This window comes from Bacteroides sp. 90-K9/2, assembly GCF_047310725.1.
GTDB classification, from domain to species: Bacteria; Bacteroidota; Bacteroidia; order Bacteroidales; family Bacteroidaceae; genus Bacteroides; species Bacteroides vicugnae.
In genome coordinates this window covers 461,372-505,541 of record NZ_JBCGVL010000002.1, presented here as the reverse complement: position 1 = coordinate 505,541, position 44,170 = coordinate 461,372, and the positions used below count along the sequence as shown (strand labels likewise).

Below are 44,170 nucleotides of genomic sequence, written 5' to 3'. Positions count from 1 at the left end.
CCCAGCCATGATACTTTTAATAGATTCTTTAGCATCATAAAGCCCGAATATTTTGAGTTGATCTTCCGTAATTGGGTCAAACAAGTCTGTCAGGAGGTGAAAGGGGTTATAGCTATAGATGGCAAACTTATGCGTGGTCCAAGTAAATGTGACGGAGAACATACGACGGGAAAGGAAGGATTCAAATTATGGATGGTTTCCGCATGGTCCGCTGCCAATGGAATTTCTTTAGGACAAGTGAAGGTGGATGATAAAAGTAATGAAATTACCGCTATTCCATTGTTACTAAACTCTTTGGATCTCAATGATTGCATTGTCACAATTGACGCGATGGGCTGCCAGACAGATATAACACGGACCATCATTGAGCGTGACGCAAATTATATTATAGCTATAAAGGATAACAAGAAGAAAAACTATCAACTGGCCAAACAGATCATTGAAGATTATCAGGATAAAGACGAAATAATCAATAGAGTCACCAGGCATGTGTCCCAAAATACCGGACATGGAAGGATAGAGACAAGAACTTGTACTGTAGTTAGTTATGGACCTATAATGGAAAAAATGTTTAAAAAGAAACTTGTGGGACTGAAGTCTGTTGTTGGGATAAAATCGGAAAGAACAATAGTGGCAACAGGAGAATATACACAAGAGGTAAGATACTATGTAACTTCAATGGATAATACCAAACCGGACGAAATTTCCTCTGCCATCAGACAGCATTGGTCTATTGAAAATAATCTGCATTGGCAACTGGATGTTACCTTTCGAGAAGACTATAGTAAAAAGGTCAAAAATGCAGCCAGAAACTTTTCCGCAGCAACAAAAATGGCACTTACTATCCTGAAGAAGGATAAAAAAACTAAAGGAAGTATGAATCTAAAAAGGCTAAAAGCTGGGTGGGATGAAAAATATTTATCAAAACTTTTACAGGATAATGATTTTTAATGCGTCTGCCCTGTATAAAGTGATAAATGTCACCCTATAACGTGACATCCCCTTAGTGAAAGGAAGAAAATCTGTAAAGGTACAAAATTAAGAGACGAAAAGCAAGAGGGAGAACCTTATTTCTATTATGATACGGTTCTTGCTATTAGTCCTGAAACTTAATCTTCAGTATCTTACTGATAGCGGGTTTATACTTCTTCAACATTCGGTCGAATCCCAAGTCGTTCGGATGGGTTCCGTCTACAGTCCCCTCATGGTCTGTTCCCAAGAATTGATCTTCTTTTATGAAATGCAGGTTCTTGACATTCTTCTTTCGCAATACTTCTACCTGTTCAGCGATGGCTTCGTTCTGCCGTTTCACATTCTCGCGGGCTTTCTGGTTGAAATTACCTGTTTCACGTATCAATGTCTGTATCACAATAATAGGAGTATCCGGATGCTTCTGGCGCAACGTCATTACAAAATCAACAGTTCGGTCGGTTATCTCTTTGGGAGAAGGATTAGGAATACAATCGAGAATGAAAGCATCTGCATCAATATCCGCCAACATCTCGGCAACTTCTTTCTCCATCTTGCCGTTTCCGCTCAATCCTAAATTGATGAAATTATACCCGCTGCTACGGGATAAACGAGCCGGATAAGCCATACCGGGACGACTGGCAGATGCTCCCTGCAAAATACTGGACCCGTATACCACTATCTTTTCTTTGAACGGATTTTCTCCTTTACGTATGTGTGCATCAGAAGAAACGCCTATTTCCAGACTTTTCAGTTCATCATATAAAGGCAGATACAGCAAGCATTCTTTCTCTTCCGTACCCATATTATCAACAAGCACTTTTTCCGTAGTCACACCACCCGGTATTCCTACTCCGGCAAATTGCCATTTTCCATCCCGTTTGATATATAAATCCAAACCTTTCTGTGCAACTCTGGTCAGATTGGGTAACTGGTAATTATCAGGAACCGTCCATTTGGCTTTTATAACAGGGCTATTCGTTGTAAAAGAGATAGCCAGACCGGCAGAATTTGTGAACAACTTCTTCACAGTGGAAGGCATTGTACGATACTTGGCTGTATCTACCCGATGGAAATATTCGCCTTCGGTAGTTGCTTTGCCTACCAGTAAAAGCTCTTGAGCCGGCACATAGGTAAAATTGTTCTTTTGTTGTCCGAATATTGTAAGGGGAAACATCATCAGACCCAAACAAATACAGACATTACGTGTTAAGTTCTTCATGGTCAATTTAATATTAACAGTTTATTAATCGTCAGTATACTATAGTAGCGTCAAAAGACTATTTATAAATCAATGTGGATAAATACTCCTCTGCAAACATCTCATTGGCAACTTCCAACAACATCTCTGCTGTTAGCTCTTCTATACGCTTAAAAACAAGCTCGGATGATTCATACTTATGATAATGCAGGAATGTTTTCGCCATCCCTAACGCATTATTCTCAAAGTTATCAGACGCTACTCCGATTTGTCCGATCAACTGCTTCTTCGCTGCCGCCAACTGGGAGGAAGTCATCTTTGTATCGCGCATCCGTTTCAGTTCCTGATAAGTCAATTTCAGGCAAGTATCCATGTCATCCACATCCGTCCCGAAATAAATACAGAAAGCTCCCGTATCCGTATAGGAAGTCAGATTGGATTCGACATTATAGACTAGTCCTCTGCGTTCGCGAAGGGACACATTCAGTTTACTATTCATTCCGGGACCTCCAAGGACATTATTCAGCAGATAGAGTGCAGTACGCTTGTCATCATACGCATTATAGCCACGGCTACCGATCATGACATGTGCTTGGTGCGTATCTCTGGCCACCGTCAAATGTTCCGGCACATACAGAGGCGGAGGTGTACGGAGATTCTCTACCTTCACATCAGGAATATCCGACAGGTATTTTTCTACCAAACGGATGATTCTCTTGAACTCGTATTGCCCCTGAACAAAAAACACCATATTTCCCGGTTGGTAAAAACGGCGGGTAAACGATAGGACATCTTCCGTGCGGAAACTCCGCAGAAGTTCCGGTTTACCAAGAATGTTTCTTCCCAATGGATGATTGCGGAAGATCATGTCTTCAAAATCGTCAAAGATCAGTTCCGACGGAGTATCTTCATACGACTGGATTTCATCGATAATGACCTCCGTTTCTTTTTCTATCTCATGCTGCGGAAAAGTGGAATGAAATACAATATCCCCCAACAACTCAAGCGCACGTTCCAGATGTTCTTTCAGGAAAGCGGCATAGACGACAGTTTCTTCCTTATTTGTGTATGCATTCAGGTCACCACCTACATTCTCCATTCGGTTGAGAATATGCCAGGCTTTCCGCTTCTCCGTTCCCTTAAAAATCAGATGTTCTACAAAATGGGCCATTCCTTGCTCATTCTCCGCCTCATCACGGGTTCCGGCATCAATCGCAAAACCACAATAAGCTACTTTTGAGAGGGTTGGTTCATGGATAATACGCAGGCCATTTGGCAATGTATATTCGTTACCTTGCATCGTTTTATACTTCCTTATTGAATTAATGCCACAAAAATACAATAAAACTTATTGCTGTTTATAGAAAATTGCAGATATTTGTGGACTATAACAGCAACAACGTATATGGAAAAGATAGGAATATTCTGTTCCGCCTCCGATAACATTGACAAAATGTACTTCGAAAGCGCCGGCCAAATAGGCAAATGGATGGGGCAGACAGGCAAAACCTTGATATATGGAGGAGCCAGCCTCGGATTAATGGAATGCATAGCCCGTGCCGTGAAAGAAAATGGCGGTAAGGTCATTGGAGTAGTTCCTGCCAAACTGGAAGAGAACGGCAAGGTAAGCACTCTGTTAGATGAAGAAATTCATACCCGTAACTTGAGTGACCGCAAAGATATCATAACGGAGAAGTCGGAAGTATTGGTTGCTCTTCCCGGAGGCGTCGGTACACTTGATGAGATTTTCCACGTAATAGCCGCTGCCTCCATCGGATATCACCGGAAGAAGGTCATTTTCTACAATGAATATGGTTTTTACGATGAGCTATTAAAAGCACTCCACACCCTGGAGGACAAAGGTTTTGCACGACAGCCTTTCTCAACCTATTACGAAGTAGCAAACACATTAAATGAATTAAAAGAAAAAATAAACTGATCCTATATGATAGACTCCATCAAACAACTTTTGCAACAGGAAGCACAAGCTGTGCTCAACATCCCTGTAACAGATGCTTATGAAAAAGCGGTGAAACTGATTGTAGAACAAATACATCAGAAGAAGGGAAAACTGGTAACTTCCGGTATGGGAAAAGCCGGACAGATTGCTATGAACATTGCTACGACTTTCTGTTCCACCGGTATTCCATCCGTCTTTCTACACCCCAGCGAGGCGCAACACGGGGATTTGGGTATCTTACAAGAAAACGATCTGCTCCTGCTGATCTCTAACTCTGGCAAGACACGTGAGATTGTGGAATTAACCCGTTTGGCTCATAATCTGGACCCGGATCTGAAGTTTATCGTTATCACCGGAAATCCGGATAGTCCGCTGGCAAAAGAATCGGATGTCTGCCTAAGTACCGGCAAGCCTGCAGAAGTCTGTGTGTTAGGGATGACTCCTACTACATCTACTACTGCCATGACAGTGATCGGAGATATATTGGTAGTACAAACCATGAAGGAAACAGGATTTACTATCGCTGAATATTCAAAACGTCACCACGGCGGTTATCTGGGAGAAAAATCAAGATCACTATGCGAAAAGTAATCGGTATCGGAGAGACCATCCTCGATATCATCTTTCGAGGTGACCAGCCTTCCGCCGCCGTACCGGGAGGTTCTGTATTCAACGGTATTGTCTCATTGGGACGAATGGGAATAAACGTCGGCTTCATCAGTGAAACCGGAAATGATCGTGTAGGCAATATTATCCTGCAGTTCATGCGTGAGAATCATATCCCGACCGATCATGTGAATGTATTCCCGGATGGAAAATCACCCGTATCTTTAGCTTTCCTGAACGAGCAGAGTGATGCCGAATATATCTTCTACAAAGACTACCCGAAGCAACGTCTGGATGTTCTGTTTCCGAAACTGGAGGAAGACGACATTGTCATGGTGGGTTCTTATTATGCACTGAATCCGGTTCTAAGGGAGAAGATTCTTGAACTACTAGATCAGGCACGTGAAAAGAAAGCCATTATCTATTATGACCCGAATTTCCGTTCTTCACACAAGAATGAAGCCATGAAGCTGGCTCCGACCATTATTGAGAATCTGGAATATGCGGATATCGTACGTGGTTCTTTAGAAGATTTTCTATATATGTATGGTATGCAGGATATAGACAAGATTTACAAAGATAAAATCAAATTCTACTGTCCCCGGTTCATCTGTACTGCAGGTGCGGAAAAGGTAGCGTTACGCACTAATCTGGTCAATAAAGATTATCCGATAGAGCCATTACAGGCAGTCAGCACCATCGGAGCCGGTGATAACTTCAATGCAGGGCTGATCTACGGATTAATTAAATACGATGTCCGATACCGCGATCTAAATAACTTGAATGAAGAGATCTGGGATAAAATAATCCAATGCGGAAAAGACTTTGCAGCTGAAGTTTGCCGAAGTTTCAGCAATTCGGTTTCGGTGGGGTTTGCACAAAAATACAAGTGATATTACAAATAAGGATTTGGATACAAGTCGTTCATCCAGCGAAATCCCTATTTCCATAAAATCCATATTAAGTTAATCTGTCAACCTTAACTTAATATGGATTTCCTTATCTTTGCAAACAACCATGTTCAATAAGCAATCTTACTTAATATATGAAAAGATTTATTTTACCTCTATTGATAGTCCTAATCTTCATCAGTTTGCCCGTAAAAGCGAATGATGAAGTGAAAACATTATTAAAAGTATTAGATAAATCTCTACAAAATAAAGCTAGCTATACCAAACAGAAGCAAAGACAGATAGACAGCCTGAAAATAGTATTAAGGCAATCCGGAAACATCCGGAAAAAAGTCGGGATAGCGCAATCCCTTTGTTTTGAGTATTCATCTTTCCAAAAAGATTCCGCTTTAGCCTATGCCATCCATATGAACAGGTTTGCTCAAGAAAGTAATGACAAAGAACTTTTAATTGAAGCAAAACTGGATTATTCAAGAATATTATCTTCGATGGGCTTTTTCAAAGAAGCTCTGGCGATTACCAATTTGATGCAACAAGAGCAGCTATCCCCTAGACTCAAAGCCGAATTCTTTCTCGGACAAGTCACAATCTACAATCACCAGAAAGCTTTTGCCTCCAACGAGCACGATTCACAAGAAAATGATCTGATAGCACAAATTTATCGCGATTCACTGCTTCAATGTAAAGAAGTACCATCGAACGTACGAGCTTTTATAGCCGCACCGACTCTTCTTTTCCATAAAAAGTATGATGACGCTATTCACATACTGGACAGTGTTTACGAGAGTTATGCACCATATTCACGAAATGCCGGAATAATAGCATATTCTCTGGCATCTGCCTATCAAGGTAAAAATGACCGTGAAAATGCGATTAAATATTTCGCAATATCAGCCATCTCCGATGTATTAAATGGAGCCAGAGAAAATCTTTCCTTAAAAATATTAGCCAAGCTGATTTTTGAAAGTGGAGATATAGACCGGGCATATAAATACATGAAAAATGCAATGGAGGATGCTATCCTATGCAATGCGAGAATTAACACAATCGAAGCCTCCGACATGTATCTTTTCATAGATAAGGCATTTCAAGAGAAGGAAAAACATAAATTTATCATCATAACAATATTGCTTACGGCATTGTGCCTGGTTTGTATTCTGCTATTTATTTTGTTCATACAATTAAAAAAGCAAAAAGGAAAAGTAGAGCAAACTAATGAGAGTTTGTCGCACCATCTTTACGAAATACAACAAATGAACTCAATATTGGCAGATAACAATAAAATCAAAGAAGAATATGTAGGGTTGTATATGGAACAATATACCAGTTATATCACTAAAATAGCCAATTTTAAGAAAAGAGCACTCAAAATAGCCAAAAGTGAAGATATAAATAAAGTAACCTCTTTCCTCCACTCTTCACTCAATACAGAAGAAGATCTGGTAGAGTTTTACAATAATTTCGACAAAGCAATCTTGAATCTCTTCCCTAATTTCGTTGAAGATTTTAACGCATTGCTCTTACCGGAAAATGCAATTATTCCGGGACCCGGCAAACTCTTAACACCTGAATTGCGAATCTTCGCACTTATCCGGCTCGGAATTACAGACAGCGTGAAAATTGCGCATTTCCTACAATACTCCTTATCTACCATCTATAATTATCGCTCAAAAATGCGGATCAAAGCAAATGGAGACCGGAATGAATTTGAAGAAAAAGTAGCTCGAATCGGACAATAAATCCGGGAATAATAGTGTATTAATCATACAGCATCGTTTACATTTATTGGATGTAGTTCAATCGTCATACGACTAATTATCAACAACATAACACTAACAGCTATTTACAATCTACTTACTTCCCATTTAAAAAGTTGCAGGAAAAAGGTATTTTTGTAGAGTCGCAGTGCTACATTTGGAAATTTAATCTCCAATGGCTACTGCCACAATAAAACCTGCGGATTAATTCAAACTACTATTTATATAAACACTACTTAAAGAAAAAATTATGAATAGCCTATTACTTAATGTTATTTGCGCTTTCACCATTGCAAATGCAAATCCCAACACAGAAAAAGCACAGCAAACTTTGGATGCCCTGTACCAAAACTATGCAGCACCCAACACTTGCCTTTTACGTGAAAATTATCCTTTTGACCAAAATAATGAAGCAACTTATCTGGCATCACAAGAGCAAGCAAAAAGACGAAACGAATACTCTTACCTCTGGCCATATTCAGGTACATTCTCTGCCGTGAACGCATTACTGGAAACAACTGAAAATAAGAAGTACAAAAAACTTCTGGAAAAAAGAGTACTGCCCGGACTGGAAGAATATTTCGACAAAAAAAGAGAGCCATTCGCCTACTCTTCTTATATAAGCAACCAACCAGTTTCCGACCGTTTCTATGATGATAACGTCTGGTTAGGCATCGATTTTACCGATTCTTATCGCATGACAAAGAAACAAGCATATCTGGAAAAAGCCAAACTCATATGGGAGTTCATCCTTAGTGGAAAAGACGATGTACTTGGCGGAGGAATCTACTGGTGTGAACAAAAGAAAGAATCCAAAAATACCTGTTCCAATGCACCGGGAGCTGTATTTGCTCTCAAGCTATTTCAGGCAACTCAAGACAATACCTATTTAAAGCAAGGGAAAGAATTATATGAATGGACTAAAAAGAACTTAGAAGATCCAGAAGATCATCTATATTTCGACAACATCGCACTCAATAAGAAAATCGGCCGTGCCAAATTTGCCTATAACAGTGGACAAATGATGCAGGCAGCCGCCCTGCTCTACCAAATTACCAAACAGAAAAATTATCTGGAAGATGCTCAAAACATAGCAGAAGCGTGTCATAGATACTTTTTCACTCATTTTACCTCTCCGGATGGACAAACATTTCAATTACTGAAAAAAGGGAATATTTGGTTCACGGCAGTTATGCTTAGAGGTTTCATTGAACTTTATCAGATAGACCATAACAAGGCTTATCTAACCGATTTCCAAAAAAGCCTCGACTATGCATGGGATCATGCCAGGGATGAACGGGGACTATTTCAGACAGACTGGAGCGGAACAGATAAAAGCGAAAAGAAATGGCTTCTTACACAAGCTGCTTTCGTAGAAATGTATGGAAGACTAGGCGGAATCGATTTACAATAACCAATTTTAATAATCCTCTTAAAAACATGGAGATATGAAGAAAAAGAATATCGGAATATGTATTATTACAACCACCCTGTTAATGGGAAGTCATGCCAAAGCTACAGAACTCGTTTTAGCTAAAGATCATACAAATGTAGTGAATCAGGCAGCTGAAATTGCCGCTTATGAAAGCAACCGTCCACCTGTAAATAAGCGTCTTTTTACATCAAAGGCTGTGGAAGCAGAAATCATCCGAGTGAAAAAGCTGCTTACGAATCAAAAACTGGCATGGATGTTCGAGAATTGTTTTCCCAATACCCTCGAAACAACTGTCCACTACCGTACAACAGACGGTAAGCCAGATACTTTCGTTTACACAGGTGACATTCATGCCATGTGGCTACGGGATTCCGGAGCACAGGTCTGGCCTTATATACAACTGGCCGATAAAGATCCGGAATTGAAGAAAATGCTTGAAGGAGTGATCCGGAGACAATTCAAATGTATCAATATTGATCCGTATGCCAATGCTTTCAATGATGGTGCTGTCGGAGGAGAATGGATGTCTGACCTGACCGACATGAAACCGGAACTGCACGAACGTAAATGGGAAATAGATTCCCTATGTTATCCGCTGCGTCTGGCCTATCAATATTGGAAAGAAACTGGTGATGCCAGTATTTTTGATAATGAATGGATACAAGCTATAACCAACATACTGACAACTTTCAAGGAACAACAGCGCAAAGAGGGAGTAGGTCCTTATAAATTCCAGCGTAAAACAGAACGTGCACTCGACACATTAAACAACGATGGATTAGGTGCTCCCGTGAATCCTGTCGGACTCATTGTTTCAGCTTTCCGTCCGTCTGACGATGCTACAACTTTACAGTTCCTCGTACCGTCTAATTTCTTCGCAGTTTCTTCCCTGAAGAAGGCCGCGGAAATTTTGAATACCGTAAACAAGAATAGTGATTTGGCAAAGCAATGTACAGATCTGGCACAGGAAGTAGAAACTGCACTAAAAAAATATGCAACTTACAATCATCCTAAGTACGGCACTATCTATGCTTTTGAAGTAGACGGATTCGGAAATCATTTCCTAATGGATGACGCCAATGTTCCGAGTTTGCTGGCAATGCCCTATCTGGGCGATGTAGACATTAATGATCCTATTTATCAAAACACACGCCGTTTCGTATGGAGCAAGGACAACCCCTATTTCTTCAAGGGAAAGGCAGGAGAAGGTATCGGAGGGCCCCACATCGGCTATGACATGATATGGCCCATGAGTATCATGATGAAAGCATTTACCAGTCAGGATGACCAGGAAATCAAGGCTTGTATAAAAATGCTGATGGACACAGATGCAGGAACAGGATTCATGCACGAGTCTTTTCACAAGGATGATCCTAAAAACTTCACACGTGCCTGGTTCGCTTGGCAAAACACCTTATTCGGTGAGCTCATATTAAAGTTAGTCAATGAAGGAAAAATAGACTTATTGAACAATATTCAATAAAGCAGACTTGGGTTATTTCCCCATTCAGGGCGCTCTTCTACAAGAAGTAGCGCCCTTTCTTAACACGTAAATTACTATTAACTTTGGCTAATTATCGCAAAGGAATTATCAGTTCTTGGGGTAATTCTTATCTTTGCAGTATACGATTCAAGACAAAGAAACTATGTACAAAAACCTGTTAAGCTGGCTTACTGTTTTATTAGTGCTCCCATCATGTTCCGGCACGTCACCTGCCATATCCGTGGTATGTGAAGAAAATAATATAGGCAACTGCATCATCAAATGGGAGACAGCACCGGTATTGAAAGGACAGGTAAAAGTATACACCTCCACTTCTCCCGGACTTATTCCGGAAGATTCACCCATCGCGATGGCTAACATTTCGAGCGGAAAAATGACAATCGTAACCAACGATCCGTCGCAACGTTATTACTACCTGATGGTATTTAATAATAAATACCGGATTAAGGTGGCCACCCGCAACATTAATATCCCCGGCATACAGAATTTCCGTGATTTAGGGGGATATGAATCTTATGATACAGGAAAATCACTTCGCTGGGGAATGATATACCGTTCTGCACAGATAGACAGTATTCCTCCCTGCTCCCGCAGGGAACTTAAAAACATGGGAATACGAACGATCATAGATTTACGCTCTGAAAATGAACGTCACAATTACCCGCAACTGCATGATGATGAATTTAACATCATACATATCCCTATCCTCACAGGAAATATGGAAGAAATTCTGCAAGGAATTCAAGAAGAGAAGATAAAAAGTGACACTATTTACCGTCTAGTCGAACAAATGAATCGGGAATTAGTTCTAAACTACCGAAAGGAATTCAAAGAACTGTTCACCGTCCTTCTCGACCGTACTCATTATCCGGTTGTAATTCATTGCACATCCGGGAAAGGGCGTACAGGAGTCGTTTCCGCTTTATTGCTTGCCGCTCTTGGTGTCAACGAGGACGTTATTATGGAAGACTATCGTTTGAGTAATGACTATTTTAATATTCCAAAAGCTTCTAAATATGCATATAAGCTGTCGATCAATTCGCAAGAAGCCATTACAACCATCTACTCTGCAAAAGAAGATTTCCTGAACGCTGCTAAAGAACAGATTGAGGCAGAATATGGAAGCGTACAAGCCTATCTGAAAAAGGGAATCGGACTTTCTGCAGAAGAAATTGAACAGTTACGCAGTATCCTGCTGGAATAAATCGCAAATCGTAATTCGTAATTCGTAATTATTCTCTATCTTTGCAGCCGAAATAAAAGATATACAGAGATTTAATGAAGACATTTGAAGAGCTTGGCGTTTCTCCGGAGATACGTAGAGCAATTGAAGAAATGGGATACGAGAATCCCATGCCGGTACAAGAAGAAGTGATTCCGTACCTTTTAGGAGAAAATAATGATGTAGTAGCTCTTGCACAGACAGGAACAGGTAAAACAGCCGCATTTGGTCTGCCCCTGATCCAACAGATTGACGTAAAGAACCGAATCCCCCAATCACTTATCCTCTGCCCCACCCGCGAGCTTTGCCTCCAGATAGCAGGAGATTTGAACGACTATTCCAAGTATGTTGACGGATTGAAAGTACTGCCTGTTTACGGCGGTTCTTCCATTGACAGCCAGATACGCAGCCTGAAACGCGGTGTACATATCATTGTGGCTACTCCCGGACGTTTACTGGACTTGATGGAACGGAAAACCGTATTCCTGTCTACTATCCGCAACGTAGTGATGGACGAAGCGGACGAAATGCTGAACATGGGATTTACAGATAGCATCAATGCCATTTTAGCGGATGTTCCGCAAGAACGCAACACCTTGCTGTTCTCGGCAACCATGAGTCCGGAAATTACACGCATTTCTAAAAAATACCTGCGTGATGCGAAGGAAATTACGATCGGTCGCAAGAACGAAAGTACCAGCAATGTGAAGCACGTCGCTTACACTGTACAAGCCAAAGATAAATTCGAAGCACTGAAACGCATCGTCGACTATTATCCGCAAATTTATGGTATCATCTTCTGCCGCACCCGTAAAGAGACACAGGAAATTGCAGATAAGCTGATGCAGGAAGGCTACAATGCCGATTCCCTGCATGGAGAACTTTCACAAGCACAGCGCGACGCAGTTATGCAAAAGTTCCGCATCCGTAACCTGCAACTTCTCGTTGCCACTGACGTAGCTGCCCGCGGACTGGACGTAGATGATCTTACCCACGTTATCAACTACGGACTGCCGGACGATACGGAAAGTTATACGCACCGTAGCGGACGTACAGGACGTGCCGGAAAAACAGGAACCTCTATCGCTATCATCAATCTTCGTGAAAAAGGAAAGCTCCGCGAAATAGAGCGTATCATCGGCAAGAAATTCATTCCCGGAGAGATGCCAACAGCAGCAGGCATCTGCCAGAAACAGCTGATCAAAGTGATTGATGACCTCGAGAAGGTAAAAGTAAACGAAGAAGAAATCTCCGAGTTTATGCCGGAAATCTATCGCAAACTGGAATGGTTAAGCAAAGAGGATTTGATTAAGCGCATGGTTTCACACGAATTCAACCGCTTTGCCGAATATTATCGTAACCGTGCAGAAATAGAAGTACCGACTGACATTCGCGGAGAACGTGGTGCAAGAGGTGACCGCAAAGAGGGTGGCTTTGAAAAGAGAAGCCGGAAGGCTGCTCCGGGCTTTACCCGTCTGTTTATCAATATGGGTAAAACGGACAACTTCTTCCCCAGCGACCTTATTGGTTTGCTGAACAGCAACACACGAGGGCGCATAGAACTAGGACGCATCGACCTGATGCAAAACTTCTCTTTCTTCGAAGTCGTTGAAAAAGAAGCGCAGAATGTAGTGAAAGCATTGAACCGCGCCAACTGGAACGGGCGTAAAGTCTCTGTTGAAGTGGCCGGCGAAGAAAGCGGAGAAGGCCGTAAAACAGGTGGTTTTGCAGATCGTAAAGGCGGAAAAAGGTTCGGAGGTAAAAACGACGAACGTACACCACGCTACGAAAACAAAGACAGAAAGGATAGAAAATCAGAAACTTCGACAAGAGGAGGTGCTAAATCTGCAAAGAAAGAAAAGCCAAGCCGTGCCGAACGAGGATATGCCGACGCCCGTGGCCCGAAAAAGAAAGAAGACTGGCAGCAGCTCTTCAAAGATAAAGAGCCTGATTTCAGCGAAGAGGGATGGGCACGCAGGAAGCCGAAAAAATAAGTATCTTTCCCCCCAGAATATGACTTAATACAAATTTCACGTTTGAAATCTATCTTATATAAATTCCCCTTATTTTACTTTTCTCTTAAAAGAGAATAGAGTAAAATAAGGGGAACTCTTATATTCTTTCCTGCCTAATGAAAACCGAAAAAGAGAGATAATTTACCAAATATAAGACTGATCTTCATCTGGTATATTGATATTACGTTTACGTTCCATAATCATAGAACCTGTTACCTTATAATTCATCGGATATGCCTCGTTTGCAACGTCACTATAATGATATTCAACATACAAGGTCACATATTTATGTTCCAAATAAGGAAGCTTGGTATCCATATTAGTTTCAATTTTATAGCTTCCCGAAATCGAAAAGATAGGTTTGCCATTTCCGGTTTGTATTCTTCTCGCAAAACAAACATACTTATTACCATACGTAAGCCGTTACCATAGTAAAGGAAAACCAGAGTCATGTATATGGATGACTATAGTCAGCTGAATAGCTGACTATAGTTGTCTTACAGGTCAATTGCAGTCGGCTTATAAGACAACTATAGTCGACTATCTATTGATAAACGCTAAACAAATGAGAAAGAGACGACTTATCTGCATTAAGAAAGGACATTTTTATCGAAGAAGCATGACGTCAATGATATCGCTTGACAACATACAATACCGGAAAATTTGTATCCGGTGAAGAGTGTGAAGGGCTGTGAAAAAGCAAGCAGTGCTGTTCATTCACAGGAGATATCTGAAAATAAACGGTTTAGCATGATGTGAAAAAGGTGAATAGAAGAATAAGACTGAACATTGTACTTATCCGCATAATCTACATTACAGAAGATAAATCCCGGACCGATGTAAAGACATCGGTCCGGGATTTACTGTTTTCCATTAACGTTTTAGTTTCAATTCCAGTACATGTTCTCCCGCTTCTAGTTTTACTACACGTTCTCCCTCCACATTGTCGGGTGCATAAAAGGTAGCAGTGCTATTTGCAGGGACAGTTACCTGATAGACAATACGGTTCTTTTTACGTTCCCATTTAGAACAGATTTCACCATAAGGCGATTGATGTCTGGCTTCGAACTGATTTAGTCCACTGGGGAAATTAGGGCGAAGGAGGATATGTTTGAATCCGGGATTTTCGGGGTCAGGGAAGATTCCGCCCAATCCTTTATAAAACCACCCGCCAATTTCACCAAACATCATATGATTGTCTGAAATGTCGCGCGTTGCATTCAAATCCCAGTTCTCCAGCAAGGTGGTAGCCCCATTGGCAATCCAACAGCCCCATGATGGATAAGTATCTTGTACGGCTAATTTATAAGCCGTTTCGGCTTCACCGTTCTCACTCAACGCATTCAAGATAGCTTTTGCTCCCAACACACCTACATCCAAATGAAAACCGGCTGCCTCTACCTGTTTTGCAAGATTCCTGGCCACTTTCCTCTTCAGTTCTTCGGAAACAATCCCCCATTGCAAGGGAACGCTCTGTTCTGTCTGGACTCCGCTACCATAAATACCCGTTTCTCTATTCAAGAATTTATCATTAATCGCATTCTTTATCTTGTCGGCAAGGGCAGAATAATACTCGTAATCTTCCGTTTTATTAAACATCTTTGCGGCATTGGCAAGTATCTTGGTATCCACGTAGAAATAGACAGAAGAAGTCAGTTCCTTGGAAGAATGGGATTTAACAGGCACCCAGTCTCCTCTTCCCCACGAGGTTAATCCAGTTGGACTAGTACGATCCACATAGTCTACATACCGTTTGATGTTCTCATAACAGTCCGCCAATAGTTTACTATCACCGTAAAACATATAAATATTCCATGGAATGATGGCGATGGTACTCGTCCAGTCCAGCCCATTATCCGTGCCATATCCCCAGCCTCCTGTAGGGATAATGTCAGGTAATACGCCATTGGGCTGTTGCTCGTCTCTGTGGTCGGCAAGCCATTTCTCGTAGACAGTGATACCGTCATAATTGTACAATGCCGTTTCAATAGCAAAGTGACCGTCGCCCGTCCATCCGTTTTTCTCACGCTGGGGACAGTCGGTAGGATAACCCATTAAGTTGGATAAATAGGCATTATTCGTAGCCCACCAAAGACGGTTGATAAGTGCATTCGAAGTATGAATCGTCCCTTTCTGCGGAACATCACTATGCACAAAGTAGGCAGTCAGACTATTTTCATTCAGTACAATGGGGTTATTGCTTGTTACTTCCACGTATCTGAAACCTTTATAATTGAATCGTGCCATAAACTCATCCTCTCCTTTCCCGCTCAAAACCAGCATATCCGTTTGGAAAGGATCGGAGTTGTCTACCGGGCGGTGATACACATCAATATTTGACGTATTCACTCGTCCGTTGTCATACAACCGCTCGCCATGTTTCAACCTCACGACAGTTCCTTCTTCTCCGGATACTTTGATGCGGGTGACACCTGCCATATTACGGGCAAAATCAAATACATACGTTGTATCATTGAGCTTTTTCCATGTCTTTACAGGAATTGTTTCTACCGCACGGATCGGCTGCACTTGTTGAGACACTACATTTAGTGAAGGAACAGCCCTATATCCTACCCCACTCCATTGGGAATCATCAAAGTCCGCTGTGTTCCAACCTTTTTGCTCCAGGCGGGCGTCGTAATGTTCGGCTGTATAAATACTATTGAAGACTAATGCCCCCGATGAAGTTTTCCAGTCGCGCTCTGTAGAAACCACTTCAACGGAACCGTCTTCATACGTAATCCGCACATCCATACAGAAAGCAGGGCGGTTGCGCCACGGTGCACGGTGGAAATCCCACACAGCCATCGACTGATGATTATACCATCCATTACCCAGCAATACACCAATCGCATTCCGTCCCTTCTGTATTTGAGGGGTAACATCATAAGTTACGTAGAAATTACGTCTGTCGAACCGGGTATATAGCGGGTCCAGTCTATGATTTCCTATTTTCTCGCCATTGATGTACAGTTCATACAAACCTGCCACGGCAATGTATGCCCTTGCTGACCGGACACTCTTCTTTGCATCAAACACTTTCCGGAAATAAGGTGCAGGTTGATAATTAATATCCCTGTTATCCCCAATCCAGGCGCCCTGCCAGTTCTCCATCCCCATCATTCCGGTTTCAAAACAATTGATATCCGAAGAAGATTGGATTCCATCCTGATCCCATACATTCACTTTCCAATAATACTTGGTGAATGGGGTGAGGCCCTCGCCCGAATAAGTAATTAGAATCTCTTCAGTATTCTTTTTGCCTGAATCCCAAGTATCTCCTTTTCCGGCAACAAGTTGAAGAGAGTCTTTACCCACCATGACTTGATAAGCTGTTTGTCGTGCCCCTCTCCGGGTATCATTCAACATCCATGATAACCGGGGAGCAGGATTATCCACTCCCAGAGGATTCACTAAATAATCGCAAGCCAAATTCACGGGTTTGCAATTGCCCGGTACCTGCACCTGCGAAAATGTTGTTTGCAACATTAAAAAGAGTAGCCCCGATACTAATGTCAATCGTTTCATTTTATTCAAAAATTAGTCTGTATTTTCTTTCCATCTCATAAAGAGCATATTGCGCGCTAATTTACGAAAAATATCGCATAGGGAAGTTATTTTGCTGCAATACTCTTACTTTATCAGTTTATAGGAAATGAATCGGAACGGTACACTTACCTCAAAAAAAGCTATATCTTTGCGACCCGAAATATACTTGACTATGAATAAAGTGAATGGTTTGCTATATGGGCTGCTTTCATCGGCCTCTTTTGGACTTATCCCTCTATTTACCATTCCTGCCATGCAAGCGGGAATGCAATTTGAATCGATACTTTTCTATCGGTTCCTGTTTGCCTGTCTGGCAATGGGAGGGATTTTATTGATGAACGGACAGTCATTTCGTATCAAACGACAGGACATTCCTTCGCTGTTTTTTCTTTCACTTCTTTATTTAATGTCCGCAGTATTCTTATTTTGGGGATATAAATTTATGGCCAGCGGAGTTGCCACCACTATTCATTTCATGTATCCGGTGCTTACCACGCTAATCATGATGCTCTTTTTTAAAGAAAAGAAGTCCGGCTGGCGGATCGCTGCCATTGCGTCCGCAGTAGCAGGAGTCTATTTCTTATCCGGCGGAAACACAGAAACGGGGGGCTTTTCTTTCATGGGTCTTTTCATTGTCCTGCTGTCGGCACTCGGATATGCACTTTATCTCGTTACAATGAGCCAACTAAAGATCGGACAGATGAAAGGCTTACTGCTTACTTTCTACGTATTCCTTTTCGGGAGTATTCTTCTTTTTATCGGAACGGAATCTATCAGCCAACTTCAACCCATCAGCGAATGGCATACTGCCGGCAACTTGATCCTACTGGCCTTAATCCCCACCGTAGTTTCTAACCTCGCTTTAGTAAGAGCCGTAAAAAGCATCGGATCCACACTCACTTCCGTATTGGGAGCCATGGAGCCGGTAACTGCTGTATGCGTTGGAATCTTTCTTTTCGGAGAAGCCTTCACCACAAGCATCGGTGTAGGCATTGCACTGATTATTGCCGCCGTGATCGTTATTATATTAAAACGATAAAAGAGAGGGGGAAAAATGCACTGCCCCCCCCATTACTTGATTTACCGGGCAATGTTCAACTCCTGAACAAGATTCCCCGCCTTACCGTATTTCTCCATAATAAAAAGCATATACCGCACGTCCACTCCGATACACCGCTGCAAATCAGGCTCGAATACGATATCGCTACTCATTGCTTCCCAGTTGCCATCGAAAGCCAACCCCAGCAATTCTCCTTTAGCATTGAATATGGCACTGCCGGAATTACCTCCTGTTATATCATTGTTGGAGATAAAGCAAACATTCATATCCCCCTGTTCATTGGCATATCTTCCGAAATCACCGGAGGAAAGCAGATTTAACAACTCCGGCTGGACAGCAAAGTCAATATCACCGGCATGTTCCTTCACTTTCTCAAAGATGCCTTTCACGGTTGTATAATAATCATAAGTAGCTCCATCAAAGGGAGTATATCCTCCAACCGTTCCGAAACTAAGTCGCATGGTGGAATTGGCATCCGGATAGAAATTACGTTCGGCATACATACGGCGCATGGCAGCATTGAATAAACGCTCCCCCTGCTCTATCTGCTCGGAAGCCTCGGAAATGCTCTGATTCATCTCATAATACTTCACGATCAGATCCAGACTCAAGGAAACAGCAGGATCCTCTATGAGATTGTACGTAGTATCTCGCTCCAGAAAGCGTTTCAAGCCCTTAGGAGACGTTATATTGGAAGTCGCATACAAAGAATCTACATAGGTCTGAATATTCCCGTTGTAGAACGTATCTATCTTCTCATACATAGCAGGCAGAAACTTTTTATCCACTTTCGACTGATACTCTTTAAGCATGGCAGCAAAAACCTCCTTATCAATGGAAAGATCGAGATTATCATATTTCTCCAGTAACTTTTTCATGCGAGTTATCACTAGCTTCTCTTCCGCCTCAAAGTCGAAATTGAGAATTTCAAGAGCAAGCTGCACCAACTCGGGACCATTGATAAACGATTCACCGAAATAAGCTAACGCACGATTGGTTTCCCGACGATTGCTATAACTCAATTCTAAAGAGGAGAATAAACGAATCAGTTTCTCTCTCTCTTCCGGACGAGACTGAATCCAGTCACGAAGCGCTGCTTCAGCCTCCCGTTTCTTTTCCAATACTTTCAAATGCTTGATGGCTTTATTCGTTCCAATGCTATTTTTCCAATAATTGGAGCTTTCATCGTATTTTGAAGCATACTTAATGCGAATATCCGGACGCCGGTCCATCTCCCGTTTCCAGATGGTTTGTTTCACTCCCCGTACATCAATCATTGCCTGATTGATTCCATTCATCATCTCTTCGATACCATACGAGGAAAGGTAACGTTCCGTACTGCCCGGATAGCCAAGCGTCATGCAGAAAGAACCTTCTTTGTATCCATCCAAAGAAATAGGTGCTACATATTCGGGATGATAGGGGACGTTTTCAGGAGAATAATCCGCCGGACCATTCTTGGCATCAGCATAGATACGGAATACACTGAAATCACCCGTATGACGCGGCCACATCCAATTATCCGTATCCCATCCGAACTTCCCGACAGAAGAAGGAGGTGCAAAAACCAGACGGACATCGTTATAATCACGATAAACAGAAAGCCAGAATTCATTCCCTGCATAATAAGCATCTACAATGCCAGTCAATGTAGAATCCTTTTCGGAGACTTCCATACTGATTACATTCATAATCGAATCAACAGCCACACGGCGCTCTGTTTCCGTTTTAGCATGCCGGGCGGCAGACAATACCCGTTTGGTAACGTCTTCCGTACGAAGCAGGAAACGAACATACAATTCCGGATTCGGCAATTCTTCCTCAAGACTACGTGCAAAGAATCCATCTTTCAGATAATCATGTTCCACTGAAGAATGTTGCTGAATACTGCTGAAACCACAATGATGATTGGTAAACACCAGACCGTCTTCGGAAACTACCACTCCCGAACAGAAACCTCCGAAGCTGACAACAGCATCTGCCAGACATGGCTTCTTCGGATTATATATTTTATTTACAGGCATCTGCAAACCAAGTTCTTTCATTACCCGGTCAGTCTGTTTATTCTTTCGGAGATTTCCCAACAGCCACATTCCCTCATCGGCAAACACATTCGACAGACAGAGAGAAAAGACTATCAAGACGGTTAGTCTGAACTTCATATTATTATTTTTAGATTCATTATTCTGTAATCAGCCTCAACTTCTTCGTTCCTACGCGGGCTTTCAGCCATTCGCTGATTTTCTCTTTCTCGGCAACAGACGGATGTCTGGCGAATTTAAGGACAGCCAATGTTACCGTATCCGTCTTCATCGAATCGACTCGTACTTCGAGCGAGTGAGCGATGGAGAGTGTAGTGATGGAAGGATAAAGCACCTTCAGTTCGGGCACTAATGTACGACTCATAGCATCGTACGTTCTGTATTGCTCCAGCGTTGTCTCCAGCTGGGAAATTTTCACCGCCTGTTGTTGAAGCCGTTGCTCACTGTTTTTATAGAAGTCTTCCATGACCATGGCACGGATAGAAGATACATCTACCGCCTCATTGTTCATCCCCTGTAATACAATCAGTTTCGTATCTTCCAGCTTATACTCTTTCAACTTGCTACGGGCAATAGATATCGAAGCGTCAGGCACTTCAGGACCAATCAAGACAACCCGTACTTCTTTATGTTCATAGCTGATTTTCTTATCAAGTACCTGCGTATTCTCAAAGCTTAACTGATCGTTTATAAAACGATTGGCTGCTGCTTCATAGAAAGTGCTCTTTATAATTCCAAATGTCAGATAAACTGCAGGGCACATGGTAAGCACCACAATCAGAACGATGTATTTACGTACGGTCTTCTCACGGGTTTTATCCACAAATTCCTTTCGTTGGAAATGCATCACACGAACCCCGAGGAAAGTAGCCAGACTGATAAAAACAGAGTTGATGAAATAAAGATAAAAAGCTCCCAGGAAATAAATAAGATTGCCGGAAGCCAACCCGTAACCTGCTGTACAAAGCGGCGGCATCAATGCGGTAGCAATGGCAACGCCCGGAATCACATTTCCTTTTTCCTTGGTAGAGAGAGCTACGACACCTGCCAATCCACCAAAAAGTGCGATGAATACATCATAAATAGTGGGCGATGTGCGTGCCAGCAACTCTGACTGTGAACCGGCAATAGGAGCAAGAAGGAAAAAGATGGTTGCCGTAGTCACACTGAAAGCGGTCGTTATGAGAAAGCTCTTCAAAGAGCGTTTCATTAATTCAAAATCATTTAGTCCGACAGACAATCCTACTCCCATAATAGGTCCCATCAATGGAGAAATCAACATGGCACCGATAATAACGGCAGTGGAGTTCACATTCAATCCGAGTGATGCCATGAATATGGCAAAGATCAGAATCCATAAATTGGCACCTTTGAACTCTACCCCCTTACGGATAGAATCCACTGTAGCCAGTTCGTTATCCTTATCTTTCCTCAAGTCCAGATATTCTCCCAGAAAGGACTTGATAGCAAACTTATTACGTTCATCTGTCTTCATAGTTATTTCTTCTTTATAAATCGATTAATAACAGGAATCTGACTCAATGGTAAATCCTTTTTGATAATATAGGCTATAAATAGCAATAAGAGTACGGTACGGAAAGCGAGACGGAGCACTATATTAGGGATAGGAACCTGCTCTCCAATAACGTAAAGTACCGCTGCCAGCAGAACATAAAGTCCGAGGCTCTTCAAATCATAATGAATCGGGTATTCTTTCTGTCCTATCCAATAGGATAGCAACAAGATGACTGCATAGCCTGCAACAGAAGCCCATGCCGAAGCAAGATAACCGTAAACCGGCACAAACAGAATGTTCAATACGACAATAATAACACAACCAATCACCGAGAAGTAGGCTCCCCAATAGGTCTTATCCGTCAGTTTATACCAAAAGGAAAGGTTGAAATAGATCCCTTTACAGATCTCTGCAAGCATTACAATGGCTACTACCCCCAGGCCTTCCCAGTAACCTCTTGCCACCAGATAACGCAATAAGTCGAGATAAAACATGACAGCAAGGAAAGCCAGCAAGGAAAATATAAGAAAATACTTCATCGCAGCGGCATACATCTTCCGGTTGTCTCCTTCGCGGTCTTTGCCAAAGACAAACGGTTCGTAAGCATAACGGAAAGCTTGCGTAAACATTGCCATTACCATCGCAATCTTACTGGTTGCCGCATAGATACCCAATTGTACCAACCCCTCCTGCCGGTCTTCAAAAAGAAACGGATATATCATCTTATCCACAGTCTGGTTTAGAATACCTACCAAGCCTAAGATTAATACCGGGAAAGAATATACGACCATTCGTTTCAACAATACCCGGTCTAATTTATAAGCAAAACCTGTCAGTTCCGGGATGAAGAAGAACATCTGAACAACTGAGATAATCAGGTTGCTAATAAAGATATATCCCACTAAATAATCCGGATCATAAAACCAGGAGATAGTTGACGGACAATGTACATTCAGCCACGGGCACACCAGTAGGAAAAATAAATTCAAACCGATGCCACCAACGATAGAGAGCAGTTTGATAGCAGCAAACTTGATGGGCCGTTTTTTATACCGTAAATAAGCAAAAGGGATGCATTGGAAAGAGTCTAAAGCTACCACAACAGCCATCATCGCTATGAACTCCGGATGATCGCCATAATCCAGTAAATTGGAAATAGGTTGCAGGAATAACAGGCAAAGGAAAACAAAAATCAAAGATACCCCTCCTACCGATAACAAGGAGTTGGCATATACTTTCATCGGGTCTTCTCCCGATTTATTGGCAAAACGGAAGAATCCCGTTTCCATACCAAACGTAAGCAATACAAGCATCAGGGCTGTAAACGCATATACGTTTGATACCACTCCATAACCTCCGGTGGAAGCCGGCAATACCGCTGTGTACAAAGGCACCAGCATGTAGTTAAGGAACCGTCCGACAATACTACTCAACCCATAAATTGCAGTATCTTTAGCTAATGATTTTAGTCCAGCCATGTTTTATTATTGATTATCATTCAGATTGGCTCAACGTTGCCTCTTTTGTTTGAACAACCAATCCATAAATCCGGGATAATTGAAAGCCGGATTCCAGCTTCCATGATTACAACCGGGGAATTCAATATATTCCACATCTGCACCGGCAGCTTTCAGTGCTTTATACGCTTCGCGAGAACCTTTCACCGGAACTACATCATCCGCATCTCCATGGAAGATACGAAACTTCACATCCTTGGCAACTGACAGCCGGCTCGGATTGACTGTACCGCAAATAGGAACTGCAGCTGCAAAAATCTCCGGATAACGCACTACTAAATCATACGTTCCCATCGCTCCCATTGAAAGACCGATAATATAAACCCGCTGTGTATCCACTTCGGGCATTACCAGATAAGAATCGAGCAACTGTTTAAGCGTTTGCAATATAGGACTGATCTCCTGTCCCACTGGCATTTCTGTAGGGATAAGCGACTTCGGACGTCCTGTATAAGCCCAGTAACCGTCTGTCGGACACTGTGGAATTAGAACGAAAGCGGGATACTTCTCTTGATTGACCGGATTAAGAAACATCTGTCCACCATGAGTCAACTGTTTCTCATTATCATTTCCCCGTTCGCCGGCTCCATGCAGAAACAGTACGAGCGGATACTTTTCACCGGGCTTCACCGATTCGGGATGAATCATCCGATAAGGTAAAGAGTCTCCTTCAGAAGAGACAAAAATATCCCTCCCATATTCCTGTTGAGCCGATAAAGAGAGGCTCAAAAAGAGAAAAACAAGTAAAGTAGTCCATTGCTTCATCATCCAACTACGCTTTATAAAGTTCTTTTATTCCGTTTTTATCAGTCATTAAACAGCGTTTTCTGGCTGTTATAAAGACTCCTTCCCAAATGTTTATAGGCAAGTTCAGTCACTTCACGTCCACGGGGAGTACGCTTCATGAATCCTTCTTTTATCAGGAAAGGTTCGTAAACTTCCTCAATGGTTCCCGCATCTTCTCCCAAAGCCGTAGCAATGGTAGTGATACCTACCGGGCCACCTTTAAACTTGTCTATAATAGTGCAAAGTATCTTGTTGTCTATCTCATCCAGACCGTATTTATCGATATTCAGTGCTTCCAATGCAAACTGGGCAATCTCCGTATCGATAGAGCCGGAGCCTTTCACCTGCGCAAAGTCACGTACCCGACGGAGCAAGGCATTGGCAATACGAGGCGTTCCGCGGCTACGGGAAGCAATCTCCGATGCCGCGCGTACCGAACAAGGCACATCCAGTATGGATGCAGAACGACGGATGATATTGCTCAAAACGTCGTCATCATAGTACTCCAAATGAAGATTAATGCCAAAACGTGCACGAAGCGGAGCTGTCAGCAAACCACTACGGGTGGTTGCGCCAACCAGCGTGAAAGGATTTAAATCTATCTGAATACTACGGGCCGAAGGTCCCTTATCAATCATAATATCGATGCGGTAATCTTCCATGGCCGAATAAAGATATTCCTCCACTACAGGCGACAACCGATGAATTTCATCGATAAAAAGTACATCATTCGGTTCGAGACTGGTTAACACTCCTGCCAGATCACCCGGTTTATCGAGTACCGGACCGGAAGTCACTTTAAAGCCAACTCCCAATTCGTTGGCGATAATGTTCGAAAGAGTTGTTTTTCCTAATCCGGGAGGGCCGTGCAACAGCACATGGTCGAGTGCTTCGCCACGCAGACGTGCCGCCTTCACAAAAATGCGAAGGTTTTCCACCACCTTGTCCTGCCCGCTAAAGTCTTCAAAGCTTAACGGACGGAGTGCATTCTCGAAATCCCGTTCTTTTGAAGTAAGCTGATGTTCGCGTATGTTAAAATCTTCCTGTTCCATTTATTTCTTGAAAGTAGGAGACAAAGATAGAGATTTACATTCATTTTCAGTATAAGAAAGACGAAGATTTAGTTTATTTGAAACGTAATAACTACTTTTGCACTATCTATATACACGTTATCAACTATGGTTCTAAATTACATTTGGATAGGATTCTTCGTCATTGCCTTTATCATCGCTCTTATAAAAGTGATTTTTCTGGGAGATACGGAGATATTTACGGCTATCATGAACTCTACATTCGACTCCTCCAAAACGGCATTCGTGATATCACTGGGACTTACGGGTGTACTAGCCCTTTGGTTGGGTATCATGAAGATCGGAGAGAACAGCGGATTGATTAATACACTGGCGCGCTTTCTAAGTCCGGTGCTATGCCGTTTGTTTCCGGACATTCCTAAAGGACATCCGGTGTTGGGCTCCATCTTTATGAATATGTCCGCCAATATGCTCGGTTTGGACAATGCCGCCACTCCGCTGGGACTGAAAGCAATGAAAGAGCTGCAGGAACTAAATCCGAAAAAAGACACGGCTTCCAACCCGATGATTATGTTTTTGGTGATTAATACCTCCGGCCTCATCATTATTCCGATAAGTATCATGGTGTATCGTGCGCAAATGGGGGCTGCACAGCCTACGGATGTATTCATTCCTATTCTGATAAGTACTTTCATTTCGACTCTAGTAGGAGTCATAACAGTCAGCATCACTCAAAAGATAAACTTAATCAATAAGCCTATTCTCATTTTAATGGGCATTATCTGTCTTTTCTTTTCGGGATTGATTTATCTGTTTCTAAGTGTATCGCGGGAGGATATGGGTACTTATTCTACACTGATAGCGAATATCCTGCTGTTCAGTGTCATCATCCTGTTTATTTTAACGGGAGTCAGAAAGAAAATCAATGTATACGATTCTTTTGTGGAAGGAGCCAAAGAAGGATTTACGACGGCTGTACGCATCATTCCTTATCTGGTTGCTTTCTTGGTAGGAATTGCAGTGTTCCGCACTTCGGGAGCAATGGATTTTCTGGTGGGAGGTATCGGCTATATAGTAGGCCTATGTGGGGTTGACACGAGCTTTGTCGGGGCTTTACCTACTGCACTGATGAAATCACTTAGTGGCAGCGGCGCAAACGGCCTGATGATCGATACGATGAAAGAATTAGGACCGGATTCTTTTGTTGGGCGTATGAGCTGTGTTGTACGCGGAGCTTCAGATACTACATTCTACATTCTGGCCGTTTATTTCGGCAGTGTGGGAATCACCAAAACTCGTAATGCGGTAACCTGCGGCCTGATTGCAGACTTTTCGGGTATCATAGCCGCTATCTTAATCAGTTATTTATTTTTCTTTTAAATCATAACATTCAATTATGGCTGTAACTTATCAAACAGAAGGCGTAAAAATGCCTGATATCAAGAAACGTGAGACTACGGAATGGATAAAAGCCGTAGCAGCTTCTTACGGAAAAAGACTCGGTGAAATCGCTTATATCTTCTGCTCGGACGAAAAGATTCTGGAGGTAAACCGTCAATATCTGCAACATGACTACTACACGGATATCATTACTTTCGATTATTGTGAAGGCGATCGTTTATCAGGAGACTTATTCATTAGCCTGGACACAATACGCACTAATGCGGAGCAATTTGGCGCTTCTTATGACGACGAACTGCACCGTGTCATTATCCACGGGATTCTTCATCTCTGCGGTATTAACGATAAAGGACCCGGAGAACGGGAAATTATGGAAGCTGCGGAAAACAAAGCATTAGCTATGCGACAAGTATAAGCAAGCCTCGATAGCAAACGATTTCAAAAAGTTTTCAATTTATTAAAACATACACTGTAACGTACACTATAACAAAGACGCCCCATCGTAATCACTACAGTGGGGCGCTTCATTAGCAATACGATGCTAACATTAAATTATTTAAGAGAGAGAAATTTATTATTTTATCTCTACCGCTTTGTTTATGCGATAGATTAAAAGATCATAATGTGAACGATCAGCCTCAGGCATAGTCGAAATACTCTTTTCCAACATCTCTTTCGTACGCATCAACAGATCAAAATAATATGCAGCAACTTTCGTCTGATTCGTATAAATAGGCGGAACAGATGAAAAACCACTTATTTCTTCAGGAGCCTGCAAAGAGCACAAATGATGCTCTACATTCTCTCCTTCACGTAAAGCCGTCAGATTAATTTCCGATTTCCGTGTATCTGCAAATGACGCCTTTGAAGCCTTAAAGCTACCAATAGGTGCAGTTACCGTAGAGGTGGCAATGATACTTTCCAGAAAAGCTGTCTGCAGAGCTTTCTCAACATTATCCAACGGACGATGTTTCAGAGTTCCTTCCCATACTACATTATAAATGTCATCCAAATATTCGGAAGCCGTATAAGCTGTTTCCGGGAAACGTTCCGTACACACTTCGATATAAGGCAAACGATTAAAGATATTCTTGAAAATATTCAAACGCATCATATCGGCCTTTTTATCAGCAATTGTAAAATCTGTAGCACGAGCCGTACTCTCTATCCAGTCCAGTTCTTTTGCCAGGCGAAGAACCCTATCCAATGCTGCCTTTTGCTTCTCGCGGTCTACCATCGAGTAACTCGGAATCACATCTTTTTCACGAATATCGTTAAGATAAATACCACCGACATACGAAAGAACCGCATATACACGACTGTTCAATCGATCACAAAGTGCTGAATATACCCGCTTCCGCATTGTCATATCCCTGTCTCCTTCTGAGAACCAAGTATAATAATTCTCACAACCGGTACGGATATTGGAAAGCATATAATCAAATGACTTCAAATGATCGTCTCCCAAACCGCCACGACTATTACGCGGATCCGAATCGAAACGGGGCTGACTACGTATATAAGCATAATGAGGATCTCCTGTGCGTTGACGAATCCAGCTATCCAACGTCACTTTCTCTTCTTGTAATGAAGAAGCATAAATAGGTTGGTACAGATATTTAATAACCAACTCATCATACGGTCCAGGGTTCGTATTAACTAAACGTACTCCCTTCCGGACATCATCTGCCGTAGCTACATCATTAATCACTACCCCACCCATAACAGAAGAAGCCAAACCATACTTTTGTGTAAAGCTAGCAGAACGCAAAGAGTCTACCGGATAAGCAACAGAAGCTCCCCAGTTCGCAGAAAGTCCCAGCCCTGTTCCTACCGCCTGGGCAATAGCAGCCTGAATCAGCTCACCTTGTACCTCTTGTGGGAAAATGACAGTACGGACACGAGGATCGGTTGCTACAGTTGCCGCAATACGGTCTATATACTGTACACTGATCAGGTTTGCATTAATCAAAATAGAAGCATTCAAGATCTCACCGGTACGAGCATCAGAGTGAAGAGTTGTTTGTGCAGTATTCATCCATGAAGCAGAATAACGGATGGTCATGCAGTCCAAACTGTGTGCATTAAACAAAGTGTCATTTTCAGGAAACTCCTTCACACAAATCACATTCTTAAAACCAATCTTTTCAAAAGCTTTATTCCAAGATTCCGCTCCAGCTTTAACATAAGGATGCCATTTGACGGGTAGTAAGCTATCAATATAGAATACTAATTGTTTCTTCGGTTCCACCAGTTCACCCCGACGATAAGCAGCAGAATCCGAAGGCTCAATCCGCCAACGTTTTGCATAGCGTATATTCTTCACCTCTTGTCCAGCTCCGACAAAATCACTTTTCAACTGTGTGGTCAATCCAAGACGTGAATCAGCCAGGCGAGGAGTCATCGGCTCTTCGGGCAAAACGCATAACATTTTATTTACTACAGCCGTCAACGGAACATTCTCATACATGCTATAAGCTCCCATCAAGGTATGATTCACCTTATATGCCAATTCCTCACGAACGGTAATATTATCTCCGGAAGCAGAAACGCCTAAAATAGACGATTTATCAGATTCTAATGAGTGGTCGCGAGACACAAAACCATAATAGCCGTTAGCAGAAGTCGACGGAAAAGGTTTGGTAAAAGCCGAACCTTCCAAGAATAAGCTTTTCATATTCACCACAAGAGCCGAACTATCCGGCGTACACGCCAACACTTTAAAGCTCTTGAAGATGCCCGGATTATGTGAATTATTCAGCGCACGGGCGATATCAGAATCACCACTCGTATTGACAGGTTTGCTCAACAAAGGCATACGTGCCACGACTGTAGAATCGATCATCTCAAAACGCAGACGTACATCTGTTCCTCCCAACTGTCCCGGTGCACCTTCTCCCCCATCACTTGTATTCTCAATGGAAGATGTGAACAACAGCTCACGACCCAACATCGCAACCGGAAACTCCACATATATCTTGTCTTCCACCTTATGAATAGTCATCAACCCATGAGCTGTCTGTACTTTCTTATTCTTAAAAAGCTTCTGATAAGGTGTCAGTACTTCTTTCTTTTCCTCTTTTTTCTTCTTTTTAAAAGGCCATATCGCATTTCCGTCTTGTGGCAGGCAACACATAAAAAGAAGCAATAAACAAAGTATCTTACTATATCTATTTCTCATACTTCCTATCATTTTAATGCCTGGTCAATTTTGTACAACAATAAGCGATAATGGCGTTGCGTATCAGCAGAGCCGGTAGAAGCACTTGCCGCAAGCAAACTACGGATTTTCTTCAGTTCACCGAAATAAACATGTTCCATCGGCTCCAATGGAGCCTTTAAATCAACATCATCCTCAAAACCGCTAATTTCTTCCAGACGAGCTGCTTGCATCTCAGCATGCTTATTATTAAAACATCCCATAAACTCTTCCGAGATAATGCCGAAACGCTCACGCGAAGCAGCCTTCAACCATTCAGGAATTTCAATAATACCATACATATCCGTAATGCCTTTACGAGTCGCATTTTTAGCAACTCCAGTTACAGATCCTTCTATCAATTTTGTCAAATAATTCATCTGCAAACGCATCTCCGTATCTGTCAAAGTTTTACCAGCACGTGTTGATGCCCATACAAAACGTTCGATATCTGCCAGATATTCTTTTTGAGTATAAGGAGCGGATGTTGCCTTGTTCGAGCAGATAGAAACAGCACCACAACGGGATAAAATACCATCAATAATCGCATTCTCCATTTGCATAGCTACAGAAGTACGAATAGGGAACTCTTTCAAGGTCTCATCCGCCTCCAACCAAGAAAGATCCTTCAACTCATTCAGCAAAAAATTCAATGCTTTTTTCTGTTGTTCTTTCGACACAGTCTGATAACTCGGACGTTGATCTCCATCATAACGCTCATTCAGGTAAATACCTCCGATATCTGCTAACACGAAGCTTAAATAGCGTACATATCCGTAGACAATCTCATCATATAAAGCAGTACGGAACTCAAAATCCTTATCTTTGTCTGCTACCCATTCATTAATATGTTTCAGGATATATTGCAGATTACGACGTCCATACTCTGAAGCTTTCACAGGATCATCCCCTAAATCTTCTTCTACGGAACTCGGATCAAAGCGACGTTTAAACTGCTGCTTACCATAACGATACTTAGGATCACCCGATTTCTCACTGATCCATTTGTCCAGTATAGGAATTTCTTCTTCAGATGTTTTCGCTTCAAATATCGGTTTATACAACCAAGAGATCGCATAATAATCATAAGCACCAAGTTCAGGAGGTGTCATACGTACTCCTTTCTCCTTATCACCCGGCTGTGCTATATAGTTATTACGTGCATAATCCATGATAGAATAGGTTGTTCCATATTCCTGAGTAAACTTCGGATCACGCAACGACTCTACAGGAATGGAAGAAGAACCCGCCATATTGTGCATCAGGGACAAAGTATGCCCTACTTCATGAGAAAGTACGTAAGCGATACAGTCTCCCAACAAATCTTCACGCAACACTACATCACGAACTTCTTTATCTGCCGGGGCAGTCTGCAAGAAACGCCAGTATTGAACCAACTGCACAATATTATGATATACCGTTACTGATGCGTTTATAATCTCTCCCGAGCGAGGGTCAATCCAAGAAGGTCCCATTGCGTTAGCTACTGTAGAAGGGGCATAACGGATACAAGAATATTTGATGTTTTCCGGATCAAAGTTAGGATCGTCTTTAGGAAAATCCTTTGCTATAATCGCATTCTTAAAGCCAATCTTCTCAAATGCTTTCTGCCATACCTCAACTCCTTTATGGATATATTTATTCCAACTCAACGGAAATGCATCATCAATATAGAAAATAATAGGTTTTTTAGGCTCTACCAACTCTCCACGCAGATATGCGGCAGAATCCGATGGTTCCAGATTCCAACGATGAGCAATATGGCGAGTACGCAATCCGCGTCCTTCGGAAGCAAACTCAACAATAGAGTGTTCGAAAATACCAATACGCGGATCGGCATAACGATGACGCATCGGCTTTTCCGGCAACAAGATAAAGCTACGGTTCATCACAGCCGAGAAAGGCATGTTTTTTACTGCATAACTTCCTTTAGCTCCTACACTTACTTTATAAGTCAGCAAGGAACGAACACTGATATTGTCTTCGAAGCCTTTGATGCCTTGTATAAAAGAACTTTCCTTTTCAAAATTCTTATCAACGCTCCCTCCCATCATTTCTATCAATGAATAAGGAGAGAAAGGAGAAAGCATTTTCTTATCACTCAACAGATAGCTGGTCATATCAAATACAACCGCGGTACTGTCATTATTGTAAGCCTTTATCTCAAAAGTTTCGGCGATAGCCGGCATTGTACTACTCTGCAAACGTTTTTTAATCTCACGATCATCCGAGCATTGTCCTGCCTGCACACGACGCAATGTAATCGTTGAATCACGCTGCACGAAACGAATCAAGAAAGGATCACCAGACTTCTCTCCTACACATCCAAACTGATTGTCCGTTGTTTCTGCAATTGTAGATCCCAACAGAATATCACGATTGAGTACCTTAACGGGTAACTCAAAGTAGATTTTATTATCAAACTGATGAAGTGTTATAAATCCCTTAGCTGTTGTGACTTTCTTTCCTTTAAACAGTTTGTCATACTTAGTTTCTTTCTTTTCCTTCTTCTCTGACGTCACTTGCGTAGTAGAAGCTTTCTTCTTGTTTTTCTTCTTAGCTACAGCGGGAGTTATTATCCCCCCGCATAGTGCCACCAAAAGAAGTAAATAGATTTTCTTTCGCATATAAATATTTTAATTTTTAATAATTGATTTACACCCAGTTGGCGGCTTGCTTCCACTTATAGATGACTTCTACAACTTTACCCAAACCGCCTTGCTTGAAACGAATTTTTTCTTTCGAATCGCCAGTATTCATAACATCCCGAATAACGGAAGTAGAGAAATCCAAGACATAAAATTCACCATTTTCTAACCCGACACCGGCATCACCCTGGAAAGAGGAATTATTTACATCAATACTTTTTATCGGAGCATCAAATTGATGGTATTTATACACTTTACTTCCATTAAAATAGTAGAAATATAATAAGTTTCCACTGGAAATCAACAAATAAGGGCGATAATCTTGTGCATAATACAAAGCAAATTGAGAATCTTCTTTCACTATAGCACCCAATTCTGACGTTACATCTGTCTGCGAGTTAATCTCTGCATCAATGGAACTTCCTCCCCAATAATCACCTATCGTGAAATCTTGCAAAAAATAACGGTTACTTTTACGAAGCACTGCCGCATATTTCAATCCCATCCAAGAATCATCACTATGAGCATCTACATAAAGCACTTCATAATCAGACATATCGTCCAATTTACCCCAATCCGGATTTTTTTCATATATTGACTCATTAGTGATAGAAGGTACAATCAGCTGTCCACAATACTTCCTGCCATTCCATGACTGATAATCTGTAATATGAAAGTATCGTTTCGAATTCTTATCATAGAGTAACGTTCCTCCATGATCGCAAAAACGCGGAGCACGTACTATCATCGTACCGTCCACCGGTTGTTGCCGGTACGACAACGGAAGCTCGTCCATAAAATAACTGTTGTTAAACAGTTTATAAGAATCCTTAATACGAGTATATACCTTTCCATCCATACCTATTGCCATAGAAAGATACAGCATATCATATACCCTCCAAGGTTCGAACCCTTGCGGATAGGCTCCATGAATGAACATAGACGGCAATGTACCTTCGGTTTTATAGGTACTTCCAGAAACATCTATTGTACCTTGTCCTCCTTGTTGCACCAACCAAAGCCAACTGGTAAAGTCCTGCGGTTTGTCTTCTGTCCATGAAGAGACAAAGTGCTGACTGATAGAGACCGGCTTGCCTCCCAGAGAGCTACCGGCATTGGAGATGCCATACACATCCTTAGTCACAGCACAATCATACACAGACTCGTCTTCTTTGCCGTTTTCGCCCGGCACAATCTTTGTTGTCGGACGTAGGTAGGTCAACATTGCCGTTCCGTCCTCTTTTTCAGACAAGACTACCCAAGCACTGTTTACATAAGGAGAAGTTACAGTAATACTCGAAGCATAAAAATAAGATACGCCAGTTTCCGTATCTGTCACGGTCAGTCGCAAATCCATATATTTTCCTTCTTCATCCGCCATCCAATTCAGATTACGATCGGTAGAGATTTGCCGTCTGTTCAACGACCATGAATATGCCAGTTTGTTGGTCTCTTCCCCCAAAGAGAATGCAAGTTGAGGTTCAACCTTCAGCACATCGCCCATTACAAACTCAGTAGCCTCCATCGTAAAATTGACGGTTACATCATTCATCAACTTATAGTCATAGTTTCCTTTGTCCTCATAGCAAGAAGACAAGCAACAAACCACGACAGCCACTGTCATCCAATATATCTTTTTCATATACATTTCTTTCAAACTAAATTAATAAATAGGCACTGTCATCGCCTTGCCGTTCGCTTCCTTCAAACCATATTTCTCAATGGCATCTTTCAGGCGCAATGCACACTGACGCTGTTCTGCCGAATTCAACTCTCCAAAACGAAGCACTTCCTCGCCACCATATTCTACCAATGCCAAATACTTTTCACGAGTATATGCTCCCAAATAAACGGTTTCCACATCTTTAGTCCACCATAAAGGTTTACTTTGTACGTTATTGAATACGATTTTTATAGTCTCGTAGTTCTTTACACTTCCGGCAAAATGTTCATTCGGCTCTATCCTTAACAGCAATTCCACATCCTCTTTCAGTGATTCGGTTTTCTTCAATTTCAATTCCAAAACATCTTCCGCCACATTAGCTCCAAAAGTCGGATTGATTGGTAACTCATAGTTTTCACTTTGTGCCGTTGTCTTGTCTGCTACTACTCCAACTTTATAAACAGTAGGCGTTTCAAACGGACTTCCCACCAATCGCACACCAATTTTCACTGTCAGTTCATCATCAAGTGGATAGTTGTTAAACGATAGTTCGATGGCTTCATCTCCACTTTCCATCAGCTCACTGAAAAACAAATAGTGCTCTCCATGATAGGGCTTTATTTCATCTTCAGAACAAGCGACCAAGCACAAAGCAAATAACGATAATAATATATATTGTTTCATCTTTCTACTGTATTAATCTTATTAAATGTCTTCATTTTCAGGATGCTCAAACACAAAATTCACGTTCTTTTCATCCATATCGAAAGGCTCTTTCATATTCAGACGCTTATACAGAAAGTACAACTGTCCTTCTCCAATCAATTCTTTACGCATCTCTTTGATCATCTCCTTGTAAAAAGCATCCAAAGATGAAGGTTCGGGAAGAGCCAACATCAGCCCCCTGGCATGACGGACAACATCTAATGCCGCACCGGCTTTATCCAACTGATTGTTACGTGCATAATACTCGCCAACTATATAATACAATTCACTCAATCTCAGCATTGGTATCATGTCATAACCAATAGTACCCTCCTCTATCAGATATTTCCGGGAACAATAAGAAGCTCCTGTGACCAATGTCAACATCTCATCTTTTCCACGCACATCTTCTTTCTTCTCCAGTTCTTCATCATAAATATCATCTTTACTGAACAAAAACAGATTTTCACTACCGTTATTAGTGAATGGCTTGTACTCATCGGTCAATACATTGTTATGAGAAATCGTAAAAATCAAGCTCTTGCTGTCTTTCTTGTCTTTCGATAACTCTGCCGAATTAATGAAATCGAAATAAGCTCTGTCTTTATAAGTAGAGTTAATGACCTCTTCCGAGCAACTGAAAGCGGCATCGTAATCTTTTGCCCACATATACATGCGTGCCATCCAGGCTGTAATGGCATAATAATTCATGCGATAGCCGCGAAAAGCATAAAACACATCATCAGGCAAGTCTGTGGTTACTCCATCCCCTCTCATACGTACATCATATTGCATCCATTCCGGATGTTGCTCTACATCGCACATAGCTACCAAACGTCGGGCTTCTTTAAAATCCGCTTCTATTTTCTTCAAGATTTCCGCGTTTGTGTAATAGGTTGTATTGATGACAGGATACTCGTCCACATAAGGGATATATGCTTTTCCATCATCGACCTCCATAGAAGGAGCAAACATACGCAGAAGCTCGAAGTGCATCAATGCACGCAATGCTAACGCTTCGCCCCAGATCATATTCTTCTCCATCTCTACTCCGTCAAAAAGCATTGCATCTGCCTCACTGATATTGTGAATTAGGTTATTGCAGCTGGCAATCACATTATATCCTTTCGACCACATCACCGAAATAAAAGACTTCACATCGGTATCATCGTAAAGAAACTGGTAAGTTTTATAATAAGAACCAGTATTCTTAAGGTGTTCCGGCAGATACTGATGTCCCAGTACTTCAATAAATCCATAACTCAGGTTTCGTCCATAAAGGGAGTTGTCCGACATATTCAAGTAGATGCCGTTGAGTGCATTGCGGTAACCGCTCCCTTTAGCGAACAGATCTTCTTCATTCACTTCGTTGGAAGGAGACACTTCCAGCCAATCGCAACTGCCCGCCAGCAGCATCACCAAGAATAAATATAGTGTATTTTTAATTCTGATTTTCATTGTGTAAATTGTAAGGGGTTATAGACTCATTTTCACAGACAGAGCGAAAGAACGGGAATAAGGATAGTCCAATCCGCGTTCTGCACGCACGGTCGAAGTACGCAGGAAATCGTTGCCCGAGAGTTCAAAACGGAGCATTCCCAAATGAAACTTCTTCAATCGTTCGGCAGGAACATCATAGCCTATGGTGAGTGAGTTGAATGACAACACGTTGTAGTCTTGAATAAAACGGCTTGTAGGACGCGTAGTGGCTACCATACCTGTCTGCAATCGGCCAAACGGTGCCATATCACCTACATTCTGCCAACGTCCGCTCAACACACGACGGTCTACATTCTGCGAAGAGATAAGTGCATTCTCCACTTTATCAATCAACGTCCGGTTGTAACGCTGGCCGCCAAACTCATACATAAATGTAGAGAAGAGCGTAAAGTTTTTCCAACGCAGGTTCAGACCAAACGTACCCTGCGCTTTCGGTTCGGTATTTCCGATGACCACCTGATCGGAAGCAGTCCAGTCATAAGTAATCGAACCGTCTTTTTTCACAAAAATCTCTTTACCGTCTGCCGGATTAATACCCAAAGAACGAACTCCGAAAATAGAAGTCAACGACCCTCCTTCCACATATTGCAAATAGGTTTGTGCATATTTCCCATCCGCTCTTTCGAAAGCTTTATCATAGTCGTCGTATTTTGCCAAGACTTTGTTATTGTAATCTTTCAAACTGTCCGAAATCTTCAGAATCTCATTTTTATTGTGTCCTAAGTTGGCAAACAGAGCTACCAACCAATCTTTGTTCTGGAAAAGGTTGCTGCGCAACTGGATTTCCACTCCTTTGTTCATCACTTCACCAATATTATCTTTGTATGAAGTAAAGCCCGTAGAACTGGGCAAAGTCACGCTGTTGACCAAATCGACTGTCTTCTTGCGGTAATAAGAGAAGTCCAACTGAATCAATCCGTTCAGCATATTCAAATCCAAGCCCAAATCCCAGTTTCTGGTTTTCTCCCAGCCTAAATTACGGTTTCCCAACGCTATCAATGAAGCTCCCAAACCAGTCTTATACCAGTTGTCGTTGATAATCCGGTACATGGTCTGTGCATCGTAGGGTGAGAAATTCACTTTACCGGTGACACCGTAAGTGGTACGTATTTTCAGACGTTCCAGCCATTCCATATCCTTCATGAACGAATAATTGTGGATATTCAGCCCCAGACCTCCCGAGAAGAAAGGTGCAAAACGCTTATCGGCTCCAAACTCGGAGTTTCCGTCGAGACGAATAGACACATCGGCTAAGTAGATGTTGTCGTACGAATAGTTGAAAGTGCCCAACACACCGAACAAGCGACTCTTGGAATCGGATGCCGAGGGCATGCCATATATAGAGTTTGCATAGCCTACCGATGAGAGAGTACCAGAAGGGAAGCCTCGGTAATCAATAGAAAGCCCGGTGCCTGTGCTCGATGTGGCATTCATACCAGCAAGAAAATTCAAGCTGTTCTTTTTGATGTTACGGTTGTAAGACAAGGTCAACGTAGCGTCCCATGACAAACTGTTGGCAGTAACGACATTCAACTGACCGGAAACAACATTATTCAACGACAGTCTATCGCTGTTTTTCTTTGAAAGCGGATCTAAGAAGTCATTGGCTTCCGAATTGGATTTGGTCACACTAAACTGACCTTTGAGCAACCAATGCGGAGTAATGTTCCACAACAACTCCGTATTGTTTATCAATTCCCACGACTTATCACGGCTGTAGCTTCCCAATGTAGCCTCGTACAAAGGATTCTCGCCTCCGCTGGTTCCGTTCCACGCATACGTCATCTCCAAATACTTACCATTCTCATCCAAATATACATCGTAGGGCAGTTTGGAGGTATAATCCGCAAAGCTACCATAGGGCGAATCTGAAGAGTTAGTATAAGTGTAAGAAAAGCTGTTGCGCAACTGGAAGTTTCCCAAGGTGTATGACAAAGAAAGACCTCCCGACATACGGTCACGATACGAATCTTTCATCACACCGGCATCGTTGTTGTACGACAAATCGACCCCCCAACGCAGGTTCTCCGTTCCACCGTCAAGATACAGACTGTGTTTGTGATTGAACACCGTACGGAGAGGTTTCGACAGCCAGTAAGTATTCACACCACGAACCACATTATTCAATTTCTTATGATAAATCTGGTCCAGCCTGTTCTGTTCGCTAATGAATGTTGCACTTTCCGGGTCGGCTTTAAACAGTCCTGCCGCAACTTCTGTCTGCAACTTCTCTTTGGCATCCATCAGATTATAATCCGTCAGGTCGGGATACTCCAACGTACCTGTAAAGTTATAGTTCACATGAATCTTGCCCGGTTTCGGAGTGACTGTTGTGATAATCACCACCCCGTTGGCAGCACGCGAACCATACATTGCCGTAGCAGCAGCATCTTTCAAAATCGTAATACTCTCGATGCGGCTCGGATCCATATCGTATAGTTTCTGTACACTGATTTCAAAACCGTCCATAATAAACGTAGGAAGATTCGGATTATTCTTCAACGCCGATTTGGAGAGGTCTTCCGCAGCCAGTTCGGTAGTCCCGATTCCGGAACGCCCACGGATATACAACTCGGGGACGTTGTTCGGGTTGGACCCCATTAGGTTGTTCTCCGCAATACGGAATGAAGGGTCGAACACCTGCAAAGCACCCAGTACGTTTGTCTTTGAAACGGACATCAGCTGGTCGGCAGATACCGTTACAGACGTACCTGTAAAACTGTTCTTGCTGATTTTCGCATAACCGGTCACCACCACTTCGTCCAATTGCTTTGAGTCCGGTTTCAACCGAAATGTATGTGTCTTATCCAAATTCAACTTTGCAGTATTGATCTCTATCGGTTGCATCCCGACGAAAGAAATACGCACAATAACATCTTTGTTAGGCAGCCCCAAAGAAAAAGTCCCTTCCGCATCCGTCATCGTGCCGATATTCTTCTCTTTCCCTATAATCAAAACAGTGACGCCAGGCAAAGGTTCTCCTCCTTCATCCACCACCACTCCAGTGAAAGTTTTTTTCTTTTCTTTTGGCTGTTGATATACAATAGTCACAATATTGCCTTCAATCTCGTAAGTATAGCCTGTATTAGCCAATACTTTATCCAAAACTTCAGTAATAGGTTGCCCCTTACTTTGGATCGTGATACGAGACATACTCTTTACTTGCTCAGTGTTATAAATAAAGTTCAAGCCTGTCTGAGCTTTCACTGCATCAAAAAACTCTTTAACTGATGCAGACTTTAAATTAAGGGATACTTTCATTGAATTAGACTGCGCTGTTGCCGATATCGGTGCGAACAACAGAAAAATAATACAGAGAGACATCACAATACGCTCTCTGGCCCTTTTTATTTGCATGGACTCCTCCTTTTTTAGTAAATGTGGTTAATAATTGTTTTTATTCTCTTCTAATAATAATAGCTTCGCCTTCAACATCCATTTTCAGATGAGTAACTCTTTGAATTGCTTTTAATATAGGGATTATGGAACCGTAACGATCAAGGTCACCGGTAAAACGTATCGTCTTTATATCTTCATCTTCAAACATTATTTCCTTATCATACCAACGGGATATCACCTCCATAAGAGTTTCCAAAGAACAATTGTCAAATACAAAACGCCCACTATTCCAAGCTATATAAGGTGATATGTCTACCTTGCTGATTTGAACATCTTGTGTTGCTCCATTTAGTACAGCCAGTTCTCCAGGATGTATCTTATGCTCATCTCCCTGATTAGGAAGGACACTGATAGCCCCTTCCACCAGTACCACTTTCGTGACTCCGGCTACATATGTATTAACATTAAAAGAGGTACCATATTGCTTGACAATCCCATTTGCTGTTATAACCCGAAACGGTCGTTTGTCATCCTTAGCTATTTGAAAATAAGCCTCTCCATCCAAATAAACAGTACGGCTAACAGTGCTAAAATGCGACGGATACTTTAAAGTTGTGTTATAATTCAAATGAACTTTTGTTCCATCCTCAAAGGTGAGCCAAAATTCACTATCATCATAAGTGACTAATTTATTATTGTCAGTAGCAGCAACTTCTTCATTTTCTGTTTGTGTTTCTTTCACAACCTTGGGGGATAACACCGGCAAGATAGTCGAATCCTGCAATGATTGATTAGTAACCGATTTCAATTCAATTTCTTGCCCACCGGCCAATACAAGGATAGCTTTCTGCTTTCCCATCTTTTCCGACCGTAACATTGCTAATTGATCGTCCTGTACTCTTACAGGTCCGGTATCGGCATTTCGCCACATTCCAACCCAAATGGCTGCACCAATAATCACGGGTATCATAAGGATAGCAGCATATTTCCAAAGCATTCTGCGATGGATTCCACGAACTTGAAAATGTTTTTTCTGAAATTTTTTCCATGCCTGTTCTTCGTCTACCGTTGCAGACAGACGATATCTTTCAGCCAAATCAGTACCATGCATTAAACATTCATAGTTCTTTTTATTTTCCAAAGAACTTTCAATCCAAACCTGCAATCGCTTCCTTTCTTCTTCTGAAAGCCGTCCTAGTAACTGATCATGAATTACAGAATTTATGTTTCTTTTACGTTCCATTATATGTTTTTGCATCATTTATATAAAAGACGACTAAACAGATAAAATGAGGGACAAGTTAAAGCAACTTTTTTTTAAGAAACATCTTTTCTATGGAAGAATAGACAAGAGCAACGCAAAATGATGTGGACCTAATTTTTTCCTAAGAAAAGACATTGCCCGTTTCTTTTGTGTCTTAACGGTCTCAAGAGAAACACAAAGCACGGCTGCTATTTCCTCGTTTTTCTTACCTTCCATATACAACAAAAAAACTTGTCTGCAACGTTCTGGCAAAGAGTCAATAGTCATAAACAGTTGGCGAAAAATCTCCTCAGTGAAGAAACCATCCTCCTCATCATCTCCTATACTGTATGCCTGATGTGATTCTATTATCTTTTGCAAATAATCAAATTCAACATCCTTATGCTTGAGATAATCAATTGAAGCATTCCGAACGGAATTATATAAATAAGCCTTAAATGACACCAATGACTTAAATGACATTTGCTTTTCCCAAATGGTAGAGAACAGCTCCTGTACAATATCTTCTGCAGCTCCAGATTCCCCTGTTATCTGTATTGCATAGCAAACCAATGCCTTATAATAAGTTTTATAAAGCATACGAAAAGCTGTAGCATCCAGTTTATTTATCTGCTCTATGGAAATCTCTTTGCTATCCATTTTGGGTATTTTGTGCCAAAAATACAATTAAATAGCGATATTCCATACTAAATATAATATTAAATTACTCAGAGCATACCTCATGAAATTAATATTTTTTACACAGAAAGATACAATTCAGATACTAAAATAACAAAAAACGCCCCATCATAATCACTACGACAGGGCGTTTTCATTAGCAACACGATGCTAATATTAACACTAAATTATTAAGAGAGAGATTTATTACTTCTTGTCAGGAGCTACTTCAGGAGTAACCAATTTCTTGATTGATTTCATATTCAGATATAGAAAAGCCAATCGCGGAGGTCCATCCTGAGCTACCAATTCCAAAGAATCAGTTGTCAACTTTCCAATGCGTTCACGTGTTTTATACACTTCTACCTTTCCATCGTCTTCCTTGCTGAAACCTTCGATAATCAAATAACCGTCCTTATCAATCTTCCAAGTCTTTAAATCCAAAGAAGGAATATTAACAGCAGAACATTTCCCGCCTTTTTTAAACTCAAATCCTTTGAGTTCACCAGTAGATTCATAGGTATAAGGATTACACCATTTACCAATAATTTGTTTTTCCACCTTGTCTTGTCCGTAGCTGCTGAATGCAAAGCAAGACAGAGCTATTACTGTAATTAATAGTTTCTTCATTTTTTTATTTTTCTAATAAGTCATATTTTTGATCAATTCCGCGTTCTCTTAGATGAATACCCTCTTTCATCCAACGCGGCTCTTTTGTTCCTTTCAGGTAATAGTCAAAGAACTGCATCATCCGAATGGTCCAATCTTTCTGAGCGGCCTGACTACTAAGGAAATGTCCCTCGCCCTTGTAGTTAAGATGCCATGCCGGACGCTGTAAACGACGCATAGCCAGATAAAGTGCACGACCTTGTTCGTAAGCAACGGCTTCATCCTTATCATTATGCCAAATTAGCAATGGTGTATGTATCTTATCTGCCTCTATGAGAGCCGAACTTGCCAAATACTTATCCTTGGCTTCCCACAATGTCTTTCCCATACGACTTTGCCATTCTTCGTACATGAAATAACGCGGCAAGCCGCTACCATTACGGATTCCCAGATAACCAGTCACCATATCAGTAATAGGAGCTCCGATATTAGCACAAGCGAATATATCTGTCTTTGTCACCAGATAACTGGTTTGAAATCCTGACCAGCTATGCCCTTGCAAACCTATCTTCCCCGGATGTGCTATCCCCTGTTCTATCAAATATTTTGTTCCACTTACCACGGCATCGTAACAACTCTGCCCAGGTGTTCCTATGGTGAAGTGTACATCCGGCATAAATACAACATATCCATTGCTGACAAAATACATCACATCCGCCATTGCACTGCTCAACATAGGAGCATGATAAGTATTCAATCCTCCGGAATGTGTCTCGTAAAACTGCACCAGTACGGGATATTCTTTTTTTGCATCATAATCTTCCGGCAGATAAAGTATTCCCTTATTAGGTTTATTCTCATAATTGGTCCATTCCACTAACTTTGCAGTACCCCATTTGTATTCACTTTGTTGAGGATTAGCATTCGTTATACGAATTGGATCAGAGAAATCAGATTTACTCCACCACAGATCACGAAATTCTGATATATTCTGACGATTCCAGATACAAAACTTCTGATTGTCAGAGAAACGATGAATTGCATAGATATAAGGACCTTCTGCGAGCTTCTTCAAGCGACCTTTCATGTCAAGTAAATAAACACCTTCATCCATTGTGTTTTCATCCCATACGCTGACCATGACCGTCTCGTTCGGTTCGAATACTTCCTTATCAATATTGCTGGTCATTTTACGGATAGATTTCTGATTTTTACGACCATATCCTTTGGTTAAACATTCTGGTTGACTTTCTCCGGTCAAATCTATTTTCCACCAGTCATAAGCGTCATAAATCAGCACATGATTACCATCGGCAGTCCAGCCTGCAATACCATAAGCAGGTGCAGGATTCGGTTTGTCATAAGTCTCCTCGAATACAGGATATCCAATAGCCGTTGAAACATCAGTAACCTCACCCGTTGTTCCGTCAAACTTATTCCACACTTGTGCAACAGGATCATACATTACAGCCCATTTGCCGTTCATCGACCACTTCGGTCTTGTCCGATAACTACGTCCTACTAACCGCTTTTCCCCCGTATGTACATTCACAGAATAGACATCAAATGGTATATCATGATGCCATTCCTTCTGCATATGGTAAGGGGTTTCGTCTGTATAAAGTACATGATGAATCTCTTCCGCACGGTCCGGCACCAACAAATCAGCATAATCCGGAGCTACTTCCGTCACTTTTTTGGAAGCAATATCATAAATATATTTCGAATATTGAGGACGGAAATAACGGCTGCGAGTCTGCAAAGGAGGAACTTCGCATTCATTCCAAGTCCACAATTCCAGTTCGAAACTCTTATCCGGCTTTGCCTCTTCTTTATTTTGCTCCACTTTTTCCTGACAAGGCCGGAGTTCCATCGTCAGAAACGCCTGACTATGCGACAGACTAGCGCGAACAAGCTCCATCCCAGTAGGAAGAACAATGTTTTTACGATCGAATACCAAATCACAGGTATTCTTCTTCAAAGAAAAATTGTACCATAATGAATCTTTCACACAAAACTCTCCTGTCATCCGCTTTGTATTCAAACTGAAAGAAGCCGGTTCCTTCTTTACAGGACTCTGATAAATAGTCTGATAAGGTCCGGT

Annotated in this window: 31 protein-coding genes (1 of these 31 only partly in view); 12 read left to right on the top strand and 19 right to left on the bottom strand. The window is 41.8% G+C overall.

Annotated features, from left to right (window positions below; all coding sequences use genetic code 11):
• A partial coding sequence (locus tag AAHJ11_RS09335; protein ID WP_413579417.1) for an ISAs1 family transposase occupies positions 1-951 on the top strand: 951 nt, incomplete at its 5' end.
• Positions 952-1,096: 145 nt separating this feature from the next.
• Here the strand turns inward: AAHJ11_RS09335 and AAHJ11_RS09330 are convergent.
• Complete coding sequence (locus AAHJ11_RS09330) at positions 1,097-2,191, bottom strand: SGNH/GDSL hydrolase family protein (RefSeq protein ID WP_413579416.1); 1,095 nt, start codon at positions 2,189-2,191, stop codon at positions 1,097-1,099.
• Between the two features lie 58 nt (positions 2,192-2,249).
• Positions 2,250-3,470 carry a M16 family metallopeptidase gene (locus AAHJ11_RS09325; RefSeq protein WP_195649696.1) on the bottom strand — a complete coding sequence of 407 codons (1,221 nt, stop codon included), beginning with the start codon at positions 3,468-3,470 and terminating at the stop codon, positions 2,250-2,252.
• 105 nt (positions 3,471-3,575) lie between these two features.
• Between AAHJ11_RS09325 and AAHJ11_RS09320 the strand changes: the two genes are divergently transcribed.
• The 8 genes from AAHJ11_RS09320 (at position 3,576) to AAHJ11_RS09285 (ending at position 13,559) form a co-directional block, all read left to right on the top strand.
• Positions 3,576-4,109: a TIGR00730 family Rossman fold protein gene (locus AAHJ11_RS09320; RefSeq protein WP_148367866.1), complete on the top strand. Its 534-nt coding sequence runs from the start codon at positions 3,576-3,578 to the stop codon at positions 4,107-4,109.
• 6 nt (positions 4,110-4,115) lie between these two features.
• Positions 4,116-4,721: an SIS domain-containing protein gene (locus AAHJ11_RS09315; RefSeq protein ID WP_117610937.1), complete on the top strand. Its 606-nt coding sequence runs from the start codon at positions 4,116-4,118 to the stop codon at positions 4,719-4,721.
• Positions 4,709-5,629 (top strand): carbohydrate kinase family protein, encoded by a 921-nt coding sequence (locus AAHJ11_RS09310; RefSeq protein ID WP_195649694.1) that lies wholly within the window; start codon positions 4,709-4,711, stop codon positions 5,627-5,629. The genes AAHJ11_RS09315 and AAHJ11_RS09310 overlap by 13 nt, the downstream gene beginning before the upstream one ends.
• Positions 5,630-5,781: 152 nt before the next feature.
• A complete protein-coding gene (locus AAHJ11_RS09305; RefSeq protein ID WP_195649693.1) occupies positions 5,782-7,386 on the top strand; it encodes a DUF6377 domain-containing protein in 1,605 nt (534 codons plus the stop codon).
• A gap of 268 nt (positions 7,387-7,654) precedes the next feature.
• Entirely contained in the window at positions 7,655-8,818 is a 1,164-nt protein-coding gene (locus AAHJ11_RS09300) for a glycoside hydrolase family 76 protein (RefSeq protein ID WP_320975026.1), read from the top strand.
• A 34-nt stretch (positions 8,819-8,852) separates the two neighbouring features.
• On the top strand, positions 8,853-10,322 hold the full coding sequence (locus AAHJ11_RS09295) for a glycoside hydrolase family 125 protein (RefSeq protein ID WP_320975027.1): 1,470 nt from the start codon (positions 8,853-8,855) through the stop codon (positions 10,320-10,322).
• Between the two features lie 163 nt (positions 10,323-10,485).
• The gene (locus AAHJ11_RS09290) at positions 10,486-11,547 is read left to right on the top strand and encodes a tyrosine-protein phosphatase (protein ID WP_148367861.1); all 1,062 of its coding nucleotides are present in this window, start codon (positions 10,486-10,488) and stop codon (positions 11,545-11,547) included.
• Positions 11,548-11,621: 74 nt separating this feature from the next.
• Entirely contained in the window at positions 11,622-13,559 is a 1,938-nt protein-coding gene (locus AAHJ11_RS09285; RefSeq protein WP_413579415.1) for a DEAD/DEAH box helicase, read from the top strand.
• A 162-nt stretch (positions 13,560-13,721) separates the two neighbouring features.
• On the opposite strand, the gene AAHJ11_RS09280 is transcribed toward AAHJ11_RS09285, so the two are convergent.
• Complete coding sequence (locus AAHJ11_RS09280) at positions 13,722-13,898, bottom strand: hypothetical protein (protein ID WP_148367859.1); 177 nt, start codon at positions 13,896-13,898, stop codon at positions 13,722-13,724.
• A 555-nt stretch (positions 13,899-14,453) separates the two neighbouring features.
• On the bottom strand, positions 14,454-17,108 hold the full coding sequence (locus AAHJ11_RS09275) for a glycoside hydrolase family 78 protein (RefSeq protein WP_148367858.1): 2,655 nt from the start codon (positions 17,106-17,108) through the stop codon (positions 14,454-14,456).
• Between the two features lie 193 nt (positions 17,109-17,301).
• Between AAHJ11_RS09275 and AAHJ11_RS09270 the strand changes: the two genes are divergently transcribed.
• Positions 17,302-18,168: a DMT family transporter gene (locus tag AAHJ11_RS09270; protein WP_217721759.1), complete on the top strand. Its 867-nt coding sequence runs from the start codon at positions 17,302-17,304 to the stop codon at positions 18,166-18,168.
• Positions 18,169-18,209: 41 nt separating this feature from the next.
• Here the strand turns inward: AAHJ11_RS09270 and AAHJ11_RS09265 are convergent, their stop codons facing one another.
• The 5 genes from AAHJ11_RS09265 to ruvB are packed head-to-tail and all read right to left on the bottom strand — an operon-like array spanning position 18,210 to position 25,102.
• The gene (locus AAHJ11_RS09265; protein WP_413579414.1) at positions 18,210-20,351 is read right to left on the bottom strand and encodes a S46 family peptidase; all 2,142 of its coding nucleotides are present in this window, start codon (positions 20,349-20,351) and stop codon (positions 18,210-18,212) included.
• 19 nt (positions 20,352-20,370) lie between these two features.
• A complete protein-coding gene (locus AAHJ11_RS09260) occupies positions 20,371-21,726 on the bottom strand; it encodes a TIGR00341 family protein (RefSeq protein ID WP_234131731.1) in 1,356 nt (451 codons plus the stop codon).
• Between the two features lie 2 nt (positions 21,727-21,728).
• Positions 21,729-23,225 carry a polysaccharide biosynthesis C-terminal domain-containing protein gene (locus AAHJ11_RS09255; RefSeq protein ID WP_004298043.1) on the bottom strand — a complete coding sequence of 499 codons (1,497 nt, stop codon included), beginning with the start codon at positions 23,223-23,225 and terminating at the stop codon, positions 21,729-21,731.
• 30 nt (positions 23,226-23,255) lie between these two features.
• Positions 23,256-24,032, bottom strand: a complete 777-nt coding sequence (locus tag AAHJ11_RS09250; protein WP_195649677.1) for a dienelactone hydrolase family protein — start codon at positions 24,030-24,032, stop codon at positions 23,256-23,258.
• A gap of 38 nt (positions 24,033-24,070) precedes the next feature.
• On the bottom strand, positions 24,071-25,102 hold the full coding sequence (gene ruvB, locus AAHJ11_RS09245; RefSeq protein WP_148367853.1) for a Holliday junction branch migration DNA helicase RuvB: 1,032 nt from the start codon (positions 25,100-25,102) through the stop codon (positions 24,071-24,073).
• A 126-nt stretch (positions 25,103-25,228) separates the two neighbouring features.
• On the opposite strand from ruvB, the gene AAHJ11_RS09240 reads away from it, so the two are divergent.
• Both AAHJ11_RS09240 and ybeY read left to right on the top strand, forming a co-directional pair.
• Positions 25,229-26,461 (top strand): nucleoside recognition domain-containing protein, encoded by a 1,233-nt coding sequence (locus tag AAHJ11_RS09240; RefSeq protein WP_413579412.1) that lies wholly within the window; start codon positions 25,229-25,231, stop codon positions 26,459-26,461.
• A 16-nt stretch (positions 26,462-26,477) separates the two neighbouring features.
• The gene (ybeY, locus tag AAHJ11_RS09235) at positions 26,478-26,897 is read left to right on the top strand and encodes an rRNA maturation RNase YbeY (protein ID WP_007762844.1); all 420 of its coding nucleotides are present in this window, start codon (positions 26,478-26,480) and stop codon (positions 26,895-26,897) included.
• 159 nt (positions 26,898-27,056) lie between these two features.
• Here the strand turns inward: ybeY and AAHJ11_RS09230 are convergent, their stop codons facing one another.
• From AAHJ11_RS09230 to AAHJ11_RS09185, 10 genes are all read right to left on the bottom strand, one after another.
• Positions 27,057-29,663, bottom strand: a complete 2,607-nt coding sequence (locus tag AAHJ11_RS09230) for a zinc-dependent metalloprotease (RefSeq protein ID WP_413579411.1) — start codon at positions 29,661-29,663, stop codon at positions 27,057-27,059.
• An 8-nt stretch (positions 29,664-29,671) separates the two neighbouring features.
• The gene (locus AAHJ11_RS09225; protein WP_413579410.1) at positions 29,672-32,308 is read right to left on the bottom strand and encodes a zinc-dependent metalloprotease; all 2,637 of its coding nucleotides are present in this window, start codon (positions 32,306-32,308) and stop codon (positions 29,672-29,674) included.
• Between the two features lie 28 nt (positions 32,309-32,336).
• A complete protein-coding gene (locus tag AAHJ11_RS09220) occupies positions 32,337-33,971 on the bottom strand; it encodes a PKD-like family lipoprotein (protein WP_167511919.1) in 1,635 nt (544 codons plus the stop codon).
• Positions 33,972-33,992: 21 nt separating this feature from the next.
• Positions 33,993-34,676, bottom strand: a complete 684-nt coding sequence (locus AAHJ11_RS09215) for a DUF4843 domain-containing protein (protein WP_148367849.1) — start codon at positions 34,674-34,676, stop codon at positions 33,993-33,995.
• Positions 34,677-34,697: 21 nt separating this feature from the next.
• Positions 34,698-36,155, bottom strand: coding sequence for a RagB/SusD family nutrient uptake outer membrane protein (locus AAHJ11_RS09210; protein WP_254883790.1), 1,458 nt, complete (start codon positions 36,153-36,155; stop codon positions 34,698-34,700).
• A gap of 18 nt (positions 36,156-36,173) precedes the next feature.
• A complete protein-coding gene (locus AAHJ11_RS09205) occupies positions 36,174-39,554 on the bottom strand; it encodes a SusC/RagA family TonB-linked outer membrane protein (RefSeq protein ID WP_217721764.1) in 3,381 nt (1,126 codons plus the stop codon).
• 40 nt (positions 39,555-39,594) lie between these two features.
• Positions 39,595-40,779 (bottom strand): FecR family protein, encoded by a 1,185-nt coding sequence (locus tag AAHJ11_RS09200; protein WP_229128633.1) that lies wholly within the window; start codon positions 40,777-40,779, stop codon positions 39,595-39,597.
• 90 nt (positions 40,780-40,869) lie between these two features.
• On the bottom strand, positions 40,870-41,439 hold the full coding sequence (locus tag AAHJ11_RS09195) for an RNA polymerase sigma-70 factor (RefSeq protein WP_148367846.1): 570 nt from the start codon (positions 41,437-41,439) through the stop codon (positions 40,870-40,872).
• Between the two features lie 225 nt (positions 41,440-41,664).
• Complete coding sequence (locus tag AAHJ11_RS09190; protein ID WP_148367845.1) at positions 41,665-42,087, bottom strand: lipocalin family protein; 423 nt, start codon at positions 42,085-42,087, stop codon at positions 41,665-41,667.
• Positions 42,088-42,091: 4 nt separating this feature from the next.
• Positions 42,092-44,170, bottom strand: partial view of a prolyl oligopeptidase family serine peptidase gene (locus AAHJ11_RS09185; RefSeq protein WP_320979408.1) — the 3' portion only. It continues 639 nt past the right edge of the window; the window shows 2,079 of its 2,718 coding nt (coding positions 640-2,718); the start codon falls outside the window, past its right edge — the gene reads right to left on this strand; it ends in the stop codon at positions 42,092-42,094.

Bases quoted from the DNA above. Each gene is read 5' to 3' on its own strand.
- AAHJ11_RS09205 (WP_217721764.1), bottom strand. From the start codon at position 39,554: ATGCAAATAAAAAGGGCCAGAGAGCGTATTGTGATGTCTCTCTGTATT.
- AAHJ11_RS09230 (WP_413579411.1), bottom strand. From the start codon at position 29,663: ATGAGAAATAGATATAGTAAGATACTTTGTTTATTGCTTCTTTTTATG.
- AAHJ11_RS09310 (WP_195649694.1), top strand. From the start codon at position 4,709: ATGCGAAAAGTAATCGGTATCGGAGAGACCATCCTCGATATCATCTTT.
- AAHJ11_RS09200 (WP_229128633.1), bottom strand. From the start codon at position 40,779: ATGGAACGTAAAAGAAACATAAATTCTGTAATTCATGATCAGTTACTA.
- AAHJ11_RS09195 (WP_148367846.1), bottom strand. From the start codon at position 41,439: ATGGATAGCAAAGAGATTTCCATAGAGCAGATAAATAAACTGGATGCT.
- AAHJ11_RS09190 (WP_148367845.1), bottom strand. From the start codon at position 42,087: ATGAAGAAACTATTAATTACAGTAATAGCTCTGTCTTGCTTTGCATTC.
- AAHJ11_RS09300 (WP_320975026.1), top strand. From the start codon at position 7,655: ATGAATAGCCTATTACTTAATGTTATTTGCGCTTTCACCATTGCAAAT.
- AAHJ11_RS09225 (WP_413579410.1), bottom strand. From the start codon at position 32,308: ATGCGAAAGAAAATCTATTTACTTCTTTTGGTGGCACTATGCGGGGGG.
- AAHJ11_RS09275 (WP_148367858.1), bottom strand. From the start codon at position 17,108: ATGAAACGATTGACATTAGTATCGGGGCTACTCTTTTTAATGTTGCAA.
- AAHJ11_RS09210 (WP_254883790.1), bottom strand. From the start codon at position 36,155: ATGAAAATCAGAATTAAAAATACACTATATTTATTCTTGGTGATGCTG.
- AAHJ11_RS09255 (WP_004298043.1), bottom strand. From the start codon at position 23,225: ATGGCTGGACTAAAATCATTAGCTAAAGATACTGCAATTTATGGGTTG.
- ybeY (WP_007762844.1), top strand. From the start codon at position 26,478: ATGGCTGTAACTTATCAAACAGAAGGCGTAAAAATGCCTGATATCAAG.
- AAHJ11_RS09290 (WP_148367861.1), top strand. From the start codon at position 10,486: ATGTACAAAAACCTGTTAAGCTGGCTTACTGTTTTATTAGTGCTCCCA.
- AAHJ11_RS09220 (WP_167511919.1), bottom strand. From the start codon at position 33,971: ATGAAAAAGATATATTGGATGACAGTGGCTGTCGTGGTTTGTTGCTTG.
- AAHJ11_RS09295 (WP_320975027.1), top strand. From the start codon at position 8,853: ATGAAGAAAAAGAATATCGGAATATGTATTATTACAACCACCCTGTTA.
- AAHJ11_RS09250 (WP_195649677.1), bottom strand. From the start codon at position 24,032: ATGATGAAGCAATGGACTACTTTACTTGTTTTTCTCTTTTTGAGCCTC.
- AAHJ11_RS09325 (WP_195649696.1), bottom strand. From the start codon at position 3,470: ATGCAAGGTAACGAATATACATTGCCAAATGGCCTGCGTATTATCCAT.
- AAHJ11_RS09315 (WP_117610937.1), top strand. From the start codon at position 4,116: ATGATAGACTCCATCAAACAACTTTTGCAACAGGAAGCACAAGCTGTG.
- AAHJ11_RS09215 (WP_148367849.1), bottom strand. From the start codon at position 34,676: ATGAAACAATATATATTATTATCGTTATTTGCTTTGTGCTTGGTCGCT.
- ruvB (WP_148367853.1), bottom strand. From the start codon at position 25,102: ATGGAACAGGAAGATTTTAACATACGCGAACATCAGCTTACTTCAAAA.
- AAHJ11_RS09280 (WP_148367859.1), bottom strand. From the start codon at position 13,898: ATGGATACCAAGCTTCCTTATTTGGAACATAAATATGTGACCTTGTAT.
- AAHJ11_RS09260 (WP_234131731.1), bottom strand. From the start codon at position 21,726: ATGAAGACAGATGAACGTAATAAGTTTGCTATCAAGTCCTTTCTGGGA.
- AAHJ11_RS09330 (WP_413579416.1), bottom strand. From the start codon at position 2,191: ATGAAGAACTTAACACGTAATGTCTGTATTTGTTTGGGTCTGATGATG.
- AAHJ11_RS09305 (WP_195649693.1), top strand. From the start codon at position 5,782: ATGAAAAGATTTATTTTACCTCTATTGATAGTCCTAATCTTCATCAGT.
- AAHJ11_RS09270 (WP_217721759.1), top strand. From the start codon at position 17,302: ATGAATAAAGTGAATGGTTTGCTATATGGGCTGCTTTCATCGGCCTCT.
- AAHJ11_RS09285 (WP_413579415.1), top strand. From the start codon at position 11,622: ATGAAGACATTTGAAGAGCTTGGCGTTTCTCCGGAGATACGTAGAGCA.
- AAHJ11_RS09320 (WP_148367866.1), top strand. From the start codon at position 3,576: ATGGAAAAGATAGGAATATTCTGTTCCGCCTCCGATAACATTGACAAA.
- AAHJ11_RS09265 (WP_413579414.1), bottom strand. From the start codon at position 20,351: ATGAAGTTCAGACTAACCGTCTTGATAGTCTTTTCTCTCTGTCTGTCG.
- AAHJ11_RS09240 (WP_413579412.1), top strand. From the start codon at position 25,229: ATGGTTCTAAATTACATTTGGATAGGATTCTTCGTCATTGCCTTTATC.